The organism is Kitasatospora sp. NPDC057965, assembly GCF_042887135.1.
Taxonomy (GTDB): domain Bacteria; phylum Actinomycetota; class Actinomycetes; order Streptomycetales; family Streptomycetaceae; genus Kitasatospora.
In genome coordinates this window covers 1-57,107 of record NZ_JBHVPZ010000018.1, presented here as the reverse complement: position 1 = coordinate 57,107, position 57,107 = coordinate 1, and the positions used below count along the sequence as shown (strand labels likewise).

Sequence of the window (57,107 nt, the reverse complement as noted above, 5' to 3'; positions counted from 1 at the left end):
GGCCCGCGGCCCGGAGTGCGGGGAGTGCCCGCTGTTCACCGCCTGCGCCTGGCAGCGGGCAGGCCGCCCGCCGTACGAGGGCCCGGCCCGGCGCGGCCAGTCCTACGAGGGCACCGACCGGCAGGTGCGCGGCAAGCTGCTCGCGGTGCTCCGCGAGACCCACGGCGAGGTGCCGCAGGCCCGGCTGGACGCGGTCTGGCCGGACGCCGTGCAGCGGGCCCGGGCGCTGGACGGCCTGGTCGCCGACGGCCTGGTCGAACCGGTCGAGCAGGGCGTCTACCGACTGCCCCGCTAGCCACACGCGTGGCCGCACGTACGAGGGCCCCCGTCCGCCGGTTCGGCGTACGGGGGCCCTCGGCGCGTTCCCGCGCCGGACCGTGACCGTCAGATCGCGACGGCCTCGATGTTGTCGGTCGCGGCGCCCTTCTTGCCCTTGCCGTCCTCGGCGTCCGCCGACGGCCCGCCGGCCCCGCGCAGCGGCACCTCGCGCATGAAGACCGCGGCGGCGACCGCGATCACCGCGACGGCGGCACCCCACAGGAAGACGGTGTGCATGCCGTTGGCCACCGCGTGGTGGTAGGCGTCCTGGACCGGGGCCGGCAGCGCCTTGAGCGCGGCCGGGCTCAGCTGCGCTGGGTCGCCGCCCTGCGAGCCGCCCGCGCCGGCGGCCGAACCGAGCCGCTCGTTCATGGTCGCGGTGACCCGGTTGTTGAACAGCGCGCCGAACAGCGCCACGCCGAACGAGCCGCCGATGGTGCGGAACAGGGTGGCGGTGGAGCTGGCCACGCCCATGTCCTTGATCTCGACGCTGTTCTGCGCGACCAGCATGGTGATCTGCATCAGGAAGCCCATGCCGGCGCCGAGCACCACCATCCAGCAGGCGGAGACGAAGCCCGAGGTCCCGGTGCCGAGGGTGGAGAGCAGCAGCATGCCGGCGGTCATCACGATGGTGCCGATGATCGGGTAGATCCGGTACTTGCCGGTCTTGGTCACCGCCTGGCCGACCACCAGCGAGATCACCAGCATGCCGAACATCATCGGCATCAGCAGCAGGCCGGAGTTGGTCGCCGAGGCGCCCTGCACGGTCTGCTGGTAGAGCGGCAGGAAGACGGTCGAGCCGAACATCACGAAGCCGACCACGAAGCCGATGATCGAGACCAGGGTGAAGTTGAGGTTCCGGAACAGCGACAGCGGCAGCATCGGCTCCTGGACCCGCTGCTCGACGTAGCAGAAGCCGATCAGGGTGGCCGCGGCCAGCGCGGTCAGGCCCAGGATCTGCTTCGAGCCCCAGGCGTACTCCTGCCCGCCCCAGGTGGTGATCAGGGTGAGCGAGGTGATGCCGGTGGTGAGCAGCACCGCGCCGAGGTAGTCGATCCTGGCCTTGCTGCGGACCTTCGCGAGCTTCAGCGTGACGATCACGACGGCGAGCGCGACGGCGCCGAGCGGCAGGTTGATGTAGAAGGTCCAGCGCCAGTTCAGGTGGTCGGTGATGAAGCCGCCGACCAGCGGACCGCCGATGGTGGCGAGGGCCATCACCGCGGCGAACATGCCCTGGTACTTGCCGCGGTCGCGCGGCGGGACGAGCGCGCCCATGATCGACATGACGCCGACCATCAGACCGCCGGCGCCCAGGCCCTGCAGGGCGCGGAAGCCGATGAGCTGGTTCATGTCCTGGGAGAGGCCGGAGAGCGCCGAACCCACCAGGAAGATCACGATCGAGGTGAGGAAGGTGCCCTTGCGGCCGTACATGTCGCCGAGCTTGCCCCAGATCGGGGTGGAGGCGGCGGTGGCCAGGGTGTACGAGGTGACCACCCACGACAGGTGCTCGGCGCCGCCGAGCTCGCCGACGATGGTCGGCATCGCGGTGCCGACGATCAGGCCGTCGAGCATCGCGAGCAGCATGGTGATCACCAGGCCGATCATGACCAGGCGGATCTCGCGGGCCGAGCGGGGCTGCTCCTCCTCGGCCGGTTTCTTCTCGGGGGCGCCGGTGTCGGCCTTGGGGTGTGACATGGGTGGGTGTCTCCCGGACAGGATGTCGGGCGACCGGCGCGGCCTGCGACGGCCTCCTTACTTGTCGCCCGGCTAGTTTGTGGACCGTCGGCACGGTAGGTTGTTCACTAGCCGGTCGTCAAGCCAGTTTTTCGACAGGCGCCCTGGGCAGGAAGAATGAACGCAGGAGCGGTCGCCGCAGAGGTGTCCGCCACTGCGCCGCGGCGGCCGTCGGCCGACCGCGGGGACCGGATCACGACGCAGTCAGAGGCAGGCGATGGGCACGACGCACGGCCCCCGTAGCGACACCCGGGCGCGCATCGTCGCGGTCGCCCTGGAGCTCTTCTCCGAGCACGGCTACGAGCGCACCTCGCTGCGGGAGATCGCGGACCGCCTCGGTGTCACCAAGGCCGCGCTCTACTACCACTTCAAGACCAAGGAGGACATCGTCCAGGGCATCGTGGCGGCCACCGCCGCCCCGATCAACGAGCTGATCGCCTGGGGGCGCGAGCAGACCTGGACGCCCGAAGTGCGGGACGAGCTGATCCGCCGGTTCGCGGCCGGGATGTCCGAGCGGGCGCCCTTGCTCCGCTTCTTCCAGGAGAACCAGCCCGCGCTGCGCGACCTGCCGGCCGGGCAGGAGTTCCGGGACACCATGATCGCGCTGGTCCGGCTGATGCACGGCCCGGCGGCGAGCTTCGAGGACCGGCTGCGGGCGGCGATGTCCCTGTTCACCATCAACTCGGCGCTCTTCCTGCTCCAGCAGGACGAGCGGCCGGGGGCCGAGCGCCTGGTCGCCGGGGTGCCGGTGGCGGAGGCCACCCGCGAGGAGGCGATCGTGGCCGCCCAGCACGTCGCGCTGGAGATCTGCCGACTGATCGGCAGGCCCGCCCCGACGGACTGAGCGGCCCGAGCGGCCCGGGCGGGGGATCAGAAGTCGGAGACCCCGTGGCCGGACAGGTAGGCGATCGGGTTGATCACCGCGCCGTACTTGTTGGCCGAGCGGATCTCGAAGTGCAGGTGCGGCCCGGTCGAGTTGCCGGTGCTGCCGGAGCGGCCGATCTGCTGCCCGGCGGCGACGCGCTGGCCCGCCGAGACCGAGATCGAGGACATGTGGGCGTACTGGGCGTACCGGCCGTCCGCCAGCCGCAGCACGACCTCCTTGCCGTACGCGCCGTCCCAGCCGGCCGACACCACGGTGGCGTTGCCGACCGCGAGCAGCGGGGTGCCGGAGGAGACCGCGAAGTCCACACCGGTGTGGTAGCCGGCCGCGTAGTGGACGTTGCGCACGCCGTACGGGTTGCTGGTGGGCGCGCCCGGGACCGGTGCCGACCACTGTGGGGCAGGGGCAGGGGCAGGGGCGGGTGCCGGGGCGGGCGCGGGCGCGGGGGCCGGTTCCGGGGCGGGCGCGGGAGCGGCGGGCGCCTCCTGTGGAGCGGGCTGCGGCTCGGCGGCCGGCGCCTGCTCGGCGGCGGCCTGCTCGGGCACCAGGTTGGCCGCGACCGCCACGTACTGCTGGGCCGAGGCCCGCTCGGACGGCAGCGTGTACGAACTCGGACCCGCCACCTGGACCAGCGCCGAGACGGGCGTCGCCCCCTGCGGCACGGTGAACGCCGAGCTGCCGGGGGTGGTCGGGTCGACCGTCTGCGCCGAGGCGCTGCCCGAGGCCGCGAGCAGCAGCGCGCCGGTCAGCACGGCCGCACCGGCCGCGGCGGCGGTGGTGGAGTGGTTGCTGCGGCCGGTCTGCCGGAGGAAGGAGTCGGCGAGCCGGCACAGGGCCGGCCCCAGAGGCGGGACGGAAGGCATGGAGCTCGACCTCACGAACGTACGGGGGGCAGCACGCCGAGCCCGTTCGGGTGGGCTGAGCGAGGGACCACTCAGGTGTAACCGTCACCGAGCGGAGTCCCAAACCGTGTGACGTACTACGGCGCGTAGTCATCAGTGCGGCCGGAAACCGCAGTGTCGGAACGACGATCATGCGGTCGGATCGTCGGGTCATGGGTCGGCGGCCGGAGGGCGGCATTCGGCCGCACTACTACCCCCGCTCGTACCGGCCCGGCGGGTTGTGAGCAGCACCACCTGCGGGCCGGGTTTGAGACGCCCGCGGAGTGCCCGGACACGCCCGGACGCAAAGAATCCGGCCCGCCCCCGCAGGTGCGGGAGCGGGCCGGATCGGCTCAGCGGTGCCTGGTCAGGGACCGGGCGTCAGAGCTCGGTCGATCAGTTGTCGACCGGGCGGACGCGGATCCAGGTCTCCAGGTAGTTCGAGGACTCGTTCTCGACCTCGATGCTGGTGCCCGTCTTCGGGACGATGACGCTGCTGTACGGGTTGTCCTTCGACCAGTAGGACTTCAGGTCGGAGAACTCGTCGACGCCCTTGGCCTTCGGGACGACCGTCTCGACGCCGGCCCGGTGCAGGGTCAGGCCGTCGGTCTTGCGCGAGCCGAAGGTCGAGTCGTAGCCGTTGATGCGCGGGCGCATCAGCGTGCCGTCCTTCCACTTCAGCGGGGTCGGGTGCGAGTCGACCGGCAGGATCAGGCCCTGGCCCGGGTGGTTGGTGACGTTGTTGTCAGTCTGCGACTCGTCCCAGTACCAGATCAGCAGACCGGGCTGGTACGGGTAGTGCTCGACCCAGAGCGGCTTGTCGGCGAAGCCGAAGTTGTACGGGCCGACCTTCAGGGTCCGGTCGTACGAGACGTACTGGCGGTTCTCCGCGATGTAGTACTGGTTGTAGTCGTTGCTGAACGAGCCGGTGGTGCGGGAGAAGCCCTTGGCGGTCCAGCCGTTGTCGCCGTTCTCGGCGCCGTCGGTGAAGACGGTGGCGCCGTCGGCGGTCACCGCGAGCTCGTCCAGCGCCAGGCCCTTGAGGTGCAGGCCGCCGTCGGTGACGTAGCGGAAGCGGACCTTGACGGCCTTGCCGGCGTAGGCGTCCAGCGGGAAGGCGAGGTCGCCCCAGTTGCCGCCCGAGTTGCCGGTCAGCGAGGCGTTGCCCGAGGGGTCCTTCGGCAGCGCGACACCGTTGTAGGTGCCGTCGAGGGCCTTCCAGCTGGTGCCGCCGTCGGTGGAGACCTCGGCGTAGCCGTAGTCGAAGTCCTGCTCGATGTCGTACCAGGCCTTGGCCGACAGGCTGGCCTTGGTCTTGCCGGTCAGGTCGACGTCACGGGTCAGCGAGACGTTCAGGTCGTCCGCGCTGCCGCTCCACCACTCGTTGGCGCCCGCGTAGGGCTTGTTGATGGTGGTGGTGACGGACTTCTTCGGCAGGTCGACGACCAGCGCCTGCGGGAGCTTGCTGTTGTACTCCGCCGGGCCGATGTGGTGGGTCGACTCGGTGCCGGCCTTGGCCTTGTCGAACTTCAGCCAGCCGAGCTTGAGCTTGCTCCAGGCGTCGAGGTCGTTCGGCATGTCGCCGATCGAGTTCTTGCCCTCGCCCAGCCAGGAACCGGAGGACATCAGGGACCAGAAGCCGACCGAGTTGTCGATGCCGCTGCCGGAGGTGTCGTAGAGGTCCGGCAGGCCGAGGTCGTGGCCGTACTCGTGGGCGAAGACACCGAGGCCGCCGTTCTCGGGCTGCATGGTGTAGTCGCCGACCCAGACACCGGTGTTGCCGACCGGGGTGCCGCCCAGCAGGTTGCTGGCCGGACCGGTGCTGCCGGCGCCGGTGCCGTAGACGTACGAGCGGTGGGCCCACAGGGCGTCAGTACCCTGCTTGCCGCCGCCCGCCGACTGGTCCTCACCGGCGTGCACGATCTGGAAGTGGTCGATGTAACCGTCCGGCTCGTTGAAGTTGCCGTTGTGGTTGTAGTCGTACCGGTCCCACTGGTCGTACTGCGCGATGGTGGCCTTGATCTGCTCGTCCGTCTGGCCCTTGGCCTTCTGGTCGGCGACCCAGGTGTCGATCGCGTCGCGGATCAGGTCCTGCGCGTTGGCGCAGACGTGCTGGCCGCAGTAGTCCGAGCCGTAGCGGGCCTCGTTCCACTTGACCTTCACCCAGTCGGTGACCTGCCCGTCCACCGAGTAGCGGCCCGAGGACTGCTTCTCGTAGTAGGTCTTCAGCGAGTCACCGGACTTGTTGAAGTACAGGTCCTGGTAGTGCTGCTGGTTGTAGTCGGCCTGCCAGAGGGTGGAGTTGTTGGTGGCAGCGTCCGGCTTCTCGATCTGGTTGCGCTGCGGACCGGGGGTGCCGCCGTACTTGATCCGGCCGTCCGCGGTCTTGGTGGTGTTGTCGACCTCGTCACCGAACTCCACCAGGATGGTGAAGATCTTGTCCGTGCGCTCACGGGCGAGCTCGACGTACTTGTCCTTGCCCAGCTTGATGCTGGAGCCGCCGCCGTGCTGCTCGACCTTCGCGGTGCCGTCGAGAAGCTGCTGCGTGGCGGCCTTCTGCTCGGCCTCGACCTTCTCGGTCAGCGGGCCGGGCAGGTTGTGCTCGGTGCTGGTCTGAACGGCATCGGCCGGGTCCTGCGGAACGGGGGCGGAGCCGGCGGCAACGGCCGTGCTCGGGAGCAGCCCCGCGCCGAGCGCGGCTATGACCGCCGCGGACGAGGCGACCGCAGCGACTTTCCTGGTCATCTTCAACGTTGTGACGTCCTCCCCAAACCGTCCGGCTCTTGGCCTTCCGGTAAACCAATGAAAGACAGGTGGACGTCATTTGATCCAAGCGTGGACGGAAAAGATAGACCTTGACCGTGACATGGCCACAGCGCTATGCTCCGCGACCCCCTATCAGCTGACTGTCCGTCAATGGCATTGCCATTAAAGAGGGTCGCAGTTTCGGTCGCACCCGCACCGGCCCTCCGTCCGGCCCCCGACCTGGTCCTTCGTGGTCCGGGTCACGCCTTCGGCGGCGGTACGAAAAACGGTTTGGGCCCCCGGCGCGAACGCCGGGGGCCCAAACCGTTAGCTGTTATCTGTTAAATGTTGCTACTTCGTCAGGTCGGGACCCGAGGAGGCGACCGCCGCCGGAGTGTCCGCGATCGCGGTCTTCTCCTCGCCGCGGAAGGTGAACTTCGCTTCCTTGCCCTCGCCCTCGACGCCGACGACCACGATGTGGCCGGCCCGCAGCTCGCCGAAGAGGATCTTCTCGGAGAGGTGGTCCTCGATCTCGCGCTGGATGGTCCGGCGCAGCGGCCGGGCGCCCAGGATCGGGTCGTAGCCGCGCTTGGCCAGCAGCTTCTTGGCCTCGACGCTGAGCTCCAGGCCCATGTCCTTGTCCTTGAGCCGCTCGTCCACCTTGGCGATCATGAGGTCGACGATCTGGATGATGTCGTCCTCGGACAGCTGGTGGAAGACCACGATGTCGTCGACACGGTTCAGGAACTCGGGGCGGAAGTGCTGCTTGAGCTCCTCGCCGACCTTCGCCTTCATCCGCTCGTAGCCGGTCTGGCTGTCGCCCTGGGCCGCGAAGCCCAGGTTGAAGCCCTTGGAGATGTCCCGGGTGCCGAGGTTGGTCGTCATGATGATGACGGTGTTCTTGAAGTCGACCACGCGGCCCTGGGAGTCGGTCAGACGACCGTCCTCCAGGATCTGCAGCAGCGAGTTGAAGATGTCCGGGTGGGCCTTCTCCACCTCGTCGAAGAGGACGACGGAGAACGGCTTGCGGCGCACCTTCTCGGTGAGCTGGCCGCCCTCCTCGTAGCCGACGTAGCCGGGGGGCGAGCCGAAGAGCCGGGAGACGGTGTGCTTCTCCGAGAACTCCGACATGTCGAGGGCGATCAGCGCGTCCTCGTCGCCGAAGAGGAACTCGGCGAGCGTCTTGGACAGCTCGGTCTTACCGACACCGGACGGGCCGGCGAAGATGAACGAGCCGCCGGGGCGCTTCGGGTCCTTGAGGCCCGCACGGGTGCGCCGGATGGCCTGGGAGAGCGCCTTGATGGCGTCCTTCTGGCCGATGACGCGCTTGTGCAGCTCGTCCTCCATGCGCAGCAGCCGGGAGGTCTCCTCCTCGGTCAGCTTGAAGACCGGGATGCCGGTGGCGGTGGCCAGGACCTCGGCGATGAGCTCCTCGTCCACCTCCGCGACGACGTCCATGTCGCCGGCCTTCCACTCCTTCTCGCGCTTGGCCTTGGCCTGCAGGAGCTGCTTCTCGTCGTCGCGCAGGGACGCGGCCTTCTCGAAGTCCTGCGCGTCGATCGCGCTCTCCTTCTCGCGGCGCACGTCGGCGATCTTCTCGTCGAACTCGCGCAGGTCCGGCGGCGCGGTCATCCGGCGGATGCGCATCCGGGAGCCGGCCTCGTCGATGAGGTCGATGGCCTTGTCCGGCAGGAAGCGGTCCGAGATGTACCGGTCGGCCAGGGTGGCGGCGGCGACCAGGGCGGCGTCCGTGATGGAGACCCGGTGGTGGGCCTCGTAGCGGTCGCGCAGGCCCTTGAGGATCTCGATGGTGTGCGGCAGCGACGGCTCGGCGACCTGGATCGGCTGGAAGCGGCGCTCCAGCGCGGCGTCCTTCTCCAGGTGCTTGCGGTACTCGTCGAGCGTGGTGGCACCGATGGTCTGCAGCTCGCCGCGGGCCAGCATCGGCTTGAGGATCGAGGCGGCGTCGATGGCGCCCTCGGCGGCGCCCGCGCCGACCAGGGTGTGCAGCTCGTCGATGAACAGGATGATGTCGCCGCGGGTGCGGATCTCCTTGAGGACCTTCTTCAGGCGCTCCTCGAAGTCACCGCGGTAGCGGGAGCCGGCCACCAGGGCGCCCAGGTCCAGCGTGTAGAGCTGCTTGTCCTTGAGCGTCTCCGGGACCTCGCCCTTGACGATCGCCTGGGCCAGGCCCTCGACGACGGCGGTCTTGCCGACGCCGGGCTCACCGATCAGCACCGGGTTGTTCTTGGTGCGGCGGGACAGCACCTGCATGACCCGCTCGATCTCCTTCTCGCGCCCGATGACCGGGTCGAGCTTGGCCTCGCGGGCGGCCTGGGTGAGGTTGCGGCCGAACTGGTCCAGGACCAGCGAGGTCGACGGGGTGCCCTCGGCGGGCCCGCCGGCCGTGGCCGACTCCTTGCCGCCGGGGGTCTGGTAGCCGGAGAGCAGCTGGATGACCTGCTGGCGGACCCGGTTGAGGTCGGCGCCCAGCTTCACCAGGACCTGGGCGGCGACGCCCTCGCCCTCGCGGATCAGGCCGAGCAGGATGTGCTCGGTGCCGATGTAGTTGTGGCCGAGCTGCAGGGCCTCCCGGAGCGACAGCTCCAGGACCTTCTTCGCCCGGGGGGTGAAGGGAATGTGACCGGACGGGGCCTGCTGGCCCTGGCCGATGATCTCCTCGACCTGCTGGCGAACGGCCTCAAGAGAAATCCCGAGGCTCTCCAGGGCCTTAGCGGCGACACCCTCACCCTCGTGGATCAGACCCAGGAGGATGTGCTCGGTGCCGATGTAGTTGTGGTTGAGCATCCGGGCTTCTTCCTGAGCCAGGACGACAACCCGCCGCGCGCGGTCGGTGAACCTCTCGAACATCGTTTATCGCTCCTCAGAGCGGTCGGGCAGTTCGGGGTCCGTCCCCGCCCTGTCCTTCCGCATGCTAGTCCCGCTCAGCGGCGCGGCCCACGGATTCGCCCCCTTGAAGGGGAGCGACATACTGCGCGACCAGCCGACACCAATCCCAACCCGATGCTGGGAGACGGTGTTCCCGCACGCGGGCCGGATGCACCGGATACCGCTACGCCATCGGCGAACAACCTCCGCCGTGGTGCTGCCGGTGGGTGTCCGACCGGTCACGCGTCCTGCCCCGGGCGGAGTCCCGGACCCCGTCCCTCTGCATTCATACCCGGTATCGGGGTGGTTCTCGCGCAGTTTCCGCGGTGGCGGTGTTCGCCTGGCGAGAAGTCGGGCCGCCGCTGACGGTGGATCAGCCGCGGCCGGGACGGCCGGTGTGCGCCGCCCGGTGGCGTCCGCGTCGCCGCTTCGCCCTTACAGCCTTGCACAGGCCGTGACGCGGTGCGCCGCGGGGCGCGGAGGCAACCCTCCGCGCCCCGCGCGTCCGCCGTGGACGCCTCACGCGGCGCCCGGAACCCCGCACCCGTCCGGACTGCCGGGCGTCACCCGGTTCAGGACGCGTTGGCCTTCTCGTAGGCCTCGCGCACGTTGCTGGGGACGCGGCCGCGGTCGTTGACCTCCAGGCCCTGCTCCTTGGCCCACGCGCGGATCTTGGCGGTGTCCGGGACGCTGCCGGACGGACGCGGGGCCGAGCCGCGGCCGGGGCGGCGGGTGCCGGCGAGCCGGCCGCTCTGCTTGCGGCCCTTCTCCACGTACGGCGCCAGCAGGCCGCGGAGCTTGTCCGCGTTGGCGCTCTTCAGGTCGATCTCGTAGGCAACGCCGTCGAGCGCGAACGTCACCGTTTCGTCCGCCGACCCGCCGTCGAGATCGTCTTCAAGAATGACCTGCACCCTCTGTGCCACGGGCTTCCCTTTCCGCTAAACGACCCATTGCCTAAGGAAAGGAAAGCGCCTTTCCCCGGAAAACACAAACCCCTGGCCGTCCGGGGGCGGCTCACAGGTGCAGCAGCATGCGCGAGTTGCCCAGTGTGTTGGGCTTCACCCGCTCCAGGTCGAGGAACTCGGCGACACCTTCATCGTACGAGCGGAGAAGTTCTTCATAGACATCCGTAGCGATCGCCGCCGGGTCTGTCGTACCATCATCGGTTTCCTGGAGCTCCCCGATCTCGGTGAAACCGTGTTTCGCGAAGAAGGCGACCTCGAACGTCAAGCAGAAAATCCGACGGACGCCGAGCCAGCGGGCGGTCTGCAGCAGCTTCTCCAGCAGCAGGTGACCGACCCCGTGGCCGCGGGCGGACGGGTCGACGGCGAGGGTGCGGACCTCGGCGAGGTCCTCCCACATCACGTGCAGCGCGCCGCAGGCGACCACGGTGCCGTTGTCGTCGCGTTCCGCGACCCAGAACTCCTGCACCGATTCGAACAGTGTGACGGTGGGCTTGTCGAGCAGAATGCCGTCGCGTGCGTAGGCGTCGATGAGCCCGCGTACGGCCCGCACGTCCGTGGTCCGCGCCCGGCGGATGGTGACCTCCATGGCGGGACGTTATCGTGCCGGCCCCGACCCGGTCCCGGCGGTATCCGGTCCGCTCCCGGATCCGCTCCCGGATCCGCTCTCCGGCCCGCTCCGCGGGGAATCCGCGGCGGCCGGATCGGACGGGGACAGAGCGGCCACCCGCAAGGCGTCCCGCAGCGCCTCCCGTTGCTCGGGCGACATCAGGCCGAAGAAGTGCACCAGGGCCGCGGCGGGATTGTCACTCGTGGCCCATGCGTCGTTCATCAGGGCCGCCGTGTACGCCTCGCGCGAGGAGACCGGTTCATATCGATAGGCCCGGCCCGCGCGCTCCCGGCGGAGCCAGCCCTTTCTGTGCAGCTTGTCCAGCACGGTCATCACCGTGGTGTACGCGATATCGCGTTCCGCCCGCAGATCCAGGAGAACCTCGCGAACCGTGACCGGTCGGTTCCACCGCCACACCCGGGTCATGATGGCGTTCTCAAGTTCGCCGAGTTGCCGGACCATAGTGCGGCCAGGATAGGGAGTGAATGGGGCAAATCTTGTGAAGTGCCGCAAACCGGCGCGCCGCCACCCCCGGAATCCGGGAATGGCGGCGCGGGGTGATCACGGGCGACCGACGGGGTCAGTCGACCAGGTCCTCCTTGGTCTTCTGGGCCCCGCCCTGGCTGCGGATGATGGCCCGCACCAGGAAGCCGAAACCGATCGCCATGACCAGCGGCGGGACGATCGCGCTGACGTAGTCCATCAGGTCACTCCTCCTCGGTCTTCTCCGCCGCACCGGCGGACGCCTTGGGCTCCGGCTTCACCAGCGGGAAGAGCACCGTCTCCCGGATGTTCTTGCCGGTCAGCAGCATGATCAGGCGGTCCACCCCGAGACCGAGGCCGCCGGTGGGCGGCATCGCGTACTCCAGGGCCCGCAGGAAGTCCTCGTCGACCTGCATCGCCTCGACGTCGCCGCCGGCCGCGAGCAGGGACTGCGCGGTCAGCCGGGCGCGCTGCTCGACCGGGTCGACCAGCTCGGAGTAGGCGGTGCCGATCTCGGTACCGAAGATGACCAGGTCCCACTTCTCGGCCACGCCCGGGATCGAGCGGTGCTGGCGGGTCAGCGGGGAGACCTCGGTCGGGTAGTCCTTGATGAAGGTCGGCCGGACGGCGTTCTCCTCCAGCAGGCGCTCGACCATCTCCAGCACGATCTGGCCGTGGCCCCACTCCTTCTCGAAGGGGATGCCGTGCTCGGCGGCCAGCTTGCGCAGCTCCTCGACGCCGGTCTCCGGGGTGACCTCGGCGCCCAGCCGGGCGGAGATGCCGGGGTAGACGCCGATCTCCTCCCAGGGCTCGGCCAGGTCGATCTCGTGCTCCACGCCGTGCGGGTCCAGGCCCTTGATCACCGTGGTGCCCAGCGCGTCCCGGGCGGCGTTGATGATGGTGGCCCGGATCAGCTCGGCCTGGGTGTCGTAGTCGCCGTAGGCCTCGTACGACTCCAGCGAGGTGAACTCGGGGTTGTGGGTGGAGTCCGCGCCCTCGTTGCGGAAGTTGCGGTTGATCTCGAAGACCTTCTCCGCGCCGCCGACCACCAGCCGCTTGAGGTACAGCTCGGGGGCGATCCGCATGTAGAGGTCGATGTCGTACGCGTTGATGTGCGTCTTGAACGGCCGCGCGTTGGCGCCGCCGTGCACCGGCTGCAGCATCGGGGTCTCGACCTCGATGTAGCCGCGCTCCTCGTAGGTGCGGCGGATCGAGCGGACCACCTTGGAACGCAGGTGGAGGATCTCGCGGGCCTCCGGGTTGACGATCAGGTCGACGTAGCGCTGGCGGACCCGGGCCTCCGGGTCGGTCAGGCCCTTGTGCTTGTCCGGCAGCGGGCGCAGGCACTTGGCGGTGAGCTCCCAGCGGTCCACCATCACCGACAGCTCGCCGCGCCGGGAGGTGATCACCTCGCCCTCGACGCCGACCTGGTCACCGAGGTCGATGTCGGACTTCCAGGCCGACAGCCGCTCCTCGCCCAGCTTGTCCAGGGAGAGCATCACCTGGAGGTCGCCGGAGCCGTCGCGCAGGGTGGCGAAGCAGAGCTTGCCGCCGGTGCGGGAGAGGATCACCCGGCCGGTGATGCCGACCCGCTCGCCGGTCGCGGTGTCCGGGGTGAGGTCCGGGTGCTTGGCCCGGAGGTCGGCGATGGTGCTCGTCCGGGGGAAGCCGACCGGGTAGGGGTCGACGCCGGCGGCCCGGAGCCGCTCCAGCTTCTCGCGCCGGACGCGCATCTGCTCGGGAAGGTCGTCGGTCGCGGGGATAGGGCTCTGATCGCTCACCCCACCAGAGTAGCCAGCCGCCACCGGTGCTTTGCCACAGGATTACCGTGCCGCGCGGTGCGGCAGTGGTGCCGCGGTGGCGCGACGGGGCCGCCGGGAACGGGAGCCGGGAACGGAACCGGGGAGGCCGGGCCGGACGGATCCGGCGCGGCCTCCCCGGGGAGGCGTCGGTGCGGTGGGCTCAGCCGGTGCCGGTGGCCAGTTCCACGTCCGTGTCCTCGGCCGCCGCCGGCGCGGCCGGGTGGGCCGGCGGCTTGGGGCGGCGGCCGAACAGCTCCGCGGGGGTGGGCATCCGGTGCGGCCGGACAGGCTGGCGGCCCTGGGGCGCGCGGGGGTCGGCGGACTGCTCGACGGGGGGCTCGGTGCTGCTCATCGGGATCCGTCCTCCAGCAGGGGTGAGGGGACTGCCGCTCGGTGCGGCGGGGCTCGGTACGGCGACGAGGTGGCGCTGGCCGGTGGTGAGGGCGAGCCGCTCGCGGACGGCGGCCTCGGCCAGCGCGTGGCAGCGCCCGGCGAGCCGGGAGCGGCGGGAGCGCTCGCCCTGGCCGCAGGGCTGGCGGCTCAGTCCGCGCAGCGCGGTGAGGTCCTCCGGCCCGGGGAGGTAGCCGTCGGCCACCGCCTCCTCCAGCCGTTCCAGGTAGCCGCTGGCACTGCCCGGCAGGGCGGTGCGGTAGCGGGCGAGGTCGGCGAGGAGGAAGGCGCGCAGCCGGCCGCCCTCCTGGACGGCCTCGTCGATCGCCTCGGTCAGGCGCAGCGCGTCCTGGACGTCCTCGGCCCACAGCGCGGCGCCCGCGTCGGCGGACGCCGGCCGGCCGGGGAGCTGGAGGTGGACGGGGACGACGGGGTGCAGGGCTTGGGCGAGGGCGCGGCGCAGCACGCGGACTTCGTCGGCGCTGAAGGCCATGCCGCCGCGCGATCCGTGTGGCGTAGGCATGGGCTGACACTACGTGAGGAATATCCGATTTGTCGGTAGCGTCGCGCCGACGCCGCGCGTCCGGCCCGGGATCGTGCCGGGGCGGCTCAGCGGCGCAGTGCCTCCGCCGGCTGGATCCGGGCCGCCCGCCAGGCCGGGTAGACCCCCGCCAGCAGTCCGGTGAGCAGTCCGATCACCGGCGCGGCCGCCACCGTCGCCGGGTCGACCACGGGTGTCCACTCCCGGGCGAGCGCCACTCCGAGCACCGTCAGCACCCCGAGCGAGGTGCCCACCAGGCCGCCGATCAGCCCCAGCGAGGCCGACTCGGAGAGGAACTGGCCGGTGATGTGCCGGCCGCGCGCGCCCAGCGCCCGGCGCAGGCCGATCTCACCGGTCCGCTCCAGGACGGCGACCAGGGTGGTGTTGGCGATGCCGACCGCGCCGATCACCAGGCAGATGCCGGCCAGCAGCAGGAACAGCTGGTTGAGGTCGGAGGTGACGTTGGAGCGCAGCGTGCGCGGGTCCGGCGGCGGGACGGGCTTGAAGTACTCCGGGTGCGCCGGGTCCAGGGCGAGCGGGGCCTCGGCGGCGATCTGCCGGGCGGCGCCGATCCGGGTCGAGATGATCATCTTGGCCCGGTCGCGCTCCGGCTCGCCCCAGAGCTTGGCGGCGGCGCCGCGCGGCACCGTCACCGAGAGCAGCAGGTCCGGCTTGCGCTTCACGTCGTCGACGATCCCGATCACCGTGAACGGCTTGTTCTGCAGGAAGATCGCCGGCTGGGTGTCCAGTGTGGTGATGCCCAGCCGGGAGGCCAGCGCCGCGCCGATCACCGCGACCTGGCGGCCGGTGGAGTCGTGCCAGCTGTCGAAGGTCCGGCCCTGCAGCAGGTGCGGCTCGGCCGCCGCGAGCACCCCGGCCGAGGCGGCCACCACGGCGACCTGCTCGCCGCCGACCTGTCGGCCCACCGGGGCGGCCCGGACCGTTCCGGAGGCCTGGTTCACCGGCCAGTAGACGCCGGCCGCCTCGACCCCGTTCAGCCGCTGGATCCGGGCGTCGGCGTCGGTCGGGAAGGAGAGCGGCACCAGGTCGGGACGGGTGCCGCCGATGTCCTCGACGCTCACCTCGGTCGCGCTCAGCACGCTGAACCGGGAGTCGATCTGGGAGGAGGTGGTCGCGGTCAGCCCCAGGATGGCCACGAAGGTGCCCACCCCGAGCACGGTGCCCAGACCGGTCAGCGCCGAGCGGGCGGGTCGTTGGAGCACCCCGGCCAGCGCTTCGGCGAACAGGTCGCGCAGCGGGAGGCGGGAGGGTTCGACCACCCGGTCGCGGCGGTGGATCGGCCTCATGCGACGGCCACCTCCTCGCGCAGCAGACCGTCCCGGATCGCCACCGTCCGCCGGCCGCGCGCGGCCACCTGCGGGTCGTGGGTGATCAGCAGCACCGTCAGGCCCTGGGCGTGCAGTTCGTCCAGCAGGGCCAGGATCGACTCGGCGGTGACGGTGTCGAGGTTGCCGGTCGGCTCGTCGCAGAGCAGCAGCGACGGACGGCCGACCAGCGCCCGGGCGATCGCCACCCGCTGGCGCTCGCCGCCGGAGAGCCGGGTCGGCAGCGCGTCCAGCCGGTGGCCGAGGCCCACCCGGACCAGTGCCGCCCGGGCCAGTTCGCGCCGCTCGGCGGCGCCGCGCCGGCCCCGGGTGGCCGTGTAGAGCATGGCGAGGGCCACGTTCTCGGCCGCCGAGCGGTGCGGGAGCAGGTGGAACGACTGGAAGACGAAGCCTATTCGGCGCCCGCGCAGCGCGGTGCGGTCCGCGTCCGGGAGCCCGCCGGTGTCGATGCCGTCCAGCAGGTAGTGGCCGGTGGTGGGGGCGTCCAGCAGGCCGGCGATGTTCAGGAAGGTGGACTTGCCGGAGCCGGACGGGCCGATCACGGTCACGTACTCGCCGGGGGCGATCGCCAGGTCGCACGGCTTCAGGGCGGCCACCGGCGGTGGGCCCGGGTAGGTCAGGCCGACCTGGCGGAACTCGATGACGGGGGCGGCCGGGCCGGTCGCTCCGGGCCGGTCGGTCACCTGGGTCGGGTCGGTCGGGTCGGTCACCTGGGTCGGGTCGGTCACTTGGCACCCGCCCCGGTGGCGTCCTTGACGCCGACGATCACCTGGTCGCCCGGCTTCAGGGTGTTCTCGGTCAGCGGCCGGACCTCGGTGCTGCCGCCGCCCACCGTTCCGGGGGTGACCTCCACCCGGCGGCGCTGCCCGTTCTCGTACACCGTCACCACCGTCCTGCCGTCCGCCGTCGCGGAGACCGCCGACAGCGGGACGACCAGCACCGGGCCGGCCGAGGAGGCGGCCTGGACGGTGAGCCGGACGTCCTGGCCGGCCAGTCGCTGGTCCAGCGGGGCGTCCGGCTGGACCACCATCTGGTAGCCGTTCGCGGCGCCGCCCTGCGCGGCGGGCGGGTTCTGGCCGCCGCCCTGGCCGCCGCCCGGCGCGGCGCCGGCCGGCTGGCCGTCCCCGGGGGTGTCCGCGACCGCGGCGACCTTGGCGGCGGCCTTGAGGCCGGTCACCTCGGAGAGGATCTCCACCGTCTGCCCGGGGTGCACCAGGCCCTTGTCGGAGATGGTCAGACTGCCCTTGACCACCAGCGCCCCGGCCGAGACGGTCAGCACCTTGCCGGACACCTCGCCGCCGATCCGGCCGGCCACCGAGTCGACCCGGGCCGGGAAGCCGGAGAGGAACAGCAGCTCGGCGGCCGGGACCATCGGGCCGGCGACGGCCTTCGCGTCCGTCACCTTCTTCCGCAGTTTGGTGAGGTCCTCGGTGGAGCGGTTCACCAGCTTCTGGGCGGTGTCGACCGCGGTGCGGGCGGCGTCCACCGGGCTCTCCCCGACCGGGGCCGGGGCCGCGCCGCCGCTCGCGGCGGGGCGGCCACCGGTGTCGGCGGCACCGGAGGTCGCCCCGGCCGTCGGCGCGGTGCTCGGCGCGGCGCTCTGCTGCGCCTGCTGCTGGGCGGCCGCCACCGCCTCGTCGTAGCGCTTCTTGGCCTGCTTCAGCGCGTCCTTGGCGTCCGCCAGGGCGCGCTCGCCCCCCGTGACCGCGTCCTGGGCGGCGGTCACCTGGGTGTCCCCGTCGGGGGTGGCGGGCAGCGGGTCGTAGCCGCGCGCCGCGTAGAACGCCTTCACCGCGTCCTTGGTGGCGGCGCCGTACGTCCCCTCCGGGTCGGCGGACGACTCGAACCCCAGCTCCTTCAGCGCCTGCTGGAGCTGCTTGACGTCCTGGCCGGTGGCGCCCGGCTTGAGGTCCCGGTACACCGGCAGGTCGCCGTGCAGCGCGAACACCGGCCGCCCGGCCACCTCCAGCACCGACTGCCCGGCCTGCACCTGGTCGCCGACCTTGACCGGCAGCTTGGTCACCACTGGCTTCGCCCCCGCGGCCCCGCCGCCCCCGGCCGGCGCCACGTCGACCGACTGCCCGGCGCTCACCTGGCCGCGGATCACCACGGAGTCCGTCAGCACCCGCTGCTCCACCGCCGCGGTCAGCACGTCCGGCGCCGGCGGCTCGCTGTCCGCGGCCGCCTGCGCGGGCGACTTGATCATCGTCGACGCCGTCACGCCGCCGCCGGCCAGCGCCACCGCGGCCGCCATGACCAGCACCAGCGCCCGCCGGCGGCGCCGGACCCCCCGCCCGCCGCCGGCCACCTCGTCGTCCGCCGCCGCCTCCGGCGTCACGTCCGGCTGCTCGAACTCTGCCACGCCCCCACCCTCGTTCCGGGAGAACAAAACAACTGCTCAGCTGTATCGACGAGTTGAGTCGCCGTCAAGGTTGCCGTCGGGGCCCCGGTTCATCCGGTCGCCGCCTGGCTCGCCGCCTTGGCGGCGCGCTTCTCGGCCTCGGCGGCGTCCTTCAGCACCTGGGCGTTCTGCTCGACCAGCCGCTGTTCCACCTGCAGGCGCACCTGGGACCACACGTCCGCAAGCCGACTGCTCGTCCGGCACTCGGCGTCCGCCCGGGCGATCGCCAACTCCTGGGCCCCGGCGGCGCCGACGACCTTCTCGAACTGCTGCTCCGCCTCCGTCGGACTCGCGTACGTGTAGCCGCTGGGCCGCATGCACCCCGACCACTGGGCGAGCGCGGCAACCAGCCGGGAGTCGGCCGCGGTCTGCTGGTCGGCCTGCGTCGTCAGCTCGCGTATCCGGCCCCGGGCCGTCTCCATGGCCGGGTCCGCCGCGAGCCGGGCCGCCGCCTCCTTGGCGCACTTGGTCTCCGCGGTGCTTCCCGGCGCGTCGGCGACGGGGGGCTGCCCCGTCTCCGGTGGCTTCGGGTCCCGGCCGTGTGCGGAGCCGGCGTAGCCGAAGTCCTTCAGCGCCGGGACGGGCGGCAGCGCGTACGGGTTCGCGGCCCCCCTCTGCGTCTTCCGCTCGGCCATGAGCTGTGCGGCCGTCATCGGCGGCCGTTCGGTGATCTGGTACCCCTGGTCCCGTGCGCACTTCGCGGCGATCTTGTTCAGCGCGTTCTGGATGACGGCCTGGCTCTCCGCGTCCCCCAGCGTCGCCGTCTCCAGCGGCATTCCCGCCTCTGGCGCGGCCTCGGCGGGGGCCGACCCGGCGGCGGCCGGCGCCCCGGACGGGGCGGCGGGGGCCGAGGAGCCCCCGCCGGAGCCGCCGGAGGAGCATCCGGCCAGTGTCACCGCCGCCGCCATGACCAGCAGCAGCGCCCGCCGGCGCCGCCGGGCCGCCCGCTCGCCGCCGCCCACCTCGTCGTCCGACCGCCTGTCGTCGACCACGTCCACACCCTCGTTCCGGAAAGTCGATCCAACTGTCTTCCCAAGCAGACCGGTTGACGGCCCGTCTGGGTTGTCGTGCGATGGTGTCGACTTCGCGGGGGTGGCCACGGGTCAGGAGGCGAGGGCCTCGGCGGCGAGTTTCACGCGCTTGTCGATGTCCTGCTTGACGGCGCGCAGGGCCTCGGCGTTCTGCTCGATCAGCGCGCTCTCGTAGGCGGACTCGACCGTGAACCAGATGCCGACCACGTTGTGTTCGGCCTTGCAGGTCGCGTCGGCGGTGGCGGTCTGCCGGGCCTTCTCGGAGGAGAAGCCGAGGGTCTGCCACTGCGGGTCGTCGGTGGCCGCGATCGGGGTCGGGTAGTCGTAGCCCTTGGCCTTCATGCAGCCGGACCAGGCGGTGAAGGCGGCGAGCAGCCGGGAGTCGGTCTGCGACTGCTTCCAGCCGGTGTCCTTGATGTCGATCACGAGCTGGGCGTCCCCGCCGTTGCCGTTGGCCGCCGCGGCGCCCAGCTTGCCGTTCGCTTCGCCGAGACAGCCGCCCGGCGGCACCTGCCGGCCGTTGATCTCCTTGCCGCTCTCCGGAGCCTGGCCCGGGGGCACCGCGGCACCGCTCGGGCTTCCGGTGAGCGCGAGCAGGTAGGCCGGCGGCTGCTGCGCCCGGGAGGGCTTCTGTCCCGGCCGGTAGTCCTTGGCCGCGTAGCCGTACTGGGCGGCCTCCGCCGCGTCGGTGACGAAGTACCGCCACTGCGTCAGGCTCTTCGGGACGGTGCCGGGCTCGGCGGGGGCGGGTTCGACCGTGTAGGTGAAGCCGAAGCCGGTCATGCAGCGGGTGGTCAGCGCGTCCCGGGCCGCGATCAGTTGCTTCTGCTGTTCCCTGGTCAGCAGGTAGGCCTCGATCGGCAGCGCCTTGTCGTCGGCCCTGGCGAGGGTCGGGATGGCCGCCACCGACGGCGGTGGCACGTTGAGCCCCTCGCCCGTGGACTTGGCGGCCGGCGTGGTGGTCGAGCTGCAGGCGGCGGTCAGGAGCAGCAGGACGCCCCCGGCGAGCAGCCGTACCCGGACCTGCGGCGATGTGGTCGTGGCCATCGTTTCGGCGTTCTCCGTGGATCGGTGCGGATGCCCGATGGGGGGCCGGCCGGCCGGCCCCCCACCGGGCGATGAGGTGTGCCGTCAGCCGACGTACTGCCAGGTGCCCGCGGCGTTGTCGTTCTTGACCGTGGTGAGGTCCCGGAACGACAGGGGCGGGATCACCTGGCGGTTGCCCCACGGGACGTCGCCACTGCGCTGGAAGATGGTGATCTGGAAGTGCGCGTCCTGGTTGGCCACCGAGGCCGCGTGGTTCTTGACCGCCACACCGGCGCCGCTGCTGCCGTACGGGCCGGCGCTGAAGTACGAGCCGGCGTAGTCGTGGATGTCACCGGCGTGGGCGAACTGGGCGCCGAGTCCGACGCCCGAGGAGTTGTAGAACAGACAGGCGTAGGTGTAGTCGCAGCTGCCGATGGTGGCGACCGAGGCGGCCTCCGCGGCCGAGGCGGCCGGGGCGGCGACGGCGGTGCCGAGGCCGCCGGCGAGGATCGCGGCCACGGCCGCGATGCGCTTGACGTTCACGTTGGACCCTTCGGACGGCCCGCCCGTGGAGCGGGCGGGGGACACGAAGGAGAGAAGCGTGGCACTTCCCCCCGTGTGGAACGCCGGGGGCCGCGGATCTGGACCCGAACCCCCGAGTGCTGCCGAATCTAGGCCGTCCTTCGCATCAAGACCATTGTCCGCAAGGACAGTTGGACATCCGCTCGTACAGTGCGACCATCGCCAGGCGCAGCCGCGAGTCGACGCCGAGGCGGTCCATCAGCGCGGCGACATGGGCCTTGACGGTGCGTTCGGTGATGCCGAGGCGGTCGGCGACCTCCTGGTTGGAGAGGTCCAGCGCCAGGAGGTGCAGCACCTCTTCCTGGCGGCCGCTCAGACTCTCGATCCGGGACGCCGAGGTGCGCAGGTCGTCCAGGGCGGCATCGACCGCCGTAATGGTTCCGTGCATGTGCTTCCCCCCTCAGTGCCTACCGCTCCTCGACGCGAAGCGGTGGGTGCTGGGGCCCCGTCTTTCGACGCTAGCACGGGGCGGGGCAGGGGAGTTGATCACGCACGGTCCCGCTGGGTGGACCGTGCGTGAATGTCCGCGTTCGCGCAGGTGTGATGTCCGTCACACCGTGCGGGTTCAGCTCGGGCGGTTGCGCTCGTAGACCAGCCGCAGGCCGATGAGGGTCAGCCAGGGCTCGTGGACGTCGATCGAGCCGGCCTCGCCGAGGACCAGCGTGGCCAGGCCGCCGGTGGCGATCACCTGGACGTCGTCGGGGTCCTTGGACAGCTCGCGGGCCATCCGGTCGACCAGGCCGTCGACCTGGCCGGCGAAGCCGTAGAGGATGCCGGACTGCATGCCCTCGACGGTGTTCTTGCCGATCACGTTGCGCGGGCGGGTCAGTTCGATCTTGCGCAGCAGGGCGCCGCGGTTGCCGAGCGCCTCGACCGAGATCTCGATGCCGGGGGCGATCGCGCCGCCGACGTAGTCGCCGCGGGCGTTGACCGCGTCGAAGGTGGTGGCGGTGCCGAAGTCGACCACGATGCACGGGCCGCCGTAGAGGTGGTTGGCGGCCAGCGCGTTGACGATCCGGTCGGCACCGACCTCCTTGGGGTTGTCCATCAGGACGTGCACCCCCGTCTTCACCCCCGGCTCTACGATCACCGCGGGGACGTCGCCGTAGTAGCGGCGCGTCACCTCGCGGAACTCGTGGAGCACGGAGGGGACGGAGGAGCAGATCGCCAGGCCCTCGACCTTCGCGTCGGCGATCGCGGTGCGCGATCCCTGCGAGCCCATCAGGCCGTTCAGCAGAACCGCCAGTTCGTCCGCCGTGCGCCGCGGATCCGTGGAGATCCGCCAGGTCTCGACGACCTCTTCGCCGCCGAACAGGCCGAGGGTGGTCTGGGTGTTGCCGACGTCGATGGTGAGCAGCATCGGGGTGCTTTCTGCGTCGAGGGCCAGCGGGCGGACGGAGCGGACGGGGCGGGCGGACGGGTGGAACGGCCGGGCGTACGGACGGTCGGTCAGGCGCGCAGGTCCAGGCCGATGTCCAGGATCGGCGAGGAGTGGGTCAGCGCGCCCACCGCCAGGTAGTCGACACCAGTCTGGGCGACCTCGCGCGCGGTGGCCAGGGTGAGTCCGCCGGAGGCCTCCAGCTTGGCCCGGCCGGCCACCAGCGCGACCGCCTCGACCAGCTGCGGAACCGTGAAGTTGTCCAGCAGGATCAGATCGGCCCCGGCCTCCAGGACCGGCGCGATCTGCTCCAGGGTGTCGACCTCGACCTCGACCGGCAGCTCCGGGTAGGCGGCCCGGACGGCCCGGAACGCCTCGGCGACGCCGCCGGCCGCGATCACGTGGTTGTCCTTGACCAGGGCCGCGTCCGACAGCGCCATCCGGTGGTTGGCGCCGCCGCCGCAGCGGACCGCGAACTTCTCCAGTGCGCGCAGGCCCGGGGTGGTCTTGCGGGTGTCGCGGACCACCGCGCCGGTGCCCTCCAGGGCGTCGGCCCAGGCGCGGGTGGCGGTGGCGATGCCGGACAGGTGGCAGAGCAGGTTGAGCGCGCTGCGCTCGGCGGTCAGCAGGTCGCGGGTGCGGGAGCGGACCGAGAGCAGCACCTGGCCGGCCTCGACCCGGTCGCCGTCCTGGACGTGCCGCTCGACCTCGAACTCCTCCTCGCAGACCAGCGAGACGACCGCCTCGGCGATCCGCAGGCCGGCCACCACGCCGGCCTGGCGGGCGGTGAAGTCGGCGGTGGCGACGGCGTCGGCGGGCACGGTCGCCACCGAGGTGACGTCCTCGCCGCCGGCCAGGTCCTCGGCCAGCGCCAGGGTGGCGATGTCCTCGACCTCGATCGGGTCCAGACCGGCCTCCTCCAGCAGCTCGGCGAGCTGCGGGTCCAGGCCGGTCTCGTAGCCCTCGCCGTCGCCGCAGGCGCAGCCGTCGCCGCAGCCGCCGGCCAGCGGGAGCTCCTCGTGCTCGTGCTCGTGCAGGTGGGTCACGTCGGTCGCGTCGGTCATGGTGTTACTGCTCCTCGAGGGTGCTGACGGGGCCGCCGGAGGCGGTGAGGGTGGTGATCAGGTGGCGCCGCCAGTGCGCGTCGTCCCGGTCCGGGAAGTCTTCGCGCCAGTGGCAGCCGCGGGTCTCCTCGCGTTGCGCGGCGGCGGTGACCAGCGCGTCGGCGACCAGCAGCAGGTTGGCGGCCTCCCAGGTCTCCACCCGGGGGTCGGCCGGCTTCTGCTCGGCGGCGTCGGAGCGGGCCTGCTCGGTGAGCAGCGCCAGCCCCCGCGCCGTGGCGGCCATCGACGCGGCGGAGCGCAGGACGCCCGTGCCGCGCGACATCAGCCGCTGGATCTCGGCCCGCGCCTCGGGCGCGGGCAGCGGCACCGGGCGGGCGGCACGGGCGGCCGCCGCGTCGACGGTGCGCGCGGGCAGGTCGCCGGCCGCGTGCCGGGCGGTCAGGTCGGCGGCGATCCGCTCGGCGAAGACCAGGCCCTCCAGCAGCGAGTTGGAGGCCAGCCGGTTGGCGCCGTGCACACCGGTGCAGGCGACCTCGCCGCAGGCGTACAGGCCGGGCACGGAGGTGCGGCCGATGGGGTCGGTGCGCACCCCGCCGGAGGCGTAGTGGGCGGCCGGGGCGATCGGGACCGGCTCGGTGACCGGGTCGATGCCGTGCGCGCGGCAGGTCGCCAGGATGGTCGGGAAGCGCCGCTGCCACATCTCGGCGCCGAAGTGCCGCCCGTCCAGGTACATGTGGTCGGCGCCCAGGAGCCGCATCCGGCGGGTGATCGCCTTGGCGACGATGTCGCGCGGGGCCAGCTCGGCCAGCTCGTGCTGCCCGAGCATGAACCGGACGCCGTCCGCGTCGACCAGGTGGGCGCCCTCGCCGCGGACCGCCTCGGAGATCAGCGGCTGCTGGCCCTCGGCCTCCGGGCCGAGCCAGAGCACGGTGGGGTGGAACTGGACGAACTCCAGGTCGGTGACCTCGGCGCCGGCCCGCAGCGCGAGCGCCACGCCGTCGCCGGTGGAGACCACCGGGTTGGTGGTGGCCGAGAAGACCTGGCCCATGCCGCCGGTGGCGAGCACCACCGCGCGGGCCCGGACGGCGCCGACGCCGTCCCGCCGGCCCTCGCCCATCACGTGCAGGGTCAGTCCGGCGGCGTGCCCCTCGGCGTCGGTGAGCAGGTCGAGCACGAGGGCGTGCTCGATGAGCTCCAGCTCGGGGTCGCGCCGGACGGCGTCGACCAGGGCCCGGGATATCTCGGCGCCGGTGGCGTCCCCGCCTGCGTGCGCGATCCGGTTGCGGTGGTGGCCGCCCTCACGGGTGAGCAGGACCGCGCCGTCCTCGCCCAGGTCGAAGGCGGCGCCGACCTCGATCAGCCGGCGGACCGCGCCCGGGCCCTCGGTGACGAGGGCGCGGACGGCGTCCTCGTCGCACAGCCCGACGCCGGCCACCAGGGTGTCGGCCAGGTGCTGCTCGGGGGTGTCCCCCTCGCCCAGGGCGGCCGCGACGCCGCCCTGGGCCCAGCGGGTGGAGCCGTCGTCCAGCATCGCCTTGGTGACCACGATGGCCCGCAGGCCGGCCTTGCGGACGTTGAGCGCGACGGTGAGCCCGGCCACACCGGAGCCGACCACGACGACGTCGGTGTCGGCGGTCCAGCCCGGTGCGGGGGCGGTGAGGCGGTGCGTGACGGCGGACATGTCGGTGATGGCTCCTTAACGCGCGGCGGCGTCGACGGCGCCGCTGTCGCCACGGTACGCGGCGTCGCCGCGCAGCAGTCCGGTGCCCTCCCCGGCCTCGGCCGGGTCGCCGCCGGTGCCGGTGATCCGGTTGTGCCCGTCGACGAAGACGACCTTGGGGAGGTAACCCTTGGCCTCGGCGGTGTCCATCTGCCCGTAGGCGATCAGGATGACGAGGTCGCCGGGGTGGACCAGGCGGGCGGCGGCGCCGTTGATGCCGATGACGCCGGAGCCGCGCGGGCCGGCGATGGTGTACGTCTCCAGCCGGGCGCCGTTGTTGATGTCGACGATGTGGACCAGCTCGCCGGGGAGCAGGTCGGCGGCGTCGAGCAGGTCCTCGTCCACCGTGACCGAGCCGACGTAGTGCAGGTCGGCCTGGGTCACGGTGGCCCGGTGGATCTTGGACTTGAGCATGGTGCGGAGCATTGCGGGTCACGCCTCCTGTGAGTGCATGCCTAGGGGAACTGCGGGGGAGCTACCGGATCACCGGACGATGATGCGGACGTTGTCGATCAGGCGGGTCGTGCCGACCTTCGCGGCGACGGCCAGCACCGCCTCGCCCTGGAAGTCGTCCGGCGCCTCGGTGAAGTCGTGCGGATCGACCAGGGCGAGGTAGTCGAGGTCGACGCCCTCGGCGGCGGCCAGCACGGCCGCGGCGGCCTCGCGCGCGGCCTGGGGGCCCCGCGCGGCCGCGTCCCGGCCGGCGAACAGCGCCTCGGACAGGGCGAGGGCGCGGGTGCGCTCCTCCGCCGAGAGGTAGCGGTTGCGGGAGGAGAGCGCCAGGCCGTCCTCCTCGCGCAGGGTCGGCACGCCGACCACCTCGACGTCGAAGTCGAGGTCGGCCACCATCCGGCGGACGATCGCCAGCTGCTGGGCGTCCTTCTCGCCGAAGAAGGCGAAGTCCGGGTCGGTGATGTGCAGCAGCTTGGCGACCACGGTCAGCACGCCGTCGAAGTGGCCGGGCCGGGTGGCGCCCTCGTAGCGCTCGCCCATCGGGCCGGCCGCCAGCCGCACCTGCGGCTCGCCGTTCGGGTACACCTCGTCGACGGACGGCGCGAAGACCACGTCGGCGCCGTTGGCCTCGGCGAGCTTCACGTCCTCGTCCAGGGTGCGCGGGTAGCGCTCCAGGTCCTCGCCGGCGCCGAACTGCAGCGGGTTGACGAAGACCGTGACGGCGACCCGGCCGTCCCGGCCGACCTGCTTGCGGGCGGCGCGGATCAGCGCGGCGTGGCCCTCGTGCAGGGCGCCCATCGTCATCACGACGGCGTTGTCGACCGGCTGCTCGTCCGGCCAGAACGCGGCCTCGAAGTCGTCGACGGTGTGCGTGACCACGGCCCGGTGGACCTTCGGGGCGCGCTGGGCCTTGCCCGGCTGCTTGCCGCGTGCCATTACTGCTTCTCCTCGTTCAGTACGTCCAGCAGCGCCGCCGCCGACGCTTCGTCGATCGTCCCGTGGGCCAGGGCCCGCTGGGCGGTGGCGCGGGCCATCGCCCGGTAGGCGGCCGGGATGTCCGGGGACACCGTACTGAGCTGCGCCAGGTGGCGCCGCACGGTGCCGGCGTCGCCCCGGGCGACCGGGCCGGTGAGGGCCGCGTCGCCGGAGCGCAGTGAGTTGTCGAGCGCGGCGCCGAGCAGCGGGCCGAGCATCCGGCCGGGCTCGGCGACGCCGGCCGCGCTCAGCAGCTCCATCGCCTGCGCGACCAGGGTGACCAGGTGGTTGGCGCCGTGCGCGAGGGCGGTGTGGTAGCGCGGGCGGACGTCCTCGGGCACCCACTCGGGCTCGCCGCCCATCTCCACCACCAGCGCCTCGGCGACCGGGCGCAGCTCCTCGGGGGCGGTCACCCCGAACGGGCAGCCGGCCAGCCGGGCCAGGTCCACCGAGGTGCCGGTGAAGGTCATCGCCGGGTGCAGCGCCAGCGGCAGCGCGCCGGCCCGGGTGGCCGGCTCCAGCACGGCCACGCCGTGCGCGCCGGAGGTGTGCACCAACAGCTGGCCGGGGCGCACGGCCCCGGTCGCGGCGAGGCCGGCCACCAGGTCGGCCAGCGCGTCGTCGGGGACGGTGAGCAGCACCAGGTCGGCGGCGGCCAGCACCTGCGGCGGGGTGACGATCCGCACGCCCGGCAGCAGCGACTCGGCGCGGCGGCGGGAGGCGGCGGACACCCCGGAGGCGGCGACCACCTTGTGGCCGGCGAGCTGGAGGGCGGCGCCGAGCGCCGGGCCGACCCGGCCGGTGCCGACCACGCCCACGGCGAGGCGGGCGGGGCGGTTGCCGGGGTCGGCCGGGTCGCCGAGGCCGTCGGCGAGCGGGGCGAACTCGCCGGGGTCGGCGAAGTCGGACGGACTCACGGGTCCACCTTTGTCCAAGGGCTCCGTTCCAGTCCACCTGACGGGGTACCGGACGTACCGGCCCATTCTACGGGGGCGGGGACGGGCCCGGGCGGCTCAGTCCGTGGCGCCGGCCCGGATCAGGCCCGCCTCGTAGGCCAGCACCACCGCCTGGACGCGGTCGCGCAGGCTGAGCTTGGCCAGGATCCGCCCGACGTGGGTCTTCACGGTGGCCTCGGAGAGCACCAGCCGGGCCGCGATCTCCCCGTTCGACAGGCCCTGGGCGACCAGCAGGAACACCTCGCGCTCGCGCTCGGTGAGCGGCCCGAGGGTGTCCGCGCGGCCGGGGCCGCTCTGCGGGGTGGGCAGCACCTCGGCGAACCGGTCGATCATGCGGCGGGTGGTGGTCGGCGCGACCACCGCGTCCCCGCCGTGCACGGCGCGGATCGCGGCCACCAGCTCGGTCGGCGGCACGTCCTTGAGCAGGAAGCCGCTGGCACCGGCCTTGAGCGCGGCGAAGGCGTACTCGTCGAGGTCGAAGGTGGTGAGGATGAGCACGTGCGGGGCGTCCGGCAGCGGGCTGCCGTCCTCGGCCAGGCAGATCCGCCGGGTGGCCTGCACGCCGTCCAGCCGAGGCATCCGGACGTCCATCAGGATCACGTCGACCGCGGTGTGCCGGAGCTTCTCCAGGGCCTGGGCGCCGTCCCCGGCCTCGGCGGCGATCTCGATGTCGCCCTGCGACTGCAGGATCATCCGGAATCCGGTACGCAGCAGCTCCTGGTCGTCGACCAGCATCACGCGGATGGTCAAGGGGGGCTCCTAAGCTCCTCGGGGGAACGGCTGGGGTCGGTGGGCGCCCGGGCCGGGGGTCAGTGGGCCGCCTTGAGCGGCAGCACGGCGCGGATCCGGAAGCCGCCGCCGGGGCGCGGCCCGACGTCGAGGCTGCCGCTGACCATGCCGACCCGCTCGCGCATGCCGATCAGGCCGTGGCCCTGGCCGTCGCTGCCGCCGGAGGCCAGCTGCTCGTCGGTGCTGCCGCGGCCGTCGTCCTCGACCAGCACGGCCAGCTCGCGCTCGCCGAAGTCGACCGCGACCCGGGCGTGCACATCGGGGCCGCCGTGCTTGCGGACGTTGGTCAGCGCCTCCTGGACGATCCGGTAGACGGTCAGCTCGACGCCGCGCGGCAGCTCGCGCGGATCGCCCGAGGTGGCGAAGTCCACCTGGAGGCCGGCCGTGCGGACCTGGTCCAGCAGCTCGGGGAGCTCCTCGACGCCCGGCTGCGGCACGTACTCCTCGCCCTTGGTGTCGGCGGTGCGCAGCACACCGAGCAGCCGGCGCATCTCGACCAGCGCCTGCCGGCCGGTGGAGGCGATGGTGCCCAGCGCCTCCTTGGCCTGCTGGGGCGAGTTGTCCAGCACGTACGCGGCGCCGTCCGCCTGGACGATCATCACCGAGACGTTGTGCGCGACCACGTCGTGCAGCTCGCGGGCGATCCGGGCCCGCTCGGCGGCGACCGCCACCTTGGCCTGGGCGTCGCGCTCGCGCTCCAGCCGGGCCGCGCGGTCCTCCAGCTCCACCAGGTAGGCCCGGCGGACCCGGGTCAGCCGCCCCCACGCCCAGCAGAGGATGAACGGGGTGGTCATCATCCCGGAGAAGAACAGCGCCTCGGGGACGGAGTACTGGACGTAGCTGATGTCGCCGTCGGGCAGCCGGGTGGCCTTCTCCGGGCTGATCTGCCAGAAGACCAGCGGTCCGGCCAGCAGTCCGGCGACCAGGGCCGCCCGGGACGTCCAGGGCCGGCCGAACGCGGCGCCGGTGTAGGCGAACACCAGATAGGCGACGCTGGAGAACGCCGGGTTGACGCTGAGGGCCACCTGGGCGAGGCCGATCACGGTCGCGGCGGCCACCGTGAGGTCGGGGAACCGGCGCCGGAAGACCATCAGCAGCGGCAGCACGACGGCGAGGACGAGGTCGGCCGCCAGGCGCCAGCCGTCCGGGCGGTTGCTCTCGTCCGGCAGCAGGCCGAAGACCAGCACCAACGCCGCCCAGGCAGAGTCGACCACCATGGGGTGACGGCGGAGCCAGGCGTTGAGTCGATGCACGGGTCAAGCGTAGGCATTCGCGGCGTGTCCCCAGGTCCGCCGGGAGAGCGATCCGTCCTACTCCCTAGGTCGGAGAGGCCCGGGTACCGATGCCGTACGGATTGGGCGGGTGCCCACCGGGTGTGTAGCGTCCCGCCCCATGACCTGGATGCGGTGGGCGCCCGCGACCGAACACGCCCTCTACGGACCCGACGGCGGCTTCTACCGCAGGCCGGAGGGCCCCGCCGGGCACTTCCGCACCTCGGTGCACGCCTCGCCGCTGTTCGCCCGGGCGGTTGCCCGGCTGCTCCGCGAGGTGGACGCGGCGCTCGGCCGTCCGGAGGAGCTGGCGTTCGTGGACGTCGGGGCCGGGCGGGGGGAACTGGTCGCCGGGGTGCTGGCCGAACTGCCGCGGGCGCTGGGGGAGCGGCTCCGGGTGTACGCGGTGGAGCTGGCCGACCGCCCGCCGCTGCCGCCCGCCGCTCCGTCCACAGGGCTGTGGACGGAGTCGCGGTGGAACGCCGTGGTGTGGACGGACGAGGTGCCGCGCGGCGTCACCGGGCTGCTGTTCGCCAACGAGTGGCTGGACAACGTGCCGCTGGACACCGGCGAGGTCGGCGAGGACGGGCGGCTGCGCTACCTGGAGGTGGACACCGCGACCGGCGAGGAGCGGCTCGGCGCCCCGGTCGACGCCGCCGACGCCGCCTGGGCCGCCCGCTGGTGGCCGGCCGAACGTCCCGGCGACTTCGCGGAGTTCGGCGGTCCCAGGGACGCCGCCTGGGCACACGCGGTGGCCGGCCTGGAGCGCGGTCTCGCCGTCGCCGTCGACTACGGGCACACCGCCGACGGCCGCCCGCCGTTCCCCACCCGTACCGGCTTCCGCTCCGGCCGCGAGGTGGCCCCGGTGCCCGACGGCTCCTGCGACGTCACCGCGCACGTCGCACTGGACGCCGTCGCCGTCCCCGGTCTCCACAGCCTGTGGACGACGCAGCGGGAGGCGCTGCGGGCGCTCGGCGTCAGCGGCGCCCGGCCCTCGCTCGCCCTCGCCTCCACCGACCCGGCCGGCTACCTGCGGGCCCTCGGCGGCGCCGGCGAGGGCGCCGAGCTCACCGACCGGGCCGGTCTCGGCGCGTTCGGCTGGCTCGCGCAGACCGTCCGGATGCCGGTACCGCCGAGCCTGGAGGCACTGGCGGGATGGCAGACTCTCACCCCATGAGGGAGACCACGGTCGGCATCGGGGCGGGAGCCGAGAACTTCACGGGCGAGGCGGGCGCCACCGACATGGTGCTCAACATCGGCCCGCAGCACCCGGCCACCCACGGCGTGCTGCGCCTGCGGCTGGTGCTGGACGGCGAGCGCATCGTCAGCGCCGAGCCGGTGATCGGCTACATGCACCGGGGCGCCGAGAAGCTCTTCGAGGCCCGGGACTACCGGCAGATCATCATGCTGGCCAACCGGCACGACTGGCTCTCGGCCTTCTCCAACGAGCTGGGCGTGGTGCTCGGCGTCGAGCGGATGCTCGGCATGGAGGTGCCCGAGCGGGCGGTGTGGATCCGCACCCTGCTCGCCGAGCTGAACCGCGTCCTCAACCACCTGATGTTCCTCGGCTCCTACCCGCTGGAGCTGGGCGGGATCACCCCGATCTTCCACGCCTTCTCCGGCCGCGAGGACCTCCAGCACGTGCTGGAGGAGGCCTCCGGCGGCCGGATGCACTACATGTTCAACCGGGTCGGCGGTCTGAAGGAGGACCTGCCGGCCGGCTGGCTCGGCCGGGTCCGCGCCGCCGTCGCCGTCGTCCGCTCCCAGCTGCCGGTCTTCGAGGAACTGGTGCTGGGCAACGAGATCTTCCGCGCCCGCACCGCCGGGGTCGGCGTCCTCACCAGGGCGCAGGCCGAGGCGTACGGCGTCAGCGGCCCGATCGCGCGGGCCAGCGGCCTGGACTTCGACCTGCGCCGCGACGAGCCCTACCTCGCCTACGGCAGCGAGGAACTGCGGCGGGTGCTCACCGTGGTCACCCGCGAGGAGGGCGACTGCCTGGCCCGCTTCGAGTGCCTGCTGGAGCAGACGGCCAACGCGCTGGACCTCGCCGACGCCTGCCTGGACAAGATCGCCGGACTCGCCCCCGGGCCGGTCAACCTGCGGCTGCCCAAGGTGCTCAAGGCCCCCGAGGGCAGCACCTACGCCTGGACGGAGAACCCGCTCGGCGTCAACGGCTACTACCTGGTGTCGCGCGGCGACAAGACGCCGTGGCGGCTCAAGCTGCGCTCGGCGTCGTTCAACAACATCCAGGCGCTGACCGAACTGCTGCCGGGAACGCTGGTCGCCGACATGGTGGCGATCCTCGGCTCGATGTACTTCGTCGTCGGCGACATCGACAAGTGAGCCGCGTCGGCGGGTGAGGGGGCGGGCGGACCCGCCCCCCTCGGCGCTACTTGTTCTTCGCGGCCTTCGGCTTCTTCGCCGGGTCGGCCGGGTGCGGGGCCACCTTGCGGTCGCCCTTGGTGGCGATCCGCTCCTCGCACAGCTCGGCCAGCACCCGGTACGCGGAACGGCCCATCAGCTCGGTGAGCTCCGGGCGGTAGCTGACGTAGACCGGGTCGGCGCCCTGGTGGGCGTCCGGGCTGCCGGTGCACCACCAGTGCAGGTCGTGGCCGCCCGGGCCCCAGCCGCGCCGGTCGTACTCGCCGATGGTGACCTGCAGGTAGCGGGTGTCGTCGGGGCGGTCGATCCAGTCGTAGGTGCGGCGCACCGGCAGCTGCCAGCAGACGTCCGGCTTGGTCTCCAGCGGCTCGCGGCCCTCCTTGAGCGCGAGCGCGTGCAGGGCGCAGCCCGCCCCGCCGGCGAAGCCGGGGCTGTTCACGAAGATGCAGGCGCCGTTGACCCGGCGGGTCTGGCGGTCGCCGTCCTCGTCGAGCATGGTGATGCCGCCGTCGGCCTTGATCCGGCCCTTGGCGTCGGTGCCGTGCGGGTGGTTCTCCCACAGCTCCGGGGTCAGCCGGGCCGCGTGGCCGGTGACGCGCTTCTCGTCGTCCTCGTCCGAGTAGTGCGCGCCCAGGGTGCAGCAGCCGTCGGACTCGCCGCGGCCCTCGCGGATGCCCTGGCAGCCCTGGCCGAAGATGCACGACCAGCGGGAGGTCAGCCAGGTCAGGTCGCAGCGGAAGACCTGCTCCGCGTCGTCCGGGTCGGTGAACTCGACCCAGGCGCGCGGGAAGTCGAGCGGGACCTCGGGGCGGAGCTCGGAACGCAGGACCGGCATCGCGAGGTCGACGGCGGTCGGGCCGCCGTCCTTCGGCTTGGCCTTCTTCCCCTTGGAGGTGCTGCTGCTGTGCTTGGACGTGTCTGCTGCTGCCACTCGGCAAGGGTAGAGCCTCCGCGCGCCGGCCAACCGTCCGTGGCCACGGGGTTTACGGCGAGTTCACCGCGCGGCGGCCGGGCGACGGCACGGCGACGGCGGGTGCGCGGCCGCCGTGAAGGCCGGGTGGAGCCGGGTGAAGGGGCCGTCGGCGGGCATCGGACGGGGGCCGGGCGGCCCTAGGATGGCGGCCGGTCCAGCGCGGGGAGGTACGGGGATGGCCGGCGGCGGCGGTGGGTTCGTCATCAAGCCCTGGGAACTGCACGGTGAGGGACGGGAGTTCGAGCGGATCTCGGCGGACTTCGGGAAGGCCGCCACCGCCCTGGAGCAGGGGCTCGCGGCGCTCGGCAGCCCGTGGGGCGGGGACGAGCCGGGCAGCGGGTTCGCCGCCGCCTACCGGGCGGCGCACGGCGGGCTGCTCGGCGGGCTGCGCGGGCTGGCCGGGCGGCTGGGGACGGTCGGCGCGGGTCTGCACGGCATGGCCGGGCGGACCGCCGACACCGACACCTCGGCGGCGAGCGGCTTCGCCGGCGGCCCGGCGGGCGGGCCCGGCACCCCCGAGGGCCGGCCGGCCTGACGCCTGCGGGCGGGCGCGCGCACCGTTCGGGGGCCGGCGCGCGTCCCTCCAAGGGGGCGGAGCACCGCCCCGCTCCGCAGGCCCGTCCGTCGAAGGGGGAAGCGCGTGTCGCGGAAACTGCCCGAGGAGCTCGTCCCGGTCCTGGCCCGGACCGGCCGGCGCTGGCCGCTGGCTGACGAGGAGGGGCTGCGCAGGGCGGCCGGGCTCTGGCGCGAGTTCGGCCACGAGGCGGACCGGCTCGCCAAGCGCGGCGGCGACGCGGCGCGGCGGGTCACCGGGGACAACTCCGGCCGGGCCGTCGAGGCCTTCGCCGCGTACTGGCAGGCGTTCCGGGGCGGCGGCAAGGGGCACCTGGACGACGCGCACGGCGCCGCCGGGCTGGTCGCCGGCGCCTTCGACGCGGCCGCCCGCGCCGTCGACTCCTGCAAGGCCGACATCGTGGCCGCCCTCAACGAACTGGCCGCCGAACTGAGGAAGGCCGAGGAGCAGGAGACCAAGGCCCGGGCGGCGGCCGAGGCGGCCCCGGCCGCGACGGCGCCGGAGGCGGGCGGGCCCTTCGACGCGGTGCGGCAGAGCGCCGGGGCCGCCGCCGAAACGGCCGCGCGGGCGGTGGCCGCCGCCGCCGTCGAGGCCGCCGGACTGAAGATCGGCGACCTGCTGGACGAACTCGGCCGGGCGATGAAGGACGGCCTGGGCACCGCGCTGCGGGAGCCGGCCGTGGTCGCGCTGCTGCGCCTGGCGCCGCCCGGTGCCGAGGGCGTGCGGGCGGCCGGGTACCCGGGCGGCGTCGGCGCGGCCTTCGACCCGGTGGCGGCCGGACTGCCCGCCGTCCTCGGCGAGCCGGGGGTGCTCGGCGGTCCCGGCGGGACGGGGCTGGCCGTGGTGCTCGGGCAGGACGGCAAGCCGGTGGTGGGCGTGCCCGGGCTGGCGGTGAAGCTCGACGAGGCCGGGCGGCCGGTCCTGGACGAGCACGGCGAACCGGTCATCGTGCGGGCCGACGGCACCCCGGTGGCCGACGCCGCCGGGCTGGTGGTCGTCCCGGGCGCGGACGGCCGGCCGGTGGTCGGGGTGGAGAACCTGGCCGTGAAGCTGGACGAGCACGGGCGGCCGGTGCTGGGCGGGGACGGGCGGCCGGTGCTGACCGGGCAGGACGGCCGGGAGATCACCGGGGTGCCGCTGGCCGGGGCCGCGGGGGCGGACGGGCGGCCCGGCCCCGGCACCGGTCCCGGTTCCGGTCCCGGCACCGGTGTGGACGGGGTGGACGGCGACGGCCACGGGCACGGCCGCGATCACGGGCCGGGGGCGCCCGGCGCGGGCGGGCCGGTGACGGCCGTGACGGCCGGGGCGGACGCGCTGCTCGGGGCGGGGGCCTCGGTGGTGTCCGGCGGGCCCGGGGGCGACTCCGAGCCCGAGCGGTCGGGCCCCGGCCCCGTCCCGGGCGGGCACGGGTCGCGTCCGGGGCCCTCGGCGGGCTTCGCCGAGGCTCCGAGCGGCGGGGGCCGGGGCGGCGGCGACCGGACGTCGCCCGGCCCGGCTCCCGGTCCCGCGCCCGCTGCGGGCCCCGTGCCCGCTCCGGTTCCCGCGCCGGTCCACCGTGCCGACGGCGGCGGGGGGCCGTCAGGTTCGTCCGGCCCGTCCGGGCACACCCGCGCGGCCGACGACGACTACCTGCTGCCGCCCGCCGTCGCACCCGCCGCACCCGCGCCGAGCACGGCCCACGGCGGCGGAAGCGGGCACCCCGCCGCCCCGGTGACCGTGCGCACCGACTCGGTGCTCGCGCCGCCCGCGCCCCGGTCCGCCCCCGCGTACGACGTCCCGGTGCAGGCCCCGGCCCCGCCGCCCGCACCGGCCGCGGGCGGCTGGGCGGCCGCGCCGCACGTCGCCGCGCACCCCGGCCCCTACGCCGCGCCGTTCGCCCCGCCGCCGTTCACCGCCCCGCCGTTCACCGCACCGCCGGTTCCCGGCGGTGGCGGGGCGGTCGGCCCGGGACCGCTGGCCGTGGGCGCGACCCCGGGGGCGTCCGGCGCGCACGGCCCGGCCCCGTTCGGCAGCGGGATCGGCGCGGGCGCCCCGGCGGCCCCTCCGCAGCCCGCCCCGGCGCCGGCCCCCGTACCCGGCACCCCCGCTGCGGCGGCCCCGCGCGCCGCCGCCGGACCCGCCCACCCGGCCGTCGCCCCGGTGGTCGCCCCGGTGCCGCTGCCCGTTCCCCCGCCGCCGACCGTTCCCCCGCCGACCGTCCCGCCGTCGGGCGGACCCGGTACCGGCCAGGCCCCGGTGCCCGCGCCCGGGACCGGCCCCGCGCCCGGGCGCTCCGACGGCCACCCGGACGGCCACCACCCGCACCGCCGCCGCACCGACGGCCCGCCCGCCGACGACGGACCCGGGCTCGCCTGGGGCGCGGTGCCGGTGGCCACCGCGCACGCCACCGCCCTGCACCTGGCCATGCGCGCGCTGCGCGGCGAGGGCGTCGCGGGCGCGCCCGTCGTCCGGCTGCGGACCATCGCCGACAGCCGCCCGACCGGCCTGCCCGGCGGGCTCGCCCCGGTCGACCCGGAGCACCAGCGCGAGATCGAACGCCGCGCGCCCCGGGACGCCGACGGCCTGCCCGTCCGCCACCCCGACCCGGCGGCGGGGGGCTGGACCGAGGTGGTCAACGACGGTGGGTACCGCGAACCGGGACGGGCCAACAACAGCCTGGAGATCGCCCTCTCCGCCGTCGACACCTTCACCGGCCGGCCGACCTGCGCCGCCCCGCGCGTCCCCACCGAGGGCGACGCGGGCGAGCGCGGTGGCCGCGACCGCGCCGAGCGCGAACTCGGCGCACCGTTCCGCGACCTCGGCGACGGCGACCGGGCCTTCGTCCGGCTGGCGGGCGCGCTGCGCAGGGCCGGCCACGGGGCCCAGGCGGTGCTGCTCACCCTGGACGGCTTCGGCCGCCCGCACGCCTGGAACGCGGTGAACCACCGGGACACCGTGACCTACCTCGACCACCAGGCGGGCCGCCGGGACCAGGCCCCGCTGCACCCCGCCGACCACGGCCTCTGGGCCGTCGCGCTCGGCCCCGAAGGCCGCCCCCTCGACCTGCCCGCCCCCACCCCGTGACCCCGGTGGCGTCCGCGCGGGGGAGAGCGACCGTGAGTGAACGGAGGTGGCCGCGATGGCGGTGACGAGGGCGGCGGCGACCGAGGCGGCGCACCGGTGGATCAACGGCGACCTGCCGACGGCGCGCGCCCGGCGGGTCCGCCTCCACGAGTTCGAGCTGGGCTGGGTGGTCTGGGCGGAGCCCCCGCCGGTCCACGTCGACCCGCTGTCCGGGCAGCGGCGGGCGCCCGAGGAGATCGGGGCGGCCTGCGCCGTGGTGGACCGGGTGGACGGCCGGTTCACCGTCTGGCCGTCCGTCCCGGTGCCCGAGGTGGTCCGGCTGTACCGGGACTTCGTCGGCGCGGGCGGGTACGACCCCACCCGGCCGCCCGCCACCGGACGCGGCACCCGCGCCGAGCTGACCTACCGTGACCCGGCGGGCGAGCGGCGGGTCCTGGCCCTGCGGTCGGCGCCGGGCCTGCCACACCCGGCGCTGCGCGGCTGGTGGTGGCTGCGCGAGCAGGGGGTCCGGCCCGAGGAGGTGCTCGCCGTCCGCACCGACCTGCGGCTGAGCGCCCTGCCGGGCGGCTACTGGGCGTACGCGCTGGCGGCCGAACTCCCCGGCGTCCGCCTGGACTTCGACCTGCCGTACGGGCCGCGCTTCGACCAGCGCGCGGCGGCCGTGCGCGCGCTGCCGGAGGAGGAGGGCGCCGGGCCGGTCCGCAACCGGCTGCCGTTCCCGCGCGCCGTCCCGCCGTCGCCCGCCGAGCCGGAGCACGTGCTCGCGCGGCGGCTGACGGCGCGGTTCGGGCCGGACGGCGTCCGGCGGTTCGCACCGGCGGACGTCGCCCGGGCCGACCTGCCGGCGGAGGACGCCCGGCTGCTGCTGACGGTGGGCGTGCCGGTGGCCGTCGACGGCTGCTTCGCCCTGGACGACCCGCGCCCGGCCGCCGTCCCGGGCACCCGCCCCGCCGCCGTGCTCCCGCCGGTGGCCGACCACCTGGCGGCGGTGGGCCGCGGTACCCGGGTGGCCGAGCGGGAGCGCCGGGCGCTCGCCCCGCAGGTGGTGCTCGGCACGGACGGCTGGGCGCTGATCACCCTGGACACCGCCTGCGGCGCCGTCCGCGCCGTCGACCCCGACTACGCCACGACCCGCCACTGCAACGCCTCGGTCACCGCCTTCGTGCGCTCCCTCGAACTGGTCGCCGGCCGGCTGCCGGGCCTGCGCGGGCTGGACCCGGAGGCCGCCGGGGCAGCCGTCGCCGAGCTGCAGCGCGGCCTCGCGGCGGTGGATCCGGAGGTCTTCGCCGACCCGGAGAACTGGTGGGCGGTCGTCGTCGAGCAGCTCTGGGACGGTCTGCTCTGAACCGATGGACCGATGGACCCGATGAACCCGATGAACCCGGTGGCCCGGTGCGCGGCCCGCCGCGCCGGCCCTCCACCGTGCGGGTGAACGCCGGAACAACACCGTCCGAATACTGTTCGAACGGTTCCGTCGATCCCGCCGCAGACCGCCCGCCGGAGCCGTGATCAGCGCCCGGACCAGCAAGAACACCGGTACGGGCCGGTCTCCTCCGGCCCCGGATCGCGTAGCGTGGAGATTTATGCGACTCGGTGTGCTCGACGTAGGTTCCAACACGGTCCACTTCCTCGTGGTGGACGCCCATCCGGGCGCCGCCCCCCTGCCCGCCTACTCCCACAAGGCCGAGCTGCGGCTCGCCGAACTCCTCGACGAGCAGGGTGCGATCAGTGAGACCGGCGTCGAGAGGCTGATCGCCATGATCTCCTCCTCGCTGCGGGTCGCCGAGGACAAGGGCGTGGTCGACATACTGCCCTTCGCGACCTCCGCCGTGCGCGAGGCCGCCAACGGCGAGGCGGTGCTGCGCCGGGTCGCCGACGAGACCGGCGTCGAACTGCGGGTGCTCTCCGGCCAGGACGAGGCCCGGCTGACCTTCCTGGCGGTCCGCCGCTGGTTCGGCTGGTCCTCCGGCCGGCTGCTCAACCTCGACATCGGCGGCGGCTCGCTGGAGATCGCCTGCGGCCTGGACGAGCAGCCGGACGCGGCCTGCTCGCTGCCGCTCGGCGCCGGCCGGCTGACCGCCCGCTGGCTGCCCGGCGACGTCGCCGACCCCGAGCAGCTGCGCGGCCTGCGGCGGCACATCCGCGCCGAGATCGCCACCGTCGTCGGCGAGATCTCCCGTCTCGGGGCCCCGGACCACGCCGTCGCCACCTCCAAGACCTTCAAGCAGCTCGCCCGGATGACCGGCGCCGCCCCGGCCGACGCCGGCCCGTACGCCGACCGCCGGCTCACCCGCAACAACCTGGCCGCCTGGCTGCCCCGGCTCTCCGCGATGACCGTCGCCGAACGGGCGCAGATCCCCGGCGTCTCCGAGGGCCGCGCCAAGCAGCTGCTCGCGGGCGCGCTGGTCGCCGACGCCGCGATGGACCTGTTCGGCCTGGACGAGCTGGACGTCTGTCCCTGGGCGCTGCGCGAGGGGATCATCCTGCGCCGGCTGGACGCCATGGACACCGCCGCCGACCGCCGCCGGCCCGCCCTCACTCCCTGAGGTCACCCCCGGACGGACGGCGCCCGGGACGGCCGGGCGGGCACCCGCCCGCTCCCCGTTCCGGGCGCCGTCCGCTTACGCTGTCTCCCGTGGCGCAACCAGCGGGCGAGGACGGAACGCGGGAGGGCCGCGCTCCCGAGGACGGGCAGCCGCGGTCGGAGGCCCCACGCCGCGACGCCCGGCCCCGCAAGCTCGGCAAGGCCGCCCGGGAGGCCGCCGGCGGCGTCGCCGAGAAGGCGGCCCGGAAGGCCGCCGCCAGAGCGGCGAACAAGGCCACCACCAAGGACCGGCCCACGGCCACACCCCTGGACGTCGCCGAGGCCGCGTCCAGGAAGGCCGCCAGGAACGCCCCCGGGGCCCCCGCCGCCCAGCCGGCCCGCGGCACCCGCACCGCCCGGGCCGCCGGCGCCGCCAAGGCCGCCGTCCAGTCGGTGAAGTCCGTCAAGGCCGCCCGCCAGGCCGCCGCCCGCCCCCCGCTGCTGCGCACCACCGACCGCCTGGTGCTGCCCGCGCACCCGACCCTGCACATCCCGGACACCAAGGTCGCCCTGTCCACCGCCTCCGTCTACCCGGCCAACACCGCGGTCGCCTTCGAACTGGCCGCCAGGCTCGGCTACGACGGCGTCGAGGTGATGGTCTGGAACGACCCGGTCAGCCAGGACATCGAGGCGCTGCGCCGCCTCTCGGACGCCCACGGCATGCCGATCCTCGCCGTGCACGCGCCGTGCCTGCTGATCACCCAGCGGGTGTGGACCACCGACCCGTGGACCAAGCTGGTCCGCGCCCGGGCGGCGGCCGAGAAGCTCGGCGCGAACGCGGTCGTCGTCCACCCGCCGTTCCGCTGGCAGCGCCAGTACGCCCGCGAGTTCGTCGAGGGCATCCACCGGATGGCGGGGGAGACGGACGTCCGGTTCGCCGTCGAGAACATGTACCCGTGGCGCTACAAGGACCGCGAGATGCTGGCCTACGCACCCGGCTGGGACGTCACCGACGAGGAGTACCGGCACTTCACCATCGACCTGTCGCACGCCGCCACCTCGCGGGTGGACGCCTTCGCGATGGTCGAGCGGATGGGGGACCGGCTCGCCCACATCCACCTGGCGGACGGCTCGGGCTCCGGCAAGGACGAGCACCTCATCCCGGGCCGGGGCAAGCAGCCCTGCGCCGAGTTGCTGGAGCACCTCGCCCGGACCGGGTTCGACGGCCACGTGGTGCTGGAGGTCAACACCCGTCGGGCCGCGTCGCCCGCCGAACGCGAGGCCGATCTCGCCGAGGCGCTGGCCTTCACGCGCTTGCACCTGGCCACCCCCGCGCGCGTACGCTGACGGCACACGAACGGCCGTCCAATGGGGGAGACATGGCGGAACACAGTGGAGCGGTGAACCGGACCGGCAGCGACTTCCGCGGGCTCGCGGAGTCGTTCGGTGGGGTGGCGGCGGAGTACGACCGGGCGCGGCCGTCGTATCCGCAGGAGTTGTTCGACGAGTTGGAGCGGTTGTCCGGGCGGGTTCTGCGGGGTGCCCGGGTGCTGGATGTGGGTGCGGGGACGGGGATCTCGACCCGGTTGCTGGCGGCCCGGGGTGCGGATGTGGTCGGGGTGGAGCCGAGCGCGGGGATGGCGGCGCAGTTCCTGGCGTCCGGGCCGGGTCTGGCGCTGGTCCGGGGCAGTGGCGACGATCTGCCGTTCCACGATCACTCGGCGGACTTCGTCACGTACGCCCAGGCTTTCCACTGGACGGATCCCGGGCGTTCCGTCCCCGAGGCGATCCGTGTCCTGCGCCCCGGCGGGGCCCTCGCCGCCTGGTGGAACGTGAAGGACAGCGGCGTCGCCTGGGTGCGGGCGATGGGCGAGCGGCTCGCCGCCGCCCTGTCCGAGAGCTACCACGGCTACGGCGCCATCGACGAGTTCGCCTCCCACCTCGCCCCGTACGACCTGCGGACCGGGCACACCGTGCTCCACTGGGAGCGCCGGATCACCGTCGACCACCTGATCACCGACCTCACCTCGCGCTCCTACCTCGCCGCGCTCACCCCGGAGCGGCGCGCGCCGCTGCTGGCCGTCGAGCGTGAGGCCCTGCTGGCGGAGTTCCCGGACGGCTGGGTGATCGAGCCGTACGTGCTGGACCTCACCGTTGCCGTCACCCCGGCCTGACCGCGCGCGTACGCTGACACGTGACGTGAACTGCCGTACGGGGGAGCGGACATGACGGGCATACAGGAATTCCGGAAGCTCGCGGAGTCGTTCGGTGGGGTGGCGGCGGAGTACGACCGGGCGCGGCCGTCGTATCCGCAGGAGTTGTTCGACGAGTTGGAGCGGTTGTCCGGGCGGGTTCTGCGGGGTGCCCGGGTGCTGGATGTGGGTGCGGGGACGGGGATCTCGACCCGGCTGTTGGCGGCCCGGGGTGCGGATGTGGTCGGGGTGGAGCCGAGCGCGGGGATGGCGGCGCAGTTCCTGGCGTCCGGGCCGGGTCTGGCGCTGGTCCGGGGCAGTGGCGACGATCTGCCGTTCCACGATCACTCGGCGGACTTCGTCACGTACGCCCAGGCTTTCCACTGGACGGATCCCGGGCGTTCCGTCCCCGAGGCGATCCGTGTCCTGCGCCCCGGCGGGGCCCTCGCCGCCTGGTGGAACGTGATGGACCCGGACGTGCCCTGGGTCCGGGCCGCCGGCGACCGGGAGCGCGCGCTGCTGCCCGGTGCCGTCCGCCAGTTCGACGAGCTGGAGTCGGCGGCCGACCAGTGGCGCCGCCTCGGTCTGGAGTCCGCCACCACGGTGCTCCGCTGGGAGCGCCGGACCACCGTCGACGACCTCGTCACCGACATGTCCTCGCGCTCCTACGTCGCGGTCCTCGACGAGGACCGGCGCCGTGCGCTGCTGGAGGGTGAGCGCGAGGCGCTGCGGGCCGAGTTCCCGGACGGCCTGGTCACCGCGCCGTACCAGGTGGACCTCACCGTGGCGGTCGTCCCCGGCTGACCACCCGGCTGACCGCATCGCGGACGCGGCGTCCGCCGCCCGGACGGCGGGCGTAGGCTCGACGGACACAGTGGCCCCGCACCCTCCGAACGACCGGGGCCGCGAGCCAGCCTCCGAAGGAGTCGAGCACAGTGCCCGAGCTGAGGTCCCGTACGGTCACCCACGGTCGCAACATGGCAGGCGCCCGGGCGCTTCTCCGGGCGGCCGGCGTAGCCCGCGAGGACTTCGGCAAGCCGATCATCGCGGTCGCCAACTCCTTCACCGAGTTCGTCCCCGGCCACACCCACCTCCAGCCGGTCGGCCGGATCGTCTCCGAGGCGATCAAGGAGGCGGGCGGCATCCCGCGCGAGTTCAACACCATCGCCGTCGACGACGGCATCGCGATGGGCCACGGCGGCATGCTCTACTCGCTGCCCTCGCGCGACCTGATCGCCGACTCGGTCGAGTACATGGTCAACGCGCACTGCGCCGACGCGCTGATCTGCATCTCCAACTGCGACAAGATCACCCCCGGCATGCTGATGGCCGCGCTGCGCCTGAACATCCCGACGGTCTTCGTCTCCGGCGGCCCGATGGAGGCCGGCAAGGCCACCCTGGTCGACGGCACCGTGCGCAAGCTCGACCTCGTCGACGCGATCTCCCAGGCGGTCAACGAGAACGTCTCCGACGAGGACATCGCGATCATCGAGGAGAACGCCTGCCCGACCTGCGGCTCCTGCTCGGGCATGTTCACCGCCAACTCGATGAACTGCCTCACCGAGGCGATCGGCCTCTCGCTGCCCGGCAACGGCTCCGTGCTCGCCACCCACACCGCCCGCCGCGCCCTCTACGAGCGGGCCGGCCGCACCGTCGTCGAGATCACGAACCGGCACTACGGCCAGGACGACGAGTCCGTCCTGCCGCGCGCGATCGCCACCCGCGCCGCCTTCGAGAACGCCATGGCCCTGGACATCGCCATGGGCGGCTCGACCAACACCATCCTCCACCTGCTCGCCGCCGCCCAGGAGGCCGAGCTGGACTTCGACCTGCGGGCCATCGACGCGATCTCCCGCAAGGTGCCCTGCCTCTCCAAGGTCGCGCCCAACGGCTCGTACTACATGGAGGACGTGCACCGGGCCGGCGGCATCCCGGCCATCCTCGGCGAGCTCTACCGCGGCGGGCTGCTCAACGAGGACGTGCACACCGTGCACGCCGACTCGCTCGCCGAGTGGCTGAAGACCTGGGACGTCCGCGGCGGCTCGCCCTCCGACGAGGCTGTCGAGCTGTGGCACGCCGCCCCCGGCTGCGTGCGCTCCGCCGAGGCCTTCTCGCAGTCCGAGCGCTGGGAGTCGCTGGACACCGACGCCGCCCGGGGCTGCATCCGCGGCGTCGAGCACGCCTACTCCGTCGAGGGCGGCCTCGCCGTGCTGTACGGCAACCTCGCCGAGGACGGCTGCATCGTGAAGACCGCCGGGGTCGACGAGTCGATCTGGACCTTCAGCGGCCCGGCCGTCGTCGTGGAGTCCCAGGAGGACGCGGTCGAGGCGATCCTCGCCAAGCGGGTCAAGGAGGGCGACGTCGTCGTCATCCGCTACGAGGGCCCCAAGGGCGGCCCGGGCATGCAGGAGATGCTCTACCCGACCTCCTTCCTCAAGGGCCGCGGCCTCGGCAAGGCCTGCGCGCTGGTCACCGACGGCCGCTTCTCCGGCGGCACCTCGGGCCTGTCCATCGGCCACGCCTCCCCGGAGGCCGCGTCCGGCGGCACCATCGCGCTGGTCGAGGACGGCGACACCATCGCCATCGACATCCCGGGCCGGCGGATCTCGCTGGAGGTGCCCGCCGAGGTCCTGGACGAGCGCCGCCGCGCGCTGGAGGCCGGCGGCGGCTACCGGCCGAAGAACCGTGACCGCCAGGTCAGCCAGGCCCTGCGCGCGTACGCCGCGATGGCCACCTCCGCCGACAAGGGCGCCGTCCGGGACGTCAGCAAGCTCGGCTGACCCCGCCCTCCGCGGCAACGCCGACGAGGAGCCGTCCCGGCCACCGGGACGGCTCCTCCGTCGTTCCCGGCCGGCGGGGATAATCGGATCCGTGACCCAGGAACCCACCCCCTCCGCCCAGCCCGCCGGCGCCCCCGAGCCGGAGCCGATCCGCTGGTTCGGCACCAGCTGGGTCGAGCGCGGCGGCGACTACCGGCTGCGCCGCGTCCTCGTCCCCCTCGGCGCCCTGCTCTGCGCCGCGGCCGCCGCCCTGGTGCTGCGCTTCGCCGTCGACGGCATCCGGGTGGCCGACAACGGCGGCTTCCTCAACGGCCTGCTGGTCGCCGCCGTCGCGATCTGCTCGCTGCTCGCGGCGCTGCGCACCTGGAAGCTGCTCACCGAGGGCAAGGAGAACCTGACCGGCTGGATGGCCGAGGAGAAGTCGCTCGGCGTGGTCTGGATCATCGGCGGGGTCGGCGCCCTGCTCGCCTACTTCGTCCGCAGCCTGCGCGAGGCCCCGGGCGAGGCCGTCCGGCGCGCCCGCTACGAGCAGGAGCGCGACCGCCACGAGCGCCGGCAGGCCAACCGCAGCGGGCGGCCCGGCGCCAAGGCGCCGGGCCGGGCCAAGCGCCGACGTTAGGCCGAGGGCCCGGGCCGGCCCTGGGCCCTCGCCGGCCCGGGCCGGGTCAGCTGCGGGTCACCGTCCCGCACTCGCCGTCGCCCTCCGACAGGTCCTTGCTGCGGTCGTACGGGTCGCTGGCGGTGCCGCTGGGCGCCGGCTCGGGGCCGCCGAACGAGGCCGCGAACTGGTCGAACTGCGGGTGCAGGTAACCGTCGTAGACGTCGCAGGCGCTGTTGCCGATCTCGGACCGGCTGTTGATGTTCAGCTTCTTCGGGATCACGTCGAAGCGCTTCGGGTCGTAGAACCGGAAGGTCTCCACCTTGCGGACCACGGTGCGGGTGGTCCAGGTGTCCCCGGCGACGTCGGCGGCCGGCACCGTCCAGCCGACCGGCCGGGCCGTGCCGCCACCGGTACCGCCACCGTTCGTGCCACCGGTCCCGCCGCCGCCCTTCCCGCCCGGGGTGGACGGCCGCGGGGTGGGCGTCGGCCTGGGCGCGGCGGCCCGCTTGGCGGCGTCCGGTCCCGGCCGCAGCGCGTACACGTAGGTGAAGTCGGCGTGCACCAGCACGCCCTTCTCGCCGTCGCCCTCGACCGTGAGCATGCCCTGGAGCTTCACGGTGTTGTCGACCGGGATCGCCTCGGCCGGGTCGAAGCGGGTGAACCAGTGCGTCGGGTCGGTCTCGGCGGACGGCTTGGCGAGCGCCTTGACCGCCGAGTTCTGCTCATCGGCGTCCAGCATCGCCAGCGCGGCCGTCGGACGCCCGCCGGCCACCACCGCCGGGTCCAGGTTGGCCGCCGCCAGGTACTGCTTGACCAGCTCGACCTGCTCGGCGACCTCCTCGGCGGTGAACACCCCGACGGCGCCGGGGGCCTCCTTGGGCGCGAACACCGCGATGTCGGTCGGCCACCCCTCGGCGGGGGAGCCGGCCCACGGGTGGTCGACGGTCGGGCGCTGCTCGGCCGCCACCGACGGCGCGGCGGTCGGCCGGGCGGTCTCCGGGGCGACGGTCGGCACGGGCCCCGACGCGGCGGGCGTACCGCCGGAGCCGTCGCCGAAGCGCGTCGAGTACCAGGACCGCAGCCCGTCGACGTTGAGCGCGGCGAGCACCAGGGCGACGGCCAGCAGCACGAACAGCGGCGTGCGCCACTCCAGCGAACGGCGCGGCCGCGGGTTGCCCCACGCGTCGACCGGCCGGCCCTTGCGGGCGAACCGCTTCCTCGGTGCCGGCCCGTCGTTCACCGAGCGGCGGCCGCCCGGGTCGACGGGCGGCGTGTGCTTCCACTGGGCGGCGAGCATCCGGGTGCGGCCCGTCTGCTCCTTGACGGAGGCTCCCCGGACGAACTCCTCGTCGAGGACGAGGTCGGCGAACGGGTCCTTCCCGTCCGGTCCGGTCGGGGCGGTCCCGTCCGGTTCCCGGCCCTCGGACGGGCGCGGTTCTGGATCTTCGGCGATCGGCATCGCGCCAGTATGCCGACGGGGTGTGACGGATGTTCGATCGGGGCCACACCGGTCGGTGAACGCCCCGGTGGTGTGCGGGGATCAGCCCGTTTTGTCCCTTAGTCGGCCTTGCCCCTCCGCCGGCCTTTCCGCCGGCCCCTCCGGCCGTCCCCCGGCCGGAGCGCGGCCACGCCCCGTCAGCCCTTGCCGCGGGCCTTCTTCACCGATCCGACCACCCCCGCGACGGTCACCAGCACGGCGGCCGGGAACAGCGACTCGAAGAACGCCTCGAACACGCCCGCGTCCCCGAGGAACAGCTGCGCCAGCATGTTCAGCACCAGCAGTCCGCCGCCCGCCGGGAGCGCCGCCTGCCACGGGTGCTCGTTCGCCCACTGCTGCAGCCGCCGGTCGCTGCCCTCCCGGCGCATCCGGGCGCCGACGGTGCCGACCAGGAAGAAGAAGAACAGGCCCCAGCCGGCCGGACCGGCCAGCATGCTCAGCGACCAGTCCCCGTCGATCAGATCGATCACCAGGTCCGTCGCTCCCACCACCGCACCGACTCCCGCGGCGGTCCGCCACGGCCCCAGGGTCGCCGCGGCGACGGCGACCTGCCGGTTCTCACGTCGGGACATCTCTCCGTGTGCCATGACTCCACGGTGCGCCCGCCTCCACCCCCGGGCCATAGGGGAGAACCCGGAGTTTCGCCCTAGGGGCCGCCCCGGCGCCGCCGCTCGAAGCGTGGACGCTGCCTCCGGTGGCGGGCGCGCGGTGCGAGGATGGCCGCGGTGCCGGAACGCGGTACCGGAGGCAAGGAGCGGCCATGACCAGCAGCGCGGCGCACGGACAGAAGATCGCCTTCCTCGGCACGGGCAAGATCGGGGAGGCCCTGCTCTCCGGTCTGCTGCGGGCGGGCAAGGACCCGGGGGACGTCCTGGTGACCGCCCGCCGCCCCGAGCGGGCCGCCGAACTGGCCGCCCGCTACGGCGTCGGCGTGGTCGGCAACACCGAGGCCGCCAAGCTCGCCGACACCCTGATCCTCGCGGTGAAGCCGCAGGACATGGGCACCCTGCTGGACGAGCTGGCGCCGCACGTCGCCCCGGACCGGCTGGTGATCTCGGCGGCGGCCGGTATCCCCACCGCCTGGTTCGAGGCCCGGCTGGCGGCCGGCACCCCGGTGGTCCGGGTGATGCCCAACACGCCCGTCCTGGTCGACGAGGGCATGAGCGTCATCTCCGGCGGGTCGCACGCCACCGAGGCGCACCTGGAGCGGGCCGAGGAGATCTTCCGCTCGGTCGGCAAGGCGCTGCGGCTGCCCGAGTCCCAGCAGGACGCGGCGACCGCGCTCTCCGGCTCCGGCCCGGCGTACTTCTACTTCCTGGTCGAGGCGATGACCGACGCCGGCATCCTGCTCGGCCTGCCCCGGCAGGTGGCGCACGACCTCATCGTGCAGTCGGCGATCGGCGCCTCGGTCATGCTGCGGGATTCCGGCGAGCACCCGGTGAAGCTGCGCGAGGCGGTCACCTCGCCGGCCGGCACCACCATCGCGGCCATCCGCGAGCTGGAGAACCACGGGGTGCGGGCGGCCCTGCTGGGCGCCCTGGAGGCGGCCCGGGACCGCTCCCGGGAGCTGGCCTCCGGCGGCAAGTGACCGCCGGGGCCGGGCCGGCGGGCCGATAGGGTCGAACGCATGGCCTATGAACTGGTGATCTTCGACAACGACGGTGTCCTGGTGGACAGCGAGCCGCTCTCCAACCGGCTGCTGGCCGAGTACCTGACCGAACTCGGCTACCCGACCACGATCGAGGACTCCTACCGGGACTTCATGGGCACCGCCGCCCACCGGGTGCACGACGTGATCGCCGAGCGCCACGACGGCGCCCGCCTCCCGGAGGGCTTCGACGAGGCCTTCCACGGCCGGGTCTTCGACGCCTTCGCCACCGAACTCGCCGCCGTCCGGGGCGCGGACGCGCTGCTGAAGGAGCTCCAGCGGCGCGCCGTGCCCTACTGCCTGGCCTCCTCGGCCCACCACAGCTGGATCCGCGCCGCGCTGGACGTCACCGGCCTGCGCGGGCACATCGCGGAGGAGCGGATCTTCAGCGCCCAGGACGTCGGCGTGGGCAAGCCCGCCCCGGACCTGTTTCTGCACGCGGCCCGCACCCTGGGCGTCGACCCGGCGGCCTGCCTGGTGCTGGAGGACAGCCCCAACGGCGTGCTCGCCGCCCGGGCGGCCGGCATGGACGTCTACGGCTACACCGCGCTGACCGACCCGGCGAAGCTGACCGCGGCCGGTGCCACTGGTCTGATCGCCGACCTGTCCGAGGTCCCCGCCCTGCTCGGCTGAGCGCGCGCACCCCCTCCCGAAAACGGCCGTCTGCCCCTACGCTCTCGCCACCGACCGCCTTACCGGCCAGTAGCGAGGTGCATGTGCGTACCGAGGACGCCGAGAACGCCGACCGTGCCGAGAGCTCCGAGGGCTTCCCGACCACGCCCCCGGCCACGCCCCCGATCACGCCCGGGCTCAGGGCCGGCCGGGCCGCGCTGGCCGCGAGCTTCCTGCTCCAGGGCGTCACCTTCGCCCTGCTGGTCACCTGCATCCCGGAGATCCAGGACCGGTACGGGCTGAGCGACGCGCTGCTGCCGCTGTTCCTGGCCGCCGTACCGGTGCTGGCCGGGGTGGGGTCGATCGCCTCCGAGCGGCTGGTCCGCCGGACCGGCGCGCGGGCCGTGCTGCGGGTGGTCCAGCCGGCCGTCTGCGCCACCCTGGCCGCCACCGGCCTCGGCGACGCGCTCTGGCAGCTGGCGCTCGCCCTGGGCGCCTTCGGACTGCTGGTCGGCGCGCTGGACGCGAGCATGAACATGCTCGGGGTCGGCCTCCAGCACCGCTACGGCCGCTCGGTGATGCTCGGCTTCCACGCCGCGTTCAGCCTCGGCGCCATCCTCGGCGCGGCCGTCGCCGGCCTCGGCGCGCACGACGACCTCGGCCTGCCGGTGCTGTTCGGGACGGCCGCCGCGGTGATCGCCCCGCTCGCCCTGCTGGCCGGCGCCTTCCCCCGGCCCCCGGCCGGGGAGGCCCCCGACGCCGGGCCCGCCGGACTCGGCGACGCCGTCCGGGAGACCGCCGAGGCCGCCGCCCGGACGATCCCCTGGCGCCCGCTGCTGCCGCTCTGCCTGGCGATGGCCTTCGCGTACATCGCCGACGCCTCGGTCTCCAACTACAGCGTCAAGTACCTGACCGACGGGCTGGACAGCCCCGAGGACATCGCCAAGCTCTCCTACCTCGGCTACATGGTGGCGATGCTGGTCGGCCGGGCGCTCGGCGACCGCGCCGTGCAGCGCTGGGGCGCCGTCCCGGTGGTGCGCGGCGGCGCCGTACTGGCCGCGCTCGGCTTCGCGGTGGCCGCCGCCGCGCCGGGCGCCTGGGCCGGGATCGCCGGGTTCACCGTGCTGGGCCTCGGCATCTGCGCGATCATCCCGCAGGTCTTCGCGGCCGGCGGGCGGCTCTTCCCGGCGGACTCGGACGCCGCGGTGGCCCGGCTCAACCTGTTCAACTACGTGGGCTTCCTCGTCGGTTCGCCACTGGTGGGCGCGCTGGCGGACGCGAGCTCGTACCGCTGGGCGCTGCTCGCGCCGATGCTGCTGGTGCTGGCCGTCCTGCCGCTCGCCGACCGCTTCGCCCCGGCCCCGGCGGCGCCCGCCCCCGCCCGGACCGCCGTCCGGGACCAGGTCTGAGCCGCCCGTACGACCAGCGTTCAAGGACCCGTTGGCGGGCCCGGCCGCCGCCACCCACTACGGTGGACGGCATGCCCGAAGCCGAGCGTGACACCTCCTGCGGCCTGCACCTCTTCTGGGACGAGGCGGTCATCGCCTACGACTTCGGCCCAGGCCACCCGATGGACCCGACCCGGCTGGCGCTCACCATGCGCCTGGTGGAGGACCTCGGCCTGGCCGCCGGACCGGGTGTCACCCTCCGCTCCGCCCCGCCCGCCGGTGAGTCCACGCTGCGTCTGGTGCACACCGCCGAGTACGTCGAGGCGGTCAAGTACGCCGCCGCGCACCCCGAGCGGCAGGACGTCCGGCACGGCCTCGGCACCGACGACAACTGGTCCTTCCCGGCCGTCCACTCCGCCTCCGCGCTGATCGCCGGGCAGTCCGTCGCCGCCGCCGAGGCCGTCTGGCGCGGCGAGACCCCGCACGCCGTCAACTTCGCCGGCGGCCTGCACCACGCCATGCCCGACCGCGCCTCCGGCTTCTGCGTCTACAACGACCCGGCCCTCGCCATCGCCCGGCTGCTCGAACTCGGCGCCGAGCGGATCGCCTACATCGACGTCGACGTCCACCACGGCGACGGCGTCCAGCAGACCTTCTGGGACGACCCCCGGGTGCTCACCGTCTCCCTGCACGAGCACCCCGCCACCCTCTTCCCACAGACCGGCTGGGCCACCGAGACCGGCGGTCCCGGCGCCGAGGGCTCCGCGGTCAACCTCCCGCTGCCCGCCGGCACCGGCGACACGGGCTGGCTGCGCGCCTTCCACGCCCTGGTGCCCGAGCTGCTGACCGCCTTCCGCCCGCAGGTCCTGGTCACCCAGCACGGCGCCGACACCCACCTGGAGGACCCGCTGGCCCACCTCGCAGTCACCGTGGACGCCCAGCGGGCGATCGCCCAGGAACTGCACGAGCTGGCCCACGAGCACGCCGACGGCCGCTGGATCGGCCTCGGCGGGGGCGGCTACGCCGTCGTCGACGTCGTCCCGCGGACCTGGACCCACCTGGTCGCCACCGCGGCCGGCCGACCCGTCGACCCGGCCACCGAGACCCCGGAGTCCTGGCGCGCCGAGGTCTACCGGCGCACCCGCCGCCCGGCCCCGCTGCGGATGACCGACGGCGCCCGTCCGGTCTGGCGCGACTTCGACGCGGGTTACGATCCGGCGGACCGCCTCGATCAGGCGATCCTGGCCACCCGCCGCGCCGTCCTGCCGCACCACGGCCTGATGCCCTGACCCGGGCGGCCGTTTCCCGGCCCCGTTTCCCGCCCCGGACGGCCGAACCGGTGCCACCGCTTGTGAAGACCTGGTGCCCCGTCGCGTTGAGTGCGCACGCCGACTAGTGCAGACCGCCGATCGGCTACGTACTGCAACGGGCTTATCCCTCACCGTACGAGGACTGCGCTTCCCCCTCTTCCCACTGGTACCACCCATAACTACTCTGGGGATACACGTGTGCCGGTGGAGTCACCGGAGGGGAAGCCGGTGCCTTGCACACGGGTAAGGGTCGGGTGATGGTCATGAGTTCCGGCGAACGCCCCTTGCAGGACGTCGTCTTCCTGACCGTGGCCGAGGTGGCCGCGGTCATGCGGGTCTCCAAGATGACGGTCTACCGGTTGGTGCACAGCGGTGAGCTGCCCGCCATCCGGGTCGGCCGCTCGTTCCGGGTGCCCCAGCAGGCAGTGCACGAGTACCTCAAGGAGTCCTACGTGCGGCTCGAAAGCGCGTAGGCGGGCCGGTCCGGTACGGGGTCCGCCACGGTGGACCCCGTATCCGTTCGCCCCGGATTCGCCTTGAGTTCGCCCGCCTCGGGGAGCGCGATTACGGCCCTGGGCGTGTGGAATGTAGGCTAGGCCCTCCGTCAGTCGTATGGACTCCGTCTCTCACGGGCGAGAGTCTCAGTGAGCGAGGGTTGTTCCGTGGGCTCTGTCATCAAGAAGCGTCGCAAGCGTATGGCCAAGAAGAAGCACCGCAAGCTTCTGAAGCGCACGAGGGTTCAGCGTCGCAACAAGAAGTGACGTCTGCTTCCTGCGCTTGTCCCCGCCTTGGTGGGGGTGGTCCGCGGACTCGCGTTCAGCGCCGTAGGAAGAAATAGTGCTCCCCGTTCTGCGGGGGTGCAGGCGTTCCACCGCCCGCCCAGGCCCTCGTGGCCCGGGCGGGCGGTGTCGTTTCCCGGCCCGTCGAGGCGGCGCGGTACGGTGCACGCAGGCCTCCCGGGCCGAGGAATGGGGTGCAGCGCTGTGGGAACGGTCGTGCTCGTCACCGGCGTGGCCCGCAGCCTCGGGGCCCGCTTCGCCGCCGAGCTGCGCCGCCGCCCGGGGGTGGACCTGGTGGTCGGGGTGGACGTGCAGCCGCCGCGACCGGCGCTGCGCGCGCTCGCGGAGCCGGACGGGCCCGCCGCGCCGTACCGCTTCCACCAGCTCGACCTGCGCCGCCCCGCCGTGGCACGGGTGATCGCCGAGCACGGCGTCGACACGGTCGTGCACCTCGCGGTCAGCGCCACCGGCCTGGGCTCCACCCACCGCTCCGCGGTGAAGGAGTCCAATGTGATCGGCACCATGCAGCTGCTCGGCGCCTGCCAGAAGGCTCCGGGGGTGCGGCGGCTGGTGGTGAAGTCGACCACCGGCGTCTACGGCTCGGCGCCGCGCGACCCGGCGGTGTTCACCGAGCGGACCCAGCCGAAGGTGCTGCCGGTCGGCGGTTTCGCCAAGGACGCCGTCGAGGTGGAGGGCTACGTCCGCGGCTTCGCCCGGCGCCGCCCGGACGTCGCGGTCACCGTGCTGCGGTTCGCCAACATCGTCGGCCCGGGCGCCGACACCCCGCTGAGCGAGTACTTCGCGCTGCCGGTGCTGCCGACCGTGCTCGGCTACGACCCCCGGTTGCAGTTCGCGCACGAGGACGACGTGGTCGAGGTGCTCTGCCGGGCCTCCTTCCCGGCCGAGCCGGGCACCGTGAACACCGGCACCTTCAACGTCGCGGGGGAGGGTGTGCTGCTGCTCTCCCAGTGCGCCCGCCGGCTGGGCCGGCCGACCCTGCCGCTGCTGCTGCCCGCCGTCAGCTGGATGGCCGGCCTGGCCCGGCAGACCCGGCTGGTCGACGTCTCGCCCGAGCAGCTGCGGCTGCTGACCCACGGCCGGGTGGTGGACACCGCGCGGCTGCGGGAGGCGTTCGGCTACCGCCCGTCGTTCACCACCCCGGAGGCGTTCGCGGACTTCGCCGCCGCGTTGTCGCCCGGGCTGCTGCCGCCGGGCCGGCTGACCGCCGTCACCGACGGCCTGGCCGCGCTGCTCGCCGGGTCCGGCGCCGCCGCCCGGGCGCACCGACCGCACTGACCGCACACTGACCGCACACTGACCGCACCGAGCCAGGAGCTGAACCCGCATGAGTGCCGCCGCCGAGAACGCGCCGGGTGAGGCGAAGGTCATCCCGATCGAGTCCGCCCCCAGTTGGACCGAGCCGCCGGCCGGCGGTCCGGGGCTGGCCGACCGGGTCGCCGACGCGGTCGGCGGCGCGCTGGCCGGGCGGCTCGGCGCCGCCGCGACCCGGGCGTTCGGCAAGGGCTGGGAGGAGCGGGCCGCCGACGGCCTGTCCTTCCTGCGCCGCCGGATCACCGGCGACTACGAGGTCGACGAGTTCGGCTTCGACCGGGAGCTCACCGAGGAGGTGCTGCTCGGGCTGCTGCGGCCGCTGGCGGAGAAGTACTTCCGGGTGGAGGTGCGCGGGATCGAGAACATCCCGGCCGAGGGCGGCGCGCTGATCGTCGCCAACCACTCCGGGACGGTCCCGCTGGACGCCCTGATGACCCAGGTGGTGATACACGACCACCACCCGCGCCACCGGCACCTGCGGATGCTCGCCGCCGACCTGGTGTTCGTGCTGCCGGGCGTCAACGAGCTGGCCCGCAAGGCCGGGCACACCCTGGCCTGCAACGAGGACGCCCAGGCGCTGCTGGAGCGCGGCGAGCTGGTCGGCGTCTGGCCGGAGGGGTTCAAGGGGATCGGCAAGCCGTTCGGCGAGCGGTACAAGCTGCAGCGGTTCGGCCGGGGCGGGTTCGTCTCCTCGGCGCTGCGGGCGGGGGTGCCGATCGTGCCGTGCTCGATCGTCGGGGCCGAGGAGACCTATCCGATGATCGGGAACTTCCGGACGCTGGCCCGGCTGCTGGGCCTGCCGTACGTGCCGATCACGCCGACCTTCCCGTGGCTGGGGCCGCTCGGGGCGGTGCCGCTGCCGACCAAGTGGATCATCGAGTTCGGCGAGCCGATCGCGACCGACCGGCACCCGGCGGACGCGGCGGACGATCCGATGCTGGTCTTCGACCTGGCCGACGAGGTGCGGGAGACCATTCAGCACACGCTCTACCAGCTGCTGGTGCAGCGGCGTTCGGTGTTCTTCTGACGGCCGGCGGGCCGCCCCGGACGGGGCGACACGGCGGGGCCCCGGCGGACGAGGTGTCCGCCGGGGCCCGCTCCGTTCTCCCGCCGTCCGGCCGGTGCCGTCCGGTGCCGTCCGGTCAGCCGCCGAGGATCCGCAGGCCGGGCAGCAGGCCCGGGATCAGCGGGGGCACCTCGACGCCCTGCTGGGCCGCGCCGCTCGCACTGGGCGCCGCCTCGGTCGGCGAGGCCGGGGGCTGGTCCGGCGTCGGCGCCGGGGCGGGCGCGTCCGCACTGGGCGAGGGCTTCGCCCCGGTGAGCCCGCTGGTGAGGTTGTCGACCAGTCCGCCGACCGGGGCCGGTACGACGTTGGCCGGGCCGCTCGGCAGCGGGAGGACCGGTGCGGCGGGCGCCGCCGGGGCGGGGACGCCACCCTGGGCCGGGGCCTGCGGGGTGCCGCCGGGCCGGTCGCCGGCCGCACCGCCCGCCGGGCCGCCGGTGGCGCCGCCCTGGGCGGGTGCGTTGCCCGCCGCCGGGTTGCCGCCGGGCGCCGCCCCGGTGGCCGGCGCTCCGGCGCCGCCGCCGACGGGGCCGTGCGTTCCGCCGCTCGCCCCGCCGCCGGCCGGAGCGCCGCCGGGGGCGGGCTGCTGGACCAGACGCAGGGGCGCGACGTCCTGGCTTATGGCGTCGAAGAGCTGGTCCACCAGGTGGGCCTGCGGAGTGAGCTGGACCGGGAGCCGGGACTGGATCTCCGACCAGGTGCCGTCCTCGTCCTGGGCGAAGCCGGCCAGCGTGCGCATCGGGTCGAGCGAGCCGTTGTTGCGGTAGACGGCGCGCAGCAGGTCGCGCCCCTTGAGGGCGTCGGCGTGCATCGCGTCGAGGGCCTTGCGGACCTGCTCGACGGTGCCCGGGCTGAGCGCGCCGGCCGGGTCGGTCCGGCCGACCAGGGACTTCGCCTCGCCGAGGCGGGTGGCCGCGTTGTCCAGGAGCAGTTCGCCGCGTTCGCTGTCGGAGCCCGCGAGGTTGAGCCGTAGACCCTCCAGCCCGCGCTTCATGCCGTACAGCGGGTCGCCGGGGAGCGCGTTGCCGCTGGCGGCCGCGGCGCCGGCGAAGCTGCCGACGGCGAGGCCGGCGACCAGTCCGCCGATCGCGAACCGGCGGCTCCAGCGTCCGCGCGGCGCGGTGCGGACGGCCCGGTGGCGGCGCTGCCGTGGCACGGTCGCGCCCGGGCCGCCCGCGAAGGCCTGCTCGAACGCGGCCATCAGCTGGGCGCGTTGGACGGTCCGGACCTCCTGGTCGAGTTCCGGGGCCGGCAGCGCGCGGAGCGCGCCGACCGTGTCGATGAGTTCCGTCATCGCGGCCGAACCGGCGTTCCCGCCGGTGGTGGTGGCCGTTCCGTCGGCAGCGCGGTGCTCCGCCTGGTGGGCCTCCAGCGCCTCGGCGAAGGCCTTCGCCCGCCGGTGCTCCAGCACGTTTGCCGTCACGGACCACACCTCCCTTCGTCGTTGTCGACACCCCGGCTTGCCGGACGGTTGCTCCGACAAGCCAAAGCCACTCCATCGGGTGAGAGGTCGCAATTCGACTTGACCGTACGCCTGGTGGAGGCTTGCACGCTGGCCAACGAGCGGTGCGGGCGGTCGGTTACGCACGGCTGATCATCGGACCGACCGTTCACCCGGATGTGTCGGGCCGCCCCGGAAGGTGACGGCCCGCTTCCTATCTCTCCTGCCGCTAGCCCGGAATCCTGCCCGGAACACCGCCGGCTCATCGCGCGTCGGGCGGGAGCAGCCGGGCCAAGGTGCGCACGGCGCGGTACTGCAGGGTCTTGATGGCGCCCTCGTTCTTGCCCATGATCCGGGCGGTCTCGGCGACCGAGAGCCCCTGCAGGAAGCGGAGGGTGACGCATTCCTGCTGCTGCGGGTTCAGCCGCCGGACGGCCTCCAGCAGGGCGGCGTTGGAGAGCGACTCCAGCACCGACTCCTCGGGGCTGCGCTCGCACTCGTTGGAGTCGAGCATCTCGCCGGTGGTGACCTCCAGCCGGAAGCGGCTGGACTTGAAGTGGTCGGCGACCAGGTTGCGGGCGATGGTCACCAGCCAGGCGCCGAAGTCCCGGCCCTGCCAGGTGAAGGTGCCGATTCTGCGCAGCGCGCGCAGGAACGTCTCGCTGGTGAGGTCCTCGGCGGTGGCCCGGCTGCCGACCCGGTAGTAGATGTAGCGGTAGACGGTGTCCGCGTAGTGGTCGTAGAGCCGGCCGAAGGCGTCGCTCTCGCCGGCCTGGGCCCGCTCGACCAGCTCCATGATCGGGTTGTGCTCGGTCTCGTACCCGGGGCCGGTGGTGGTGCGGGCGCGGCTGCGGCCGCCGGTGGTGCCGGTGCGGCCGCGCGCGCCGGTGCCGGCCGATCCGGCGGCGGTGGTGCGCAGCAGTGGACCGCCGAGGGCGGCTCCGTGGCCGAACGGGGCTCCGACGGGCGCCGGTTGGGGAACGGCGGCGAGCTGGCTGCGGAGCAGGCCGCGCAGCAGGTCCAGGCCGGTGGAGATCTGCCGGGGCGGGGCGGGGCGGACGCGGAGGCCGGTGCGGGAGCGCAGGGGCGCGGACGACGGGCGGGAGGGTGCAGGCGCGTCGTTCCGGACGGGTGGGTACACGGGACTCCCAGAGGCAGAACTGTGGACGGATCACCTCCGCCTGCGCGGAGAGCACGTCCGTCCCGCCCGGTCCTGCTTGGGGCGGGTGGGTGACGTGCATCCAGGAGAGAATAACGCTTTGTGCAATGACAGCTACACCGTGTGGTCGAAGTGGTCGTTTGGGATCCGCGCGGGGTGCAAATCCGGCCGACATTGACCGAACGCGTCAGCGATCGGCTGGCTCAACGTGACAGAACGGGTGCGCCAGGTGACCGATTCGGCGGCGTGGCGGGCGGTTTCCCGGCCCGGAGGTCAGATAATCCCCGACTTTCGCAAGGTGGCGAACGATCAGATCCGGTCACCGGGTGGCGGGTTCGGTCGGCAGGGTCGGACGGTCGTGCGGCGCGCGGGAGTTCGCCCGTACGAGCGGCCTGGTCAGCGTGCGGATTGACCGCGCTCACCCCGGCGAGGGGCGCCCGGACGGGGGTCGCGGAGCGGGCCCGCGACCCGCGCCGGACCGGGCGCCGGGGGCGGCGGCTCAGGCCCGGCGGCGGCGGTGCAGCGCGACCCCGGCCGCGGCGGCACCGGCCGCCACGC

Annotated in this window: 51 protein-coding genes (1 of these 51 running past the window's edge); 21 read left to right on the top strand and 30 right to left on the bottom strand. The window is 73.8% G+C overall.

Annotated elements, in window-relative coordinates; translation table 11 throughout:
• On the top strand, window positions 1-295 hold the final stretch of the coding sequence (locus ACFVVU_RS23395) for an A/G-specific adenine glycosylase (protein WP_387791970.1). It extends 659 nt beyond the left edge of the window; only the last 295 of its 954 coding nucleotides appear in the window; the start codon falls outside the window, past its left edge; the stop codon is at window positions 293-295.
• Window positions 296-384: 89 nt separating this feature from the next.
• Here ACFVVU_RS23395 and ACFVVU_RS23390 read toward each other — a convergent pair whose 3' ends face one another.
• Window positions 385-2,013 carry an MDR family MFS transporter gene (locus ACFVVU_RS23390; protein WP_380689332.1) on the bottom strand — a complete coding sequence of 543 codons (1,629 nt, stop codon included), beginning with the start codon at window positions 2,011-2,013 and terminating at the stop codon, window positions 385-387.
• Between the two features lie 256 nt (window positions 2,014-2,269).
• Here ACFVVU_RS23390 and ACFVVU_RS23385 point away from each other — a divergent pair, with 256 nt between their 5' ends.
• Entirely contained in the window at window positions 2,270-2,896 is a 627-nt protein-coding gene (locus ACFVVU_RS23385; RefSeq protein WP_380689334.1) for a TetR/AcrR family transcriptional regulator, read from the top strand.
• Window positions 2,897-2,922: 26 nt separating this feature from the next.
• Here ACFVVU_RS23385 and ACFVVU_RS23380 read toward each other — a convergent pair whose 3' ends face one another.
• From ACFVVU_RS23380 to ACFVVU_RS23265, 24 genes are all read right to left on the bottom strand, one after another.
• Complete coding sequence (locus ACFVVU_RS23380; RefSeq protein WP_380689336.1) at window positions 2,923-3,798, bottom strand: M23 family metallopeptidase; 876 nt, start codon at window positions 3,796-3,798, stop codon at window positions 2,923-2,925.
• A 414-nt stretch (window positions 3,799-4,212) separates the two neighbouring features.
• On the bottom strand, window positions 4,213-6,561 hold the full coding sequence (locus ACFVVU_RS23375) for an immune inhibitor A domain-containing protein (RefSeq protein WP_387791968.1): 2,349 nt from the start codon (window positions 6,559-6,561) through the stop codon (window positions 4,213-4,215).
• Between the two features lie 351 nt (window positions 6,562-6,912).
• On the bottom strand, window positions 6,913-9,432 hold the full coding sequence (locus tag ACFVVU_RS23370) for an ATP-dependent Clp protease ATP-binding subunit (RefSeq protein WP_380684349.1): 2,520 nt from the start codon (window positions 9,430-9,432) through the stop codon (window positions 6,913-6,915).
• A gap of 590 nt (window positions 9,433-10,022) precedes the next feature.
• Window positions 10,023-10,373: an Lsr2 family protein gene (locus tag ACFVVU_RS23365; protein ID WP_380684348.1), complete on the bottom strand. Its 351-nt coding sequence runs from the start codon at window positions 10,371-10,373 to the stop codon at window positions 10,023-10,025.
• A gap of 91 nt (window positions 10,374-10,464) precedes the next feature.
• Complete coding sequence (locus tag ACFVVU_RS23360) at window positions 10,465-11,001, bottom strand: amino-acid N-acetyltransferase (protein ID WP_380684347.1); 537 nt, start codon at window positions 10,999-11,001, stop codon at window positions 10,465-10,467.
• A 9-nt stretch (window positions 11,002-11,010) separates the two neighbouring features.
• Window positions 11,011-11,484 carry a BlaI/MecI/CopY family transcriptional regulator gene (locus tag ACFVVU_RS23355; protein ID WP_387791967.1) on the bottom strand — a complete coding sequence of 158 codons (474 nt, stop codon included), beginning with the start codon at window positions 11,482-11,484 and terminating at the stop codon, window positions 11,011-11,013.
• A gap of 118 nt (window positions 11,485-11,602) precedes the next feature.
• Window positions 11,603-11,725: a hypothetical protein gene (locus ACFVVU_RS23350; protein WP_355357848.1), complete on the bottom strand. Its 123-nt coding sequence runs from the start codon at window positions 11,723-11,725 to the stop codon at window positions 11,603-11,605.
• Window positions 11,726-11,729: 4 nt separating this feature from the next.
• A complete protein-coding gene (gene lysX / locus ACFVVU_RS23345; protein ID WP_380684345.1) occupies window positions 11,730-13,286 on the bottom strand; it encodes a bifunctional lysylphosphatidylglycerol synthetase/lysine--tRNA ligase LysX in 1,557 nt (518 codons plus the stop codon).
• A gap of 181 nt (window positions 13,287-13,467) precedes the next feature.
• Window positions 13,468-14,220, bottom strand: a complete 753-nt coding sequence (locus tag ACFVVU_RS23340; RefSeq protein ID WP_380684344.1) for a hypothetical protein — start codon at window positions 14,218-14,220, stop codon at window positions 13,468-13,470.
• Window positions 14,221-14,306: 86 nt separating this feature from the next.
• The gene (locus ACFVVU_RS23335) at window positions 14,307-15,545 is read right to left on the bottom strand and encodes an ABC transporter permease (protein WP_380684343.1); all 1,239 of its coding nucleotides are present in this window, start codon (window positions 15,543-15,545) and stop codon (window positions 14,307-14,309) included.
• Entirely contained in the window at window positions 15,542-16,267 is a 726-nt protein-coding gene (locus ACFVVU_RS23330; RefSeq protein ID WP_387792153.1) for an ABC transporter ATP-binding protein, read from the bottom strand. Before ACFVVU_RS23330 ends, ACFVVU_RS23335 begins: the two co-directional genes overlap by 4 nt.
• A gap of 41 nt (window positions 16,268-16,308) precedes the next feature.
• A complete protein-coding gene (locus ACFVVU_RS23325) occupies window positions 16,309-17,946 on the bottom strand; it encodes a peptidoglycan-binding protein (protein WP_387791964.1) in 1,638 nt (545 codons plus the stop codon).
• An 89-nt stretch (window positions 17,947-18,035) separates the two neighbouring features.
• Window positions 18,036-18,977, bottom strand: coding sequence for a hypothetical protein (locus tag ACFVVU_RS23320; protein WP_387791962.1), 942 nt, complete (start codon window positions 18,975-18,977; stop codon window positions 18,036-18,038).
• A gap of 111 nt (window positions 18,978-19,088) precedes the next feature.
• Window positions 19,089-20,063, bottom strand: coding sequence for a hypothetical protein (locus ACFVVU_RS23315; RefSeq protein ID WP_387791960.1), 975 nt, complete (start codon window positions 20,061-20,063; stop codon window positions 19,089-19,091).
• A gap of 84 nt (window positions 20,064-20,147) precedes the next feature.
• Window positions 20,148-20,585, bottom strand: a complete 438-nt coding sequence (locus tag ACFVVU_RS23310; RefSeq protein WP_387791959.1) for a hypothetical protein — start codon at window positions 20,583-20,585, stop codon at window positions 20,148-20,150.
• Window positions 20,586-20,730: 145 nt separating this feature from the next.
• Window positions 20,731-21,012 (bottom strand): LuxR C-terminal-related transcriptional regulator, encoded by a 282-nt coding sequence (locus ACFVVU_RS23305; protein ID WP_380683969.1) that lies wholly within the window; start codon window positions 21,010-21,012, stop codon window positions 20,731-20,733.
• A gap of 177 nt (window positions 21,013-21,189) precedes the next feature.
• Complete coding sequence (locus ACFVVU_RS23300; RefSeq protein ID WP_380683968.1) at window positions 21,190-21,984, bottom strand: type III pantothenate kinase; 795 nt, start codon at window positions 21,982-21,984, stop codon at window positions 21,190-21,192.
• Window positions 21,985-22,073: 89 nt separating this feature from the next.
• The gene (nadC, locus tag ACFVVU_RS23295; protein ID WP_355357875.1) at window positions 22,074-23,066 is read right to left on the bottom strand and encodes a carboxylating nicotinate-nucleotide diphosphorylase; all 993 of its coding nucleotides are present in this window, start codon (window positions 23,064-23,066) and stop codon (window positions 22,074-22,076) included.
• Window positions 23,067-23,070: 4 nt separating this feature from the next.
• A complete protein-coding gene (locus ACFVVU_RS23290; RefSeq protein WP_380683967.1) occupies window positions 23,071-24,747 on the bottom strand; it encodes an L-aspartate oxidase in 1,677 nt (558 codons plus the stop codon).
• 15 nt (window positions 24,748-24,762) lie between these two features.
• Window positions 24,763-25,212 (bottom strand): aspartate 1-decarboxylase, encoded by a 450-nt coding sequence (gene panD, locus ACFVVU_RS23285; RefSeq protein ID WP_380683966.1) that lies wholly within the window; start codon window positions 25,210-25,212, stop codon window positions 24,763-24,765.
• Between the two features lie 57 nt (window positions 25,213-25,269).
• Complete coding sequence (gene panC / locus ACFVVU_RS23280) at window positions 25,270-26,175, bottom strand: pantoate--beta-alanine ligase (protein WP_380683965.1); 906 nt, start codon at window positions 26,173-26,175, stop codon at window positions 25,270-25,272.
• The gene (locus ACFVVU_RS23275) at window positions 26,175-27,131 is read right to left on the bottom strand and encodes a DUF2520 domain-containing protein (RefSeq protein WP_355357887.1); all 957 of its coding nucleotides are present in this window, start codon (window positions 27,129-27,131) and stop codon (window positions 26,175-26,177) included. Before ACFVVU_RS23275 ends, panC begins: the two co-directional genes overlap by 1 nt.
• Window positions 27,132-27,227: 96 nt before the next feature.
• Window positions 27,228-27,920, bottom strand: coding sequence for a response regulator (locus ACFVVU_RS23270; protein ID WP_380683964.1), 693 nt, complete (start codon window positions 27,918-27,920; stop codon window positions 27,228-27,230).
• A gap of 59 nt (window positions 27,921-27,979) precedes the next feature.
• Complete coding sequence (locus ACFVVU_RS23265) at window positions 27,980-29,212, bottom strand: sensor histidine kinase (RefSeq protein WP_380714757.1); 1,233 nt, start codon at window positions 29,210-29,212, stop codon at window positions 27,980-27,982.
• Between the two features lie 139 nt (window positions 29,213-29,351).
• Between ACFVVU_RS23265 and ACFVVU_RS23260 the strand changes: the two genes are divergently transcribed.
• The gene (locus ACFVVU_RS23260; RefSeq protein ID WP_380683962.1) at window positions 29,352-30,407 is read left to right on the top strand and encodes an SAM-dependent methyltransferase; all 1,056 of its coding nucleotides are present in this window, start codon (window positions 29,352-29,354) and stop codon (window positions 30,405-30,407) included.
• Entirely contained in the window at window positions 30,404-31,573 is a 1,170-nt protein-coding gene (locus ACFVVU_RS23255) for an NADH-quinone oxidoreductase subunit D (RefSeq protein WP_355357899.1), read from the top strand. The genes ACFVVU_RS23260 and ACFVVU_RS23255 overlap by 4 nt, the downstream gene beginning before the upstream one ends.
• A gap of 46 nt (window positions 31,574-31,619) precedes the next feature.
• Here the strand turns inward: ACFVVU_RS23255 and ACFVVU_RS23250 are convergent, their stop codons facing one another.
• Window positions 31,620-32,447 (bottom strand): hypothetical protein, encoded by an 828-nt coding sequence (locus ACFVVU_RS23250; RefSeq protein ID WP_387792151.1) that lies wholly within the window; start codon window positions 32,445-32,447, stop codon window positions 31,620-31,622.
• Window positions 32,448-32,760: 313 nt separating this feature from the next.
• On the opposite strand from ACFVVU_RS23250, the gene ACFVVU_RS23245 reads away from it, so the two are divergent.
• From ACFVVU_RS23245 to ACFVVU_RS23205, 9 genes are all read left to right on the top strand, one after another.
• Entirely contained in the window at window positions 32,761-33,120 is a 360-nt protein-coding gene (locus ACFVVU_RS23245; RefSeq protein WP_380683960.1) for a hypothetical protein, read from the top strand.
• A 105-nt stretch (window positions 33,121-33,225) separates the two neighbouring features.
• Window positions 33,226-36,222, top strand: coding sequence for a toxin glutamine deamidase domain-containing protein (locus ACFVVU_RS23240; protein WP_387791953.1), 2,997 nt, complete (start codon window positions 33,226-33,228; stop codon window positions 36,220-36,222).
• 55 nt (window positions 36,223-36,277) lie between these two features.
• A complete protein-coding gene (locus ACFVVU_RS23235; RefSeq protein WP_387791951.1) occupies window positions 36,278-37,567 on the top strand; it encodes an SUKH-4 family immunity protein in 1,290 nt (429 codons plus the stop codon).
• A 238-nt stretch (window positions 37,568-37,805) separates the two neighbouring features.
• On the top strand, window positions 37,806-38,768 hold the full coding sequence (locus ACFVVU_RS23230) for a Ppx/GppA phosphatase family protein (protein WP_355357920.1): 963 nt from the start codon (window positions 37,806-37,808) through the stop codon (window positions 38,766-38,768).
• Between the two features lie 497 nt (window positions 38,769-39,265).
• Complete coding sequence (locus ACFVVU_RS23225) at window positions 39,266-40,093, top strand: sugar phosphate isomerase/epimerase family protein (protein ID WP_380688602.1); 828 nt, start codon at window positions 39,266-39,268, stop codon at window positions 40,091-40,093.
• Window positions 40,094-40,146: 53 nt separating this feature from the next.
• The gene (locus ACFVVU_RS23220; protein ID WP_380688596.1) at window positions 40,147-40,920 is read left to right on the top strand and encodes a class I SAM-dependent methyltransferase; all 774 of its coding nucleotides are present in this window, start codon (window positions 40,147-40,149) and stop codon (window positions 40,918-40,920) included.
• A gap of 51 nt (window positions 40,921-40,971) precedes the next feature.
• A complete protein-coding gene (locus ACFVVU_RS23215; RefSeq protein ID WP_380688598.1) occupies window positions 40,972-41,742 on the top strand; it encodes a class I SAM-dependent methyltransferase in 771 nt (256 codons plus the stop codon).
• A 131-nt stretch (window positions 41,743-41,873) separates the two neighbouring features.
• Window positions 41,874-43,718, top strand: a complete 1,845-nt coding sequence (ilvD, locus tag ACFVVU_RS23210) for a dihydroxy-acid dehydratase (protein ID WP_387791948.1) — start codon at window positions 41,874-41,876, stop codon at window positions 43,716-43,718.
• A gap of 91 nt (window positions 43,719-43,809) precedes the next feature.
• On the top strand, window positions 43,810-44,337 hold the full coding sequence (locus tag ACFVVU_RS23205; RefSeq protein WP_380714761.1) for a hypothetical protein: 528 nt from the start codon (window positions 43,810-43,812) through the stop codon (window positions 44,335-44,337).
• Between the two features lie 46 nt (window positions 44,338-44,383).
• Here the strand turns inward: ACFVVU_RS23205 and ACFVVU_RS23200 are convergent, their stop codons facing one another.
• Together ACFVVU_RS23200 and ACFVVU_RS23195 are read right to left on the bottom strand one after the other, a co-directional pair.
• Entirely contained in the window at window positions 44,384-45,778 is a 1,395-nt protein-coding gene (locus tag ACFVVU_RS23200) for a hypothetical protein (protein ID WP_380685661.1), read from the bottom strand.
• 176 nt (window positions 45,779-45,954) lie between these two features.
• Window positions 45,955-46,389: a hypothetical protein gene (locus tag ACFVVU_RS23195; RefSeq protein WP_380685663.1), complete on the bottom strand. Its 435-nt coding sequence runs from the start codon at window positions 46,387-46,389 to the stop codon at window positions 45,955-45,957.
• Window positions 46,390-46,577: 188 nt separating this feature from the next.
• Here ACFVVU_RS23195 and proC point away from each other — a divergent pair, with 188 nt between their 5' ends.
• The 8 genes from proC (at window position 46,578) to ACFVVU_RS23155 (ending at window position 53,913) form a co-directional block, all read left to right on the top strand.
• Window positions 46,578-47,405: a pyrroline-5-carboxylate reductase gene (gene proC, locus ACFVVU_RS23190; protein WP_355357941.1), complete on the top strand. Its 828-nt coding sequence runs from the start codon at window positions 46,578-46,580 to the stop codon at window positions 47,403-47,405.
• A gap of 39 nt (window positions 47,406-47,444) precedes the next feature.
• Window positions 47,445-48,098 carry an HAD family hydrolase gene (locus tag ACFVVU_RS23185; RefSeq protein ID WP_380685665.1) on the top strand — a complete coding sequence of 218 codons (654 nt, stop codon included), beginning with the start codon at window positions 47,445-47,447 and terminating at the stop codon, window positions 48,096-48,098.
• Between the two features lie 164 nt (window positions 48,099-48,262).
• Entirely contained in the window at window positions 48,263-49,486 is a 1,224-nt protein-coding gene (locus ACFVVU_RS23180; protein ID WP_387792149.1) for an MFS transporter, read from the top strand.
• A gap of 71 nt (window positions 49,487-49,557) precedes the next feature.
• The gene (locus tag ACFVVU_RS23175) at window positions 49,558-50,754 is read left to right on the top strand and encodes an acetoin utilization protein AcuC (RefSeq protein ID WP_387791946.1); all 1,197 of its coding nucleotides are present in this window, start codon (window positions 49,558-49,560) and stop codon (window positions 50,752-50,754) included.
• Between the two features lie 284 nt (window positions 50,755-51,038).
• Window positions 51,039-51,248, top strand: coding sequence for a helix-turn-helix domain-containing protein (locus ACFVVU_RS23170; RefSeq protein WP_045937940.1), 210 nt, complete (start codon window positions 51,039-51,041; stop codon window positions 51,246-51,248).
• Between the two features lie 189 nt (window positions 51,249-51,437).
• Window positions 51,438-51,536: a 30S ribosomal protein bS22 gene (locus ACFVVU_RS23165; RefSeq protein ID WP_003948845.1), complete on the top strand. Its 99-nt coding sequence runs from the start codon at window positions 51,438-51,440 to the stop codon at window positions 51,534-51,536.
• A gap of 222 nt (window positions 51,537-51,758) precedes the next feature.
• A complete protein-coding gene (locus ACFVVU_RS23160) occupies window positions 51,759-52,850 on the top strand; it encodes an NAD-dependent epimerase/dehydratase family protein (protein WP_380685669.1) in 1,092 nt (363 codons plus the stop codon).
• Window positions 52,851-52,899: 49 nt separating this feature from the next.
• Window positions 52,900-53,913 carry a lysophospholipid acyltransferase family protein gene (locus ACFVVU_RS23155; RefSeq protein WP_355357953.1) on the top strand — a complete coding sequence of 338 codons (1,014 nt, stop codon included), beginning with the start codon at window positions 52,900-52,902 and terminating at the stop codon, window positions 53,911-53,913.
• A gap of 115 nt (window positions 53,914-54,028) precedes the next feature.
• Here the strand turns inward: ACFVVU_RS23155 and ACFVVU_RS23150 are convergent, their stop codons facing one another.
• Window positions 54,029-55,372 carry a DUF5667 domain-containing protein gene (locus tag ACFVVU_RS23150; protein ID WP_387791944.1) on the bottom strand — a complete coding sequence of 448 codons (1,344 nt, stop codon included), beginning with the start codon at window positions 55,370-55,372 and terminating at the stop codon, window positions 54,029-54,031.
• A 280-nt stretch (window positions 55,373-55,652) separates the two neighbouring features.
• Window positions 55,653-56,426, bottom strand: a complete 774-nt coding sequence (locus ACFVVU_RS23145) for an ECF subfamily RNA polymerase sigma factor, BldN family (RefSeq protein WP_387792148.1) — start codon at window positions 56,424-56,426, stop codon at window positions 55,653-55,655.
• Window positions 56,427-57,107: the final 681 nt, after the last annotated feature.

Bases quoted from the DNA above. Each gene is read 5' to 3' on its own strand.
- ACFVVU_RS23315 (WP_387791960.1), bottom strand. From the start codon at position 20,063: ATGGCCACGACCACATCGCCGCAGGTCCGGGTACGGCTGCTCGCCGGG.
- ACFVVU_RS23250 (WP_387792151.1), bottom strand. From the start codon at position 32,447: ATGCCGGTCCTGCGTTCCGAGCTCCGCCCCGAGGTCCCGCTCGACTTC.
- ACFVVU_RS23255 (WP_355357899.1), top strand. From the start codon at position 30,404: ATGAGGGAGACCACGGTCGGCATCGGGGCGGGAGCCGAGAACTTCACG.
- ACFVVU_RS23375 (WP_387791968.1), bottom strand. From the start codon at position 6,561: ATGACCAGGAAAGTCGCTGCGGTCGCCTCGTCCGCGGCGGTCATAGCC.
- panC (WP_380683965.1), bottom strand. From the start codon at position 26,175: ATGGCACGCGGCAAGCAGCCGGGCAAGGCCCAGCGCGCCCCGAAGGTC.
- panD (WP_380683966.1), bottom strand. From the start codon at position 25,212: ATGCTCCGCACCATGCTCAAGTCCAAGATCCACCGGGCCACCGTGACC.
- ACFVVU_RS23230 (WP_355357920.1), top strand. From the start codon at position 37,806: ATGCGACTCGGTGTGCTCGACGTAGGTTCCAACACGGTCCACTTCCTC.
- ACFVVU_RS23355 (WP_387791967.1), bottom strand. From the start codon at position 11,484: ATGGTCCGGCAACTCGGCGAACTTGAGAACGCCATCATGACCCGGGTG.
- ACFVVU_RS23385 (WP_380689334.1), top strand. From the start codon at position 2,270: ATGGGCACGACGCACGGCCCCCGTAGCGACACCCGGGCGCGCATCGTC.
- ACFVVU_RS23245 (WP_380683960.1), top strand. From the start codon at position 32,761: ATGGCCGGCGGCGGCGGTGGGTTCGTCATCAAGCCCTGGGAACTGCAC.
- ACFVVU_RS23195 (WP_380685663.1), bottom strand. From the start codon at position 46,389: ATGTCCCGACGTGAGAACCGGCAGGTCGCCGTCGCCGCGGCGACCCTG.
- ACFVVU_RS23305 (WP_380683969.1), bottom strand. From the start codon at position 21,012: ATGCACGGAACCATTACGGCGGTCGATGCCGCCCTGGACGACCTGCGC.
- proC (WP_355357941.1), top strand. From the start codon at position 46,578: ATGACCAGCAGCGCGGCGCACGGACAGAAGATCGCCTTCCTCGGCACG.
- ACFVVU_RS23370 (WP_380684349.1), bottom strand. From the start codon at position 9,432: ATGTTCGAGAGGTTCACCGACCGCGCGCGGCGGGTTGTCGTCCTGGCT.
- ACFVVU_RS23175 (WP_387791946.1), top strand. From the start codon at position 49,558: ATGCCCGAAGCCGAGCGTGACACCTCCTGCGGCCTGCACCTCTTCTGG.
- ACFVVU_RS23170 (WP_045937940.1), top strand. From the start codon at position 51,039: ATGAGTTCCGGCGAACGCCCCTTGCAGGACGTCGTCTTCCTGACCGTG.
- nadC (WP_355357875.1), bottom strand. From the start codon at position 23,066: ATGACCGACGCGACCGACGTGACCCACCTGCACGAGCACGAGCACGAG.
- ACFVVU_RS23340 (WP_380684344.1), bottom strand. From the start codon at position 14,220: ATGCCTACGCCACACGGATCGCGCGGCGGCATGGCCTTCAGCGCCGAC.
- ACFVVU_RS23200 (WP_380685661.1), bottom strand. From the start codon at position 45,778: ATGCCGATCGCCGAAGATCCAGAACCGCGCCCGTCCGAGGGCCGGGAA.
- ACFVVU_RS23155 (WP_355357953.1), top strand. From the start codon at position 52,900: ATGAGTGCCGCCGCCGAGAACGCGCCGGGTGAGGCGAAGGTCATCCCG.
- ACFVVU_RS23290 (WP_380683967.1), bottom strand. From the start codon at position 24,747: ATGTCCGCCGTCACGCACCGCCTCACCGCCCCCGCACCGGGCTGGACC.
- ACFVVU_RS23215 (WP_380688598.1), top strand. From the start codon at position 40,972: ATGACGGGCATACAGGAATTCCGGAAGCTCGCGGAGTCGTTCGGTGGG.
- ACFVVU_RS23335 (WP_380684343.1), bottom strand. From the start codon at position 15,545: ATGAGGCCGATCCACCGCCGCGACCGGGTGGTCGAACCCTCCCGCCTC.
- ACFVVU_RS23380 (WP_380689336.1), bottom strand. From the start codon at position 3,798: ATGCCTTCCGTCCCGCCTCTGGGGCCGGCCCTGTGCCGGCTCGCCGAC.
- ACFVVU_RS23235 (WP_387791951.1), top strand. From the start codon at position 36,278: ATGGCGGTGACGAGGGCGGCGGCGACCGAGGCGGCGCACCGGTGGATC.
- ACFVVU_RS23350 (WP_355357848.1), bottom strand. From the start codon at position 11,725: ATGGACTACGTCAGCGCGATCGTCCCGCCGCTGGTCATGGCGATCGGT.
- ACFVVU_RS23260 (WP_380683962.1), top strand. From the start codon at position 29,352: ATGACCTGGATGCGGTGGGCGCCCGCGACCGAACACGCCCTCTACGGA.
- ACFVVU_RS23360 (WP_380684347.1), bottom strand. From the start codon at position 11,001: ATGGAGGTCACCATCCGCCGGGCGCGGACCACGGACGTGCGGGCCGTA.
- ACFVVU_RS23300 (WP_380683968.1), bottom strand. From the start codon at position 21,984: ATGCTGCTCACCATCGACGTCGGCAACACCCAGACCACCCTCGGCCTG.
- ACFVVU_RS23185 (WP_380685665.1), top strand. From the start codon at position 47,445: ATGGCCTATGAACTGGTGATCTTCGACAACGACGGTGTCCTGGTGGAC.
- ACFVVU_RS23390 (WP_380689332.1), bottom strand. From the start codon at position 2,013: ATGTCACACCCCAAGGCCGACACCGGCGCCCCCGAGAAGAAACCGGCC.